This is a genomic window from Stenotrophomonas sp. Steno-Z1 (assembly GCF_056393175.1).
In genome coordinates, this window is sequence record NZ_JBWJPB010000002.1 from 727,938 (window position 1) to 781,768 (window position 53,831).

Annotated in this window: 56 protein-coding genes, 1 other RNA gene and 1 pseudogene (2 of these 58 cut by a window edge); 34 read left to right on the forward strand and 24 right to left on the reverse strand. The window is 64.4% G+C overall.

Annotated elements, in window-relative coordinates; translation table 11 throughout:
* Positions 1-153, reverse strand: partial view of a VOC family protein gene (locus AC06FD_RS10120; RefSeq protein WP_394164543.1) — the 5' end (the start) only. 231 nt of this gene lie to the left of the window's left edge; only the first 153 of its 384 coding nucleotides appear in the window; the start codon lies at positions 151-153; its stop codon lies off the left edge, out of view.
* A 147-nt stretch (positions 154-300) separates the two neighbouring features.
* On the opposite strand from AC06FD_RS10120, the gene AC06FD_RS10125 reads away from it, so the two are divergent.
* The gene (locus AC06FD_RS10125; protein WP_478077675.1) at positions 301-1,557 is read left to right on the forward strand and encodes a PQQ-dependent sugar dehydrogenase; all 1,257 of its coding nucleotides are present in this window, start codon (positions 301-303) and stop codon (positions 1,555-1,557) included.
* Between the two features lie 24 nt (positions 1,558-1,581).
* On the opposite strand, the gene AC06FD_RS10130 is transcribed toward AC06FD_RS10125, so the two are convergent.
* The 3 genes from AC06FD_RS10130 to AC06FD_RS10140 form a co-directional block, all read right to left on the reverse strand.
* Positions 1,582-2,448, reverse strand: coding sequence for an endonuclease/exonuclease/phosphatase family protein (locus AC06FD_RS10130; protein ID WP_478077676.1), 867 nt, complete (start codon positions 2,446-2,448; stop codon positions 1,582-1,584).
* A gap of 112 nt (positions 2,449-2,560) precedes the next feature.
* Entirely contained in the window at positions 2,561-3,229 is a 669-nt protein-coding gene (locus AC06FD_RS10135) for a hypothetical protein (RefSeq protein ID WP_394164540.1), read from the reverse strand.
* A 55-nt stretch (positions 3,230-3,284) separates the two neighbouring features.
* Entirely contained in the window at positions 3,285-3,695 is a 411-nt protein-coding gene (locus AC06FD_RS10140; RefSeq protein ID WP_478077677.1) for a g-type lysozyme inhibitor, read from the reverse strand.
* A 182-nt stretch (positions 3,696-3,877) separates the two neighbouring features.
* On the opposite strand from AC06FD_RS10140, the gene AC06FD_RS10145 reads away from it, so the two are divergent.
* Together AC06FD_RS10145 and AC06FD_RS10150 are read left to right on the forward strand one after the other, a co-directional pair.
* A complete protein-coding gene (locus AC06FD_RS10145) occupies positions 3,878-4,189 on the forward strand; it encodes a hypothetical protein (protein ID WP_259208270.1) in 312 nt (103 codons plus the stop codon).
* 41 nt (positions 4,190-4,230) lie between these two features.
* Complete coding sequence (locus tag AC06FD_RS10150; protein WP_478077678.1) at positions 4,231-5,139, forward strand: ADP-ribosylglycohydrolase family protein; 909 nt, start codon at positions 4,231-4,233, stop codon at positions 5,137-5,139.
* Positions 5,140-5,157: 18 nt separating this feature from the next.
* Here the strand turns inward: AC06FD_RS10150 and AC06FD_RS10155 are convergent, their stop codons facing one another.
* Positions 5,158-5,766, reverse strand: a complete 609-nt coding sequence (locus tag AC06FD_RS10155) for a metallophosphoesterase family protein (protein WP_478077782.1) — start codon at positions 5,764-5,766, stop codon at positions 5,158-5,160.
* Between the two features lie 52 nt (positions 5,767-5,818).
* Positions 5,819-6,226, reverse strand: a pseudogene (locus AC06FD_RS10160) (hypothetical protein); the annotation flags it as partial.
* A 156-nt stretch (positions 6,227-6,382) separates the two neighbouring features.
* Between AC06FD_RS10160 and AC06FD_RS10165 the strand changes: the two are divergent.
* Complete coding sequence (locus AC06FD_RS10165; protein ID WP_478077679.1) at positions 6,383-7,594, forward strand: cytochrome P450; 1,212 nt, start codon at positions 6,383-6,385, stop codon at positions 7,592-7,594.
* A 103-nt stretch (positions 7,595-7,697) separates the two neighbouring features.
* On the opposite strand, the gene AC06FD_RS10170 is transcribed toward AC06FD_RS10165, so the two are convergent.
* From AC06FD_RS10170 to AC06FD_RS10215, 10 genes are all read right to left on the reverse strand, one after another.
* Positions 7,698-7,976, reverse strand: a complete 279-nt coding sequence (locus AC06FD_RS10170; RefSeq protein ID WP_478077680.1) for a helix-turn-helix transcriptional regulator — start codon at positions 7,974-7,976, stop codon at positions 7,698-7,700.
* Between the two features lie 1,012 nt (positions 7,977-8,988).
* Positions 8,989-11,016, reverse strand: a complete 2,028-nt coding sequence (locus tag AC06FD_RS10175) for a DNA cytosine methyltransferase (protein ID WP_478077681.1) — start codon at positions 11,014-11,016, stop codon at positions 8,989-8,991.
* A complete protein-coding gene (locus AC06FD_RS10180) occupies positions 11,009-11,443 on the reverse strand; it encodes a hypothetical protein (protein ID WP_478077682.1) in 435 nt (144 codons plus the stop codon). Before AC06FD_RS10180 ends, AC06FD_RS10175 begins: the two co-directional genes overlap by 8 nt.
* A complete protein-coding gene (locus AC06FD_RS10185; protein ID WP_478077683.1) occupies positions 11,436-12,056 on the reverse strand; it encodes a phiTE_072 family protein in 621 nt (206 codons plus the stop codon). Before AC06FD_RS10185 ends, AC06FD_RS10180 begins: the two co-directional genes overlap by 8 nt.
* A complete protein-coding gene (locus tag AC06FD_RS10190) occupies positions 12,053-12,556 on the reverse strand; it encodes a hypothetical protein (protein ID WP_478077684.1) in 504 nt (167 codons plus the stop codon). Before AC06FD_RS10190 ends, AC06FD_RS10185 begins: the two co-directional genes overlap by 4 nt.
* On the reverse strand, positions 12,553-12,849 hold the full coding sequence (locus AC06FD_RS10195) for a hypothetical protein (RefSeq protein WP_478077685.1): 297 nt from the start codon (positions 12,847-12,849) through the stop codon (positions 12,553-12,555). The genes AC06FD_RS10190 and AC06FD_RS10195 overlap by 4 nt, the downstream gene beginning before the upstream one ends.
* A complete protein-coding gene (locus AC06FD_RS10200; RefSeq protein ID WP_478077686.1) occupies positions 12,846-13,037 on the reverse strand; it encodes a hypothetical protein in 192 nt (63 codons plus the stop codon). The genes AC06FD_RS10195 and AC06FD_RS10200 overlap by 4 nt, the downstream gene beginning before the upstream one ends.
* Positions 13,034-13,306 carry a hypothetical protein gene (locus AC06FD_RS10205; protein WP_478077687.1) on the reverse strand — a complete coding sequence of 91 codons (273 nt, stop codon included), beginning with the start codon at positions 13,304-13,306 and terminating at the stop codon, positions 13,034-13,036. Before AC06FD_RS10205 ends, AC06FD_RS10200 begins: the two co-directional genes overlap by 4 nt.
* Positions 13,307-13,621: 315 nt before the next feature.
* Positions 13,622-13,771 carry a hypothetical protein gene (locus tag AC06FD_RS10210; protein ID WP_478077688.1) on the reverse strand — a complete coding sequence of 50 codons (150 nt, stop codon included), beginning with the start codon at positions 13,769-13,771 and terminating at the stop codon, positions 13,622-13,624.
* Positions 13,768-14,151, reverse strand: coding sequence for a hypothetical protein (locus AC06FD_RS10215; RefSeq protein ID WP_478077689.1), 384 nt, complete (start codon positions 14,149-14,151; stop codon positions 13,768-13,770). The genes AC06FD_RS10210 and AC06FD_RS10215 overlap by 4 nt, the downstream gene beginning before the upstream one ends.
* A gap of 481 nt (positions 14,152-14,632) precedes the next feature.
* Between AC06FD_RS10215 and AC06FD_RS10220 the strand changes: the two genes are divergently transcribed.
* Positions 14,633-15,142 carry a hypothetical protein gene (locus tag AC06FD_RS10220; RefSeq protein ID WP_478077690.1) on the forward strand — a complete coding sequence of 170 codons (510 nt, stop codon included), beginning with the start codon at positions 14,633-14,635 and terminating at the stop codon, positions 15,140-15,142.
* 407 nt (positions 15,143-15,549) lie between these two features.
* Here the strand turns inward: AC06FD_RS10220 and AC06FD_RS10225 are convergent, their stop codons facing one another.
* Positions 15,550-15,990, reverse strand: a complete 441-nt coding sequence (locus AC06FD_RS10225; RefSeq protein WP_478077691.1) for a helix-turn-helix domain-containing protein — start codon at positions 15,988-15,990, stop codon at positions 15,550-15,552.
* A 71-nt stretch (positions 15,991-16,061) separates the two neighbouring features.
* Here AC06FD_RS10225 and AC06FD_RS10230 point away from each other — a divergent pair, with 71 nt between their 5' ends.
* From AC06FD_RS10230 to AC06FD_RS10260, 7 genes are all read left to right on the forward strand, one after another.
* On the forward strand, positions 16,062-16,256 hold the full coding sequence (locus AC06FD_RS10230; RefSeq protein WP_478077692.1) for a helix-turn-helix domain-containing protein: 195 nt from the start codon (positions 16,062-16,064) through the stop codon (positions 16,254-16,256).
* Positions 16,253-16,450, forward strand: a complete 198-nt coding sequence (locus AC06FD_RS10235) for a hypothetical protein (RefSeq protein ID WP_478077693.1) — start codon at positions 16,253-16,255, stop codon at positions 16,448-16,450. The genes AC06FD_RS10230 and AC06FD_RS10235 overlap by 4 nt, the downstream gene beginning before the upstream one ends.
* Before the next feature lie 186 nt (positions 16,451-16,636).
* On the forward strand, positions 16,637-17,167 hold the full coding sequence (locus AC06FD_RS10240) for a hypothetical protein (protein WP_478077694.1): 531 nt from the start codon (positions 16,637-16,639) through the stop codon (positions 17,165-17,167).
* 422 nt (positions 17,168-17,589) lie between these two features.
* A complete protein-coding gene (locus AC06FD_RS10245; protein ID WP_478077695.1) occupies positions 17,590-18,648 on the forward strand; it encodes a CHC2 zinc finger domain-containing protein in 1,059 nt (352 codons plus the stop codon).
* 171 nt (positions 18,649-18,819) lie between these two features.
* The gene (locus tag AC06FD_RS10250; protein WP_478077696.1) at positions 18,820-20,223 is read left to right on the forward strand and encodes a virulence-associated E family protein; all 1,404 of its coding nucleotides are present in this window, start codon (positions 18,820-18,822) and stop codon (positions 20,221-20,223) included.
* 420 nt (positions 20,224-20,643) lie between these two features.
* Entirely contained in the window at positions 20,644-21,213 is a 570-nt protein-coding gene (locus AC06FD_RS10255; protein WP_478077697.1) for a hypothetical protein, read from the forward strand.
* Entirely contained in the window at positions 21,203-23,290 is a 2,088-nt protein-coding gene (locus tag AC06FD_RS10260) for a terminase gpA endonuclease subunit (protein ID WP_478077698.1), read from the forward strand. The genes AC06FD_RS10255 and AC06FD_RS10260 overlap by 11 nt, the downstream gene beginning before the upstream one ends.
* 325 nt (positions 23,291-23,615) lie before the next feature.
* Here the strand turns inward: AC06FD_RS10260 and AC06FD_RS10265 are convergent, their stop codons facing one another.
* Positions 23,616-23,855 carry a hypothetical protein gene (locus AC06FD_RS10265; RefSeq protein WP_478077699.1) on the reverse strand — a complete coding sequence of 80 codons (240 nt, stop codon included), beginning with the start codon at positions 23,853-23,855 and terminating at the stop codon, positions 23,616-23,618.
* Between the two features lie 399 nt (positions 23,856-24,254).
* Here AC06FD_RS10265 and AC06FD_RS10270 point away from each other — a divergent pair, with 399 nt between their 5' ends.
* The 18 genes from AC06FD_RS10270 to AC06FD_RS10355 all read left to right on the forward strand — a co-directional run bounded on the left by AC06FD_RS10270 (position 24,255) and on the right by AC06FD_RS10355 (position 44,112).
* Positions 24,255-25,793 (forward strand): phage portal protein, encoded by a 1,539-nt coding sequence (locus tag AC06FD_RS10270; RefSeq protein WP_478077700.1) that lies wholly within the window; start codon positions 24,255-24,257, stop codon positions 25,791-25,793.
* A 2-nt stretch (positions 25,794-25,795) separates the two neighbouring features.
* Entirely contained in the window at positions 25,796-28,042 is a 2,247-nt protein-coding gene (locus AC06FD_RS10275) for a ClpP-like prohead protease/major capsid protein fusion protein (RefSeq protein WP_478077701.1), read from the forward strand.
* Positions 28,043-28,118: 76 nt separating this feature from the next.
* Positions 28,119-28,481 (forward strand): DUF2190 family protein, encoded by a 363-nt coding sequence (locus AC06FD_RS10280; RefSeq protein ID WP_478077702.1) that lies wholly within the window; start codon positions 28,119-28,121, stop codon positions 28,479-28,481.
* A gap of 76 nt (positions 28,482-28,557) precedes the next feature.
* Positions 28,558-28,854, forward strand: coding sequence for a hypothetical protein (locus AC06FD_RS10285; RefSeq protein WP_478077703.1), 297 nt, complete (start codon positions 28,558-28,560; stop codon positions 28,852-28,854).
* Positions 28,851-29,213 (forward strand): hypothetical protein, encoded by a 363-nt coding sequence (locus AC06FD_RS10290; RefSeq protein ID WP_478077704.1) that lies wholly within the window; start codon positions 28,851-28,853, stop codon positions 29,211-29,213. The genes AC06FD_RS10285 and AC06FD_RS10290 overlap by 4 nt, the downstream gene beginning before the upstream one ends.
* On the forward strand, positions 29,210-30,073 hold the full coding sequence (locus tag AC06FD_RS10295; protein WP_478077705.1) for a lysozyme family protein: 864 nt from the start codon (positions 29,210-29,212) through the stop codon (positions 30,071-30,073). Before AC06FD_RS10290 ends, AC06FD_RS10295 begins: the two co-directional genes overlap by 4 nt.
* Positions 30,070-30,516, forward strand: coding sequence for a hypothetical protein (locus tag AC06FD_RS10300; RefSeq protein WP_478077706.1), 447 nt, complete (start codon positions 30,070-30,072; stop codon positions 30,514-30,516). Before AC06FD_RS10295 ends, AC06FD_RS10300 begins: the two co-directional genes overlap by 4 nt.
* On the forward strand, positions 30,492-30,788 hold the full coding sequence (locus tag AC06FD_RS10305; RefSeq protein ID WP_478077707.1) for a hypothetical protein: 297 nt from the start codon (positions 30,492-30,494) through the stop codon (positions 30,786-30,788). The genes AC06FD_RS10300 and AC06FD_RS10305 overlap by 25 nt, the downstream gene beginning before the upstream one ends.
* Before the next feature lie 82 nt (positions 30,789-30,870).
* Complete coding sequence (locus AC06FD_RS10310) at positions 30,871-31,194, forward strand: head-tail joining protein (RefSeq protein WP_478077708.1); 324 nt, start codon at positions 30,871-30,873, stop codon at positions 31,192-31,194.
* Complete coding sequence (locus AC06FD_RS10315; RefSeq protein WP_478077709.1) at positions 31,187-31,669, forward strand: hypothetical protein; 483 nt, start codon at positions 31,187-31,189, stop codon at positions 31,667-31,669. The genes AC06FD_RS10310 and AC06FD_RS10315 overlap by 8 nt, the downstream gene beginning before the upstream one ends.
* A 10-nt stretch (positions 31,670-31,679) precedes the next feature.
* Positions 31,680-32,483: a phage tail tube protein gene (locus AC06FD_RS10320; protein ID WP_478077710.1), complete on the forward strand. Its 804-nt coding sequence runs from the start codon at positions 31,680-31,682 to the stop codon at positions 32,481-32,483.
* An 83-nt stretch (positions 32,484-32,566) separates the two neighbouring features.
* Positions 32,567-33,175: a hypothetical protein gene (locus AC06FD_RS10325; protein WP_478077711.1), complete on the forward strand. Its 609-nt coding sequence runs from the start codon at positions 32,567-32,569 to the stop codon at positions 33,173-33,175.
* A complete protein-coding gene (locus AC06FD_RS10330) occupies positions 33,175-36,936 on the forward strand; it encodes a coiled-coil domain-containing protein (RefSeq protein WP_478077712.1) in 3,762 nt (1,253 codons plus the stop codon). Before AC06FD_RS10325 ends, AC06FD_RS10330 begins: the two co-directional genes overlap by 1 nt.
* Positions 36,933-37,349: a hypothetical protein gene (locus AC06FD_RS10335; protein WP_478077713.1), complete on the forward strand. Its 417-nt coding sequence runs from the start codon at positions 36,933-36,935 to the stop codon at positions 37,347-37,349. The genes AC06FD_RS10330 and AC06FD_RS10335 overlap by 4 nt, the downstream gene beginning before the upstream one ends.
* A gap of 3 nt (positions 37,350-37,352) precedes the next feature.
* Entirely contained in the window at positions 37,353-40,958 is a 3,606-nt protein-coding gene (locus AC06FD_RS10340) for a hypothetical protein (protein WP_478077714.1), read from the forward strand.
* On the forward strand, positions 40,955-41,959 hold the full coding sequence (locus tag AC06FD_RS10345) for a hypothetical protein (protein WP_478077715.1): 1,005 nt from the start codon (positions 40,955-40,957) through the stop codon (positions 41,957-41,959). The genes AC06FD_RS10340 and AC06FD_RS10345 overlap by 4 nt, the downstream gene beginning before the upstream one ends.
* Positions 41,960-41,973: 14 nt before the next feature.
* On the forward strand, positions 41,974-42,297 hold the full coding sequence (locus AC06FD_RS10350) for a hypothetical protein (protein WP_478077716.1): 324 nt from the start codon (positions 41,974-41,976) through the stop codon (positions 42,295-42,297).
* Between the two features lie 789 nt (positions 42,298-43,086).
* On the forward strand, positions 43,087-44,112 hold the full coding sequence (locus AC06FD_RS10355) for a hypothetical protein (RefSeq protein WP_478077717.1): 1,026 nt from the start codon (positions 43,087-43,089) through the stop codon (positions 44,110-44,112).
* Between the two features lie 519 nt (positions 44,113-44,631).
* On the opposite strand, the gene AC06FD_RS10360 is transcribed toward AC06FD_RS10355, so the two are convergent.
* Positions 44,632-47,265 (reverse strand): type I restriction endonuclease, encoded by a 2,634-nt coding sequence (locus AC06FD_RS10360; RefSeq protein WP_478077718.1) that lies wholly within the window; start codon positions 47,263-47,265, stop codon positions 44,632-44,634.
* 245 nt (positions 47,266-47,510) lie between these two features.
* Here AC06FD_RS10360 and AC06FD_RS10365 point away from each other — a divergent pair, with 245 nt between their 5' ends.
* On the forward strand, positions 47,511-47,927 hold the full coding sequence (locus tag AC06FD_RS10365; RefSeq protein ID WP_478077719.1) for a hypothetical protein: 417 nt from the start codon (positions 47,511-47,513) through the stop codon (positions 47,925-47,927).
* 69 nt (positions 47,928-47,996) lie between these two features.
* Entirely contained in the window at positions 47,997-48,611 is a 615-nt protein-coding gene (locus AC06FD_RS10370) for a hypothetical protein (protein ID WP_478077720.1), read from the forward strand.
* A gap of 33 nt (positions 48,612-48,644) precedes the next feature.
* On the opposite strand, the gene AC06FD_RS10375 is transcribed toward AC06FD_RS10370, so the two are convergent.
* Both AC06FD_RS10375 and ssrA read right to left on the reverse strand, forming a co-directional pair.
* Positions 48,645-49,868 (reverse strand): tyrosine-type recombinase/integrase, encoded by a 1,224-nt coding sequence (locus AC06FD_RS10375; RefSeq protein ID WP_478077721.1) that lies wholly within the window; start codon positions 49,866-49,868, stop codon positions 48,645-48,647.
* 164 nt (positions 49,869-50,032) lie between these two features.
* Positions 50,033-50,432: a transfer-messenger RNA gene (ssrA, locus tag AC06FD_RS10380) on the reverse strand.
* A gap of 181 nt (positions 50,433-50,613) precedes the next feature.
* Here ssrA and AC06FD_RS10385 point away from each other — a divergent pair.
* The gene (locus tag AC06FD_RS10385; protein WP_478077722.1) at positions 50,614-51,051 is read left to right on the forward strand and encodes a hypothetical protein; all 438 of its coding nucleotides are present in this window, start codon (positions 50,614-50,616) and stop codon (positions 51,049-51,051) included.
* A gap of 288 nt (positions 51,052-51,339) precedes the next feature.
* Here the strand turns inward: AC06FD_RS10385 and AC06FD_RS10390 are convergent, their stop codons facing one another.
* On the reverse strand, positions 51,340-51,699 hold the full coding sequence (locus AC06FD_RS10390; RefSeq protein WP_259208279.1) for a hypothetical protein: 360 nt from the start codon (positions 51,697-51,699) through the stop codon (positions 51,340-51,342).
* A 264-nt stretch (positions 51,700-51,963) separates the two neighbouring features.
* On the opposite strand from AC06FD_RS10390, the gene AC06FD_RS10395 reads away from it, so the two are divergent.
* Positions 51,964-53,211, forward strand: a complete 1,248-nt coding sequence (locus tag AC06FD_RS10395) for a hypothetical protein (protein ID WP_478077723.1) — start codon at positions 51,964-51,966, stop codon at positions 53,209-53,211.
* A 79-nt stretch (positions 53,212-53,290) separates the two neighbouring features.
* On the opposite strand, the gene AC06FD_RS10400 is transcribed toward AC06FD_RS10395, so the two are convergent.
* Together AC06FD_RS10400 and smpB are read right to left on the reverse strand one after the other, a co-directional pair.
* Positions 53,291-53,719, reverse strand: a complete 429-nt coding sequence (locus tag AC06FD_RS10400; protein WP_478077724.1) for a GNAT family N-acetyltransferase — start codon at positions 53,717-53,719, stop codon at positions 53,291-53,293.
* Positions 53,719-53,831, reverse strand: partial view of an SsrA-binding protein SmpB gene (gene smpB, locus AC06FD_RS10405; protein WP_478077725.1) — the end only. Its footprint extends 391 nt past the window's final position; 113 of the gene's 504 nt are visible here — the last part of the coding sequence; its start codon lies beyond the right edge, outside the window; the stop codon is at positions 53,719-53,721. Before smpB ends, AC06FD_RS10400 begins: the two co-directional genes overlap by 1 nt.

Genomic DNA, 53,831 nt, shown 5'->3' on the forward strand with positions numbered 1-53,831 from the left:
CGCGCCCTGCAGATCCGCATACTCGGCGCCTTCTTCGCGATAGGCCGGCGCGGCCCGGTAGCCGAGCGCGGCGGACCAGAACGCGGCGGCCTGGTCGGCGGGCGTGTCCTGGCAATCAATGATGAAACCGGCGAGGCGACTACGGTGGGCCATGGTGGCGGTCTCCAGGGGGAATCCGGGCGGTATCGCACCCGGCGCATCCACGCCGCGTGAGGTGGCCCGGGCGCCCCTTGCCGCCGCGGTCACGGCGGCTGCGCGATCCTGCCGGCCACCGCTCACAGCCCATGACGAGGACCGCCGATGCGCACGACTTCGCTCGCCGCCGGGTGCCTGCTGGCCTTGGCCGCCGCCGCCAGTGCACACGCCAACGATCCGCTGGTCGGCCCGGGCGAGGCGATCGCCAAACAGCTGCCCAAGCCCTATGCCACCCGCTCGGCACAGGTGAATTCCAAGGTCATCGGTTGGTCGCAGGGTCGCACCCCGACGGCGCCGGCGGGATTCCGGGTCAGCGCCTACGCGCGCGACTTCGACAACCCGCGCTGGATGGCGCTGCTCGACAATGGCGACGTGCTGGTGTCCGAGGCGAGGACCGGGGCCAACAGCGCCAACCGCATCACCCTGCTGCGCGATGCCGACGGCGATGGCGTGCCGGAACTGCGCACTACCTTCCTGGCCGGTCTCAACCAACCGTTCGGCATGCTCCAGCGCGGCAACCAGTTCTACGTGGCCAACACCGACGGCGTCTGGGTGTATCCGTACCAGCCGGGCCAGACCAGGATCACCGCGAAGGGCCGCAAGATCCTGTCGCTGCCCGCCGGCGGCTACAACAATCACTGGACCCGCAACATCGTGGCCAGCCCCGACGGCCAGTACCTGTACGTGACCGTGGGTTCGGCCAGCAACAACGGCGAGTATGGGCTGGAGAACGAAAAACGCCGCGCCAACATCCTGCGCATCCGGCCCGATGGCAGTGGCGAAACCATCCATGCTGCCGGCCTGCGCAATCCCAACGGCATCGCCTTCAAGAATGGCCGCATGTGGACCGCGGTCAACGAGCGCGACGAACTGGGCGACAACCTGGTGCCGGACTACATCACCCAGGTAGAGCCAGGCGGTTTCTATGGCTGGCCCTATGCGTACTACGGCGCCAACGAAGATCCGCGGCTGGCCGGCAAGGCACCGGCGCTGGTCAAGAAAACCCGCGTGCCCGATTTCGCGGTGGGGCCGCACGTGGCGGCGATGGACATTACCTTCTATGACGGCACGGCGTTCCCGGCCCGCTACCGCGGCGGCGCGCTGGTGGGCCTGCACGGGTCATGGAATCGCGCCACGCTGTCCGGCTACAAGGTGCTGTTCGTGCCCTTCAGCGGCGATACGCCCAGCGGCCAGGCCGAGGAGTTCCTCAGCGGCTTCGTGGCCGAGGGCGGCAGCGCGCAGGTCTACGGCCGGCCGGTGGCCAGCCTGGTCCTGAAGGACGGCAGCGTGCTGGTCACCGACGACGCCGGCAACACGGTCTGGCGTGTCAGCTACGCTCCCGAGGCCACCGCCGTACGGTAAGGCGGTGGCCCCCGGCGCGCCGGCTCAACGGCCGGGCGCGGCCGGGAAACGGAGGTCGGCCTGCACCGGGAAGTGGTCCGATGGCAGCACGCCGCCGGGCCGGTCGTCCAGCGTGCTGAAACGGTCCACGCGGAAACCGCGGACCAGGATCCAGTCCAGCTCCACGGTCGGCTTGCCGCTGAAATCGTGGAAGGTCAGGCGTGGGCCATCGACCTTGCCGGCCAGCCTGCGTGCATCGCCGAGTGCGCGGGTGAAGGCCTGGTAGGTGGTGCTGCCCGGCTCACTGTTGAAGTCGCCGGTGACCACCACCGGGATGTCCTTGGGCAGCGCTGCCAGGCGGTCGACGATCAGCCGTGCGCCCAGCACGCGGCGCGGCTCATCCTCGTCGCGATAGGGCAGGTGGGTGTTGAGCAGGTAGAAGCGCTTGCCGTCGGCCTGGCGCTGGAACAGCGCCCAGGTGACCATGCGCGGCATCAGGTTGCCCCAGGTGATGCTGCCGGCCACGTCCGGCGTATCGGACAGCCAGAAGTTGCCCGACTCGACCACCGTCAACTGCGCGCTGTCGTAGAACACGCCCATGTGCTCGTCGCCCTTGCCGCCCCGACGGCCTTCGCCGAACCAGCGGTAGCCGGGCAGGTGCTCGACCAGGTAGTCGGCCTGTTTTTCCACCAGCTCCTGGGTGCCGAACACAGCCGGATGCTGGTCGCGAAGCAGCGCCACCATCGCATCGCGACGGTCTTCCCAGCGCCGGCCGGGCTCGGTATCCACCGGCGTGCGCACGTTGAAGGACATCACCCGCAGCGGGGCGTCGGTCTGGGCCAGGGCGTGGCCGGCCGGCAGCGACAGGGCCATCAGCGCCAGCAGCGCGGTACGACGAAAACGAGACAACATTGGAATCCCTCCATCCCATGAAAACGTTTCCCGAAGGGTCGCACGGAAACGGGGCAGGGGGAATTGCACGCATTGGCGGCTGGAGCGCCGGGCGCAGGGCTGCGTCGCCCGCTCAGGTGGCCAGCAATGCCCAGCCGATCAGGCTGTTGATGACGATCCCCAGCAGCAACACCCAGGCCGTCGACAGGACCGTGTTGAGCCACGAGCGCTGCAGCGTCATCTTCAGCCAGCGGGCCTGCACCACCGCATACCAGAGCAGCGACAGTACCGACACGACAATGCCGGCCTGGGTCGAGAGCTCCCCCGGCAGCCGCACGAACACCATGCTGGTGGACAGTGCCACCGCGAACGGCGCGGTCAGGTAGCACTGCACGAAGAACGGGCCGCGCAGGGACTCACGGGTGATCGGCCGCTGCCTGCGCCGCAGCAGGTGCACGCTGCAGATGAGCGGCCATACCGCAAAGGTGATCGAGCGGTACAGCAGCAGGCCTTCCTCGTTGCCGAACAAGGTGCGCGACAACTGCCCGGTCCCGGTCACCTGCTGGTGCATCAACAGCTCCACCCCGTGCGCCACCAGCACCGCCAGCATCAGGAACATCGGCGGGCTGATCGCATCGTCGAACTGGTTTTCCAGCTTCTGGGTAAGCTCGGTATGCACGTACTGCGCCATCTGCCGTGGCCGCACCACCACCCGGTACAGCGTGCGCGGGAAAAACAGGAACCAGGTGCAGAGTTCGTAGAGGAACTCTTCCAGCGATCGGAGCAGTTTGAGGAAGTCCATCCCGAGGTCCCTGCGAGGAAAAAACCGGACGCGCCGGGCCGGCCCGACGCCGGGATCAGCGGATGGCCACCGTCAGCGTGTGCGGGGCCTTTTCACCGCGCCGTGCCTGTGCGCGCATTTGGTACACCTGCACCACATACGTGCCGGAGGCGGGCAGGGCATCGCTCCAGCGCCGCTTCTCATCACTGTTGCCGAGCGCCTCGCCCTCGCCGGGCACCACGCCCGGGGCGAACACGTTGAAGCTGGCGTTGGCGCTGCCGCCCAGGGTGACCGTCATGGTCTGCCCGGCGCGTGCGGCCACCGTGTAGCGCACCGTGTCGTAACCGGAAAGCGTGCCACGCAGGGTGGCGCTGCTGGTGCCCTTGGCGAAGTGCACGGGCGTGGTGGTGACCGTATCGGCGGCGCCGGCCAGGGTCGGTGCCACCGCGAGCAGGGCGGTCAACAGGATCGAACGGAACGGGGTCATGGCAATCCTCGCGCGCCCGGGAGGGAGGCGCAGTGCGCCGAGCATGATGGGCAGGGCATCAAGGGGGTGTCGACGCTGCCCGGTCATCGCGCACGCCCCGGGGCCGTCGGCACCGGAGCGGCGCAGCCGGTGCCAAGGAGGGGTAACCTTGGCGGTTCCCTTCTTGAACAACAGGCCCCCCGATGGATTACCAGCTTGTAATCAAGTTCTGGCGAGCGTCGCTGGACGACGAGGCCTTCCTGGCCACCCTGGAAGCCGAGTTGCGTACGGCCCTGGGCAGTGCGGCGACCCTGGACGGCTATGACGTCAGCGCCAAGGAGATCAACCTGTTCATGTTTACCGCCGATCCGCGCCCCACCTTCCGCCGGGCCAAGGACGTGTTCGAACGCCTCGGCGTGCTGCGCAGTGTGTCGGCGGCATACCGACTGGTCGGCGGCGCGCAGTTCACCTCGGTGTGGCCGCTGCGCATGGCGCGCAAGTTCACCCTGCCCTGAGCAGTACTGAGGCGGTTTCACCCTGCACGTGAGCAAATGACATGGACATACAGAATCGATATCGCGGTGCGCTGCTGGGCCTGGCCTGTGGCGATGCGGTGGGTACCACGCTGGAATTCCAGCCGCGCGGCAGTTTCGAACCGTTGACCGACATGGTCGGGGGGGGGCCGTTCGAGTTGCAGCCGGGCCAATGGACCGACGACACCTCGATGGCGATGTGCCTGGCCGAGAGCCTGGTGCGCTGCGACGGTTTCGACCCGCGCGATCAGATGAACCGCTACGTCAACTGGTACCAGCACGGGTACTGGAGCTCGACCGGCAGCTGCTTCGATATCGGCGTGGCCACGCGTGCGGCCCTGCACAGCTTCCTGGCCACCGGCGAGCCGCTGGCCGGCAACCCGGCCGCCAGCAGCGCCGGCAACGGTTCGATCATGCGCCTGGCCCCGGTGGTGCTGCGCTACGCCGGCACTGCCGAGCTGCAGGACATGGCGGTGCTGAGTTCGCGCACCAGCCATGCCGCGCTCGAGTGTCTGGAGGCCTGCCGCCTGCTGGCGGTGGCGATCGAGCGCGCCTTGCAGGGGCAGGGCAAAGCAGCGGTGCTGGACCTGCGCGCGGTGGCGGTCAGCAGCCCACGGCTGGGTGCCATCGCCGCCGGAGGTTACCGCGCGCTGCCGCGTGAGCAGATCCGTGGCAGCGGCTACGTGGTGGACAGCCTGGAGGCGGCGCTGTGGTGTTTCGCCTGCCACGACAGCTTCGCCGACATGGTGCTGGCGGCGGCCAACCTCGGCGATGACGCCGATACCACCGCGGCGATCGTCGGCCAGCTGGCGGGCGCCTTCCATGGCGCCGCGGGCATTCCGGGCCACTGGCTCGAACGGCTGCACGAGCGCGAGGCCATCCAGGCGCTGGCCGACGCACTGCTGGAGCGGCATGGCGGGATGCTGGACTGACGCCGCTGCGCGGCGTCGCTACGCCCGTACCGCGACCACCTTGTCACTGCACAGCGCATCCTCGCCGCCGAACCGGTAGGCGACCCGCGGTTCCCCCGGCAGGGCGGCGCTGTAATCCACGCAGCAGGCCGTGGCCGAGATGACGCCCGGCCTGCCGCTGAACCAGTAATGCCCGAAAAAGACCGGCGTGGCCTGGTCGTAACGGGCGATGGCGCTGTCCCACCAGCGCACGCGCGTGCGGTGACGGGCGATGCCTTGCTTGTCGGTGAAGGACACCGGCGCGGGCAGCGCTATCTCCAAGCCCTTGCGGCTCGCCTCCACCGCGACGACCGCCACGCTGTCCTTGCGGCTGGCGGCCGGCACCAGTTCCGGGGTGAGGGTGTTGCCCGGGCCCAGCCGGTCGGCGATCGCCGCCATGAAGGCCGGGTGCCGGCAGGCGTGCACCCGGCGCAACTGGTCGGTTTCGATCCACAGCGGCAGGGTCATGAACCACTGCACCCACTCCCGGTGCACTGCGCTGTCCACCACCACCTCGTCGAGGAAAGCGCGGTGCCGGGCATGGTTGCCCGGGCCGCGCGTCCGCAGGTGTTCGCCGGGCCGTTCCGGGTCCCTGCGTCGCGTAGGCAATGCCGTTGAACTCGTGGTTGCCCATGATCGCGTCGGCACTGCCGGCATCCCCCATGCGCCGCACGACGTCCAGTGTTTCCAGTTGCCCGGGGCCGCGGTCGATCAGGTCGCCCACGAACCGCGCGCTGCGCTCCGGGTGCCGCCACGCGCCCATGCGCTCGCGGTACCCCAACTGCTTGAGCAACGCCTTGAGTTTCCCCGCCTGACCGTGGATGTCACCCATGATGTCGTGTCCCATGCCTGCATTCCGGCAGCGGGCGTGGGCGTGCGGATCGCTGCAGTAGAGGGCGCGCGGTGGAGTGCAGTTACCGCGCATCATTAGAAACTGTGATGCATGCACATTATTGCCGGCATATTGGACACTGCCATATACCTGTGTTATCAAGCGCTGGCCGGGATACTCCCGGTAAACCCGCACAGCCATCAAAGGAGTGAAAGATGAAACGATTCGCACGAGCATTGCGCGTCAGCCTCAATATTCATCCGAACGAGAAAAGCAGTGTGTGGAATACCTGGCCGCTCTGGATCGAGTTCTGATTCCCCGTTGATCCAACGGGTTTGAACGGTAGCAAGACGAAGGGACTCGTCTTCGAGTCCCTTCTTGCCGGAGGCGTGCATGGAAGGGATGACGCAACAGGTTGGCGGCGTGGCCGCCGAGCGCCTGGCCGCCCGCGTAGAGCGCGAAGGCCCGGTCTTGAAACTGGAGACCGGCGGCATCGGCGTGTTCTGCCCGGAACTGGCCGGCCGGGTCGACAAGGAAAACTCGGAACAGTTGTTCGTCGTGGAATCGCTGGCCGACCTGTTCCGCCGCCATGAGCGCGTGCGCTGGTCGGAAGTGCGAAGCCTCATCGCCACCCGCAGCGCAGAACTGACCGGCGCGGACACCCTGCGCGCCCTGCAGGGCCGGATGCGCGCCGCCCTCGATGCGGTCTGCGGCATCGAGGGCGATGCAATGCCCGCCGTGTGGAATGTCATGTCCTTCCCGCTGATCCCGCTGGTGATCGACGGGCTCACCGAGCGCGAGCAGGCGGCGGTGCAGTGCGCGTTGCGGCTGCGTTTCTCCACGCAGGTGGAGCAGGTCATCCATACGCGCCATCTGCTGCGCAACTTTCTCATCGGCCGTGGCGAGTCCAGCGCGATCCGGGCCGAACTCAAGCGCCGGCTGCGCGACGGCCATGCGCATCTTGATTATGCGCAGCCGCTGCTGGGCCTGCGCGACCGGATCGGCCTGGATAAAGTCACCTATCTGGTGACGGTACAGCTGATCGCGATCTCCGGCGTACCCGGCATGATGGCCGCGTGCCTGTTGCTGGCCCTGCAGATGCACCCGGCGTGGCGGGAGAAAATCGAGGCGGAGTTCAGGCCGCTCACCGATGCGGAGATCCACGCACTGCCGATGGCGCGCATCCCGTGCACGATGCGCTTCCTGAAGGAAGTCATGCGGCTGTATTCAACGCCGTTCAACAATCGCCGCGTGGCCGTCTGCGACCTGGAGGTCAACGGGCATGCGATTCCCGAAGGCAGCGTCTACGAACTGAGCTCTTACATCCAGCACCGCTCGGCCGCGCACTGGGACCATCCGCAGGTGTTCGATCCGGACCGCTGGTTGCCGGAGCGCCGCCGCCGCACCGCCGGCATCTACGTGCCCTACGGGTTCCCGTCGCGCTCGTGCGTGGGCTCGGCGGTGGGCAACGCGCAGTTGATCCTGCTGTGCGCGCTGTTGGCGCGCGAGTACCGCTTCACACCCTCGGCCAGCTACCGGCCGGAGGTGCGGATGGACGGCTTTGCGATCCCCGCGGCATTGCATGGGACGTTCTGCAGGCAATAAAAAAGCCGGAAGCCCTGTCACCAGGAACTTCCGGCTTCTTTCCGGTCCCGAAGGACCGGTCGTATGGTGGAGGTGGGCTCTACGGTACAGGTGGGCAAAGGCCTTACGCAGCAAGGCCGGGATGCTTGTCGATTCCATCGATACCCCCAGAAGTACCCCCGGCTTGGCCGGGGTGGTCACGCTCATCGACCAACGCCTGAATCCAGGCCTCGACCTCGGATTCCAGCCACCGAACAGAGGAGCCGACGGGCACTTGTTTGGGGAAGGTTCCGGCCGAAATGCGCGAATACATGGTCGATTTGGGTAGCCCGGTCCGGTCGAGGACCTGCTTCAAGCGGAGGAGCCGGCGCGGTGCTTGGGGTATCTCGTTGGCGTTGGTCATTTGGACTCCTGCACCGCATTGAGCGACTGATTTCTGAGGTGCGTGGTCATGCGGCGGGACTTTGCGGGAGACTCTGCGGGACAGCGAGAGGTTCGCCTTGAATTGGCTAATGCCACCTGCACCTGGTCCATGTCGGCGGGAGCGAAGTGGCGCGGTTCGTCGGTGTGGCGCGCACATTGTCCAGCGGGGCAGGCCGGCAGCGCCTTGGGGTGGCCGATGTGTCGTTGGGCCATGGGCGGGCACCTTGAGTCTGGGATTTTGAGCCAGTGGCGCCGTGCACCGTCCCTGACGGCATCGGGGAGTTGCGTGCCGCAGGGAGTCGCAGCAACATTGGGTACTGCAGTGGCTCTGGCTATTGGGAGGCCGAGGTGGAAGGGCAAATCGATTGGGTTTTTGACGTGCGTGGTAGGAAGGTGTCGGTCCGAGCGGTGGAAGATGGACATGGAAAAGTACTGCTGAAGAGATTTGAGGTTGCGGGTGGCGTGGCTCAGACGCTTTGGGACGTTCCGGTGGAGTCTCGGTTGGAAGCGCAGCGCGTACTGGAGGAGAAGTTGGAGGCTCTCCTCGGGCCGGACTGGAGCTAGCCGTACCGTGCAAGGCACGGGGCTCGCTGCCCATTCCGCGGCGTGACCGACGGCGCAGGCCGGCAGCCCCTCGGGGTGGCTGATGTGTCGCTGGGTCATAACGGGTTCCGATCGGCAGGGCCCTTGTTGCTGCAGGGAAGCACAGCGAGACGGCTTCGAGGTTTGATGGGACAATCCGCCAGCCTTGCATGCGGAGTTGGCTGATGCCGTCGAGGAATTACGTGGAGGGCTATGAGCTGTGTGTGTTCTCACAGACCTGGGGGACGCACTGGCGGGGGTTCGTACGCATCGCGGGTCCTGGCGGCGAGCAGCTGCAAACGGTCGAAACTGCTGCTCGACACGCAACGCGGGCAGATGCAGAGCGCGCCGCGTTGACGATCGCCACGGATTGGGTGCGATTGAGAGTCGCGAGCGAATGAAATCCGCGATCACGCCGCTACCGCCAGCGGAATGTATGCCGGGTCAAGGTTTGCCTCGGCCAGGGCCCGCAGTGGCGGCGGGCTGACGCTGTTGCCGACCATGCGCACCGCGGCGCTGGTGGTGAGCGGCGTGCCGTCGGCGGTACGATCGATGATGTACCCGACCGGGAAGCCCTGCGCGCGGTACAGCTCATGCGGCTTGAGCATGCGCAGGCCGATGTCCACGATGACGTAGGGCGTGCCCTTGATCACTACCGTGACCAGCGCCAGCCGGTCCTTCGTGGTGATGGTATCGACCGGGTCAGCCAGGCTCGGCACGTTGGCGCCGGTGCCGTAGTACTTGATCAGGAAGGCGGCCACCCGCAGCGCACCCTCCTGATGCTCGGGCGACAGCTGGGCCAGTTCGGCCTCGGCAACCGCGTGTCCACCGTTGCCGCTCGCAGTAACCGTGCCCACCGGCAGGCTGACGGACTTACTGCCATCGCCCCAGCGTTGCACTCCGCCCGGACGGCCTTCGCCGTGCGCGGCCTGGACCATAAAGGCGGTGGACACCCCGAGCGCATGCGCGGCGCCAGCCGGCCGGGCAGCGCCCGCCCCTGAGGTGATCGTCGGGACGGGCTCTGTCACCGGCGTGCCGATGCTGTCGCCCCTGAACTTCACGAGGTGCGGCGCCGCAACCGCGTGCTTCACCCCACCTGCCACGACGGTGCCGAGTGGCTGCTGCAGATCAAGGGCGCGCGGGGCCTGGCCGTCTCGCTCCCCGTACCCGGTCTGCACCAGGACGGGCGCTACCAGCGCGGTGTCCGCCTTCGCGGTCATCGTGTAGAGCGGATCGGCGCCCGAGCGCGGCTCGGACTGCCCGGCCCGGCCGCCGACGCCGGCGAGGATGGGGGTGACGACGGAGAAGTGGCCGCCCTTGACCCCGGCGCAGACAGTTCGCAGCGGCTCGTCTGCCCGCATGCTGCCCAGTGAGTGGCTGCTGTTGGCGTGCTCGGCAATGAATGGCGCCAGTTCCGGCATGGCCAGCATCAGCTCCCCGCGATTCGCGGCGGTGATGGTGCGCAGCGGCTCGCCCACGGCATGCACGCGGTCGGCGCCTTGGTGAGTCACCGGCACGATGAAGGGGGCCGCCGCTTCGATGACGTGGCGCATGGTGCCCTTGGCGATGCGGCGCATGGTGGCATCCGCCAGCGCCCGCTTACGCCCGAAGATGGACGGGCAGGGGATGCTGAAGTCCAGGCAGTCGGCGGCGGATACGCGCGGCTTCTGGCCCGGCGCGGTGCCGTGGCTTGCCGCAGGCCACACGATGGGCTCGCCGTCGCGACGGCCGAGCAGGAACAGGCGCTCGCGGCTGGTGCCGGCGCCGAAGTCGCTCGCGACCAGCTTGCGCCATTCGACCGTGTAGCCCAGCGCCCGCAGGGCGGCGACGAACTGGCGCCAGGTGCGGCCGGTGTGCCGCTTGTCCGGCACCAGCTGCTGATGCTCGACCGGCACGCGCTCCCCGCGCGCCGCTACGGTGCCGTCCATCTTCAGCACGCGCCCGGTGGTCTTGCAGCGCTTGGCCACCAAAGGACCCCAGGTCAGGATCTGCCACACGTTCTCCATGGAGAAGATGCGCGGCGCGGTGTTGGTGCCGTTCACCAGGTCAGCGCGCAGCAGCATGCCGATCCACTTCAGCACGACCCAGGACAAGGCGCGGGTCTTCCGGCTGCGCGGCTGGCCGCCCTTGGCCTGGCTGAAGTGCGTGCAGTCCGGGGAGGCGTGGAACCAGCCGACGCACCGGCCGGCCACGTCGACACGCGGGTCCGCATGCCAGATGTCCTCGCGGTGGTGGCTGGTGAGCGGGTGGTTCGCCGCGTGCATGCCGATCGCCATGGGATCATGGTTGTAGGCCAGTGCCGGGTCTTGGCCCAGGGCCTGCTTGAGGGCCTCGCTGGCGCCGCCGCCGCCGGCGAACAGGTCGACCACGATCTCGCCGGGCCGCAGGCGGGAGCGCTGCGGCAAGGGGAAGTTGAAGGAGCGGGAGCCATCAGCCATTGGGGCATTCCTTGATTTCCGCGACGGCGGGGACGCGCACGCGCATGTCGCGCGGCGGCTTGACGGTGGCCAGGGTGGTGGGCTGCGCGTTTTGGGAATCTGAGTTCGTCTCTTCCAAGCGGCAAGGCGACGGCGTAAAGTGCGGCCGCCCATTCATCAAATCGTCTCGATGACATCTAAGAACTCGCGCCGGACCCTCCGTGGAACTCTTTCGGGGCACACCTTCGTCGTGCTCGTCACGGAGGCAGGGGCGGGGAATTTCGACTACAGCGTCACGGTGGACGGCCTGCTCGTTCCCTCCAAAAAAGGCCGCAGAATCTTGAGCAGGGGAGATGCCTTCCAGCTCGGCGTTGCCGCTGCGGAAATGCACATCGGCGCACTCCCGCGCAGCTAGACCGCCCGCATCGATCATCGGGTTATTAGCCATGGCCCGCCCCCGGCGCCGCATCCCGCTCGTCGATCAGGGTGCGGAATTCAGCAATCACCTCGGCGGCAATCCTGGTCGTGTAATCGCGCTCATGCTTGGCAATCCGAGTCTGCCGGCCCTGTAGCAGGCTGCCCGCAACGTAGTCGGGATCGCACTGGGCTACGAACTGCATGACCGAGCGGTCGCCCATCGCACCCCAGAAGCCCTGCCACGCATTGCCATAGCAAGTGACTACGATGCGGCCACGGCCCCATGCCTGGTCCTGCACGAAGACGCTGATCGGATCCAGGTTGTTGCGCGCCGGGATCCGGATCTCCCGAGTCTGTTTCTCGGTCGAGGCGGCCGTCTTGTGATGCGTGAGCCACACCCGGATATTGTCGGCGACCACCTGGGGGTCAACTACGCTGCCGCCCGGCACGCACGCGGTCAGCATCGCGTCCAGATTGAAGGCCAGCTCTGCGGGCTGCGCACGCGCGGCCCGGATGGCTTGGACGATGGCGACCTGCAGGCTCGCGCGTCGCTGCGGATCCCATTTCTCAGTGAATCGGCGGGCCACGTCGAGCGCGAGGGCGTCGACATCGGGGGCGGTGGGGGCGTGCTGTTCGTTGCTCATGCGGCTGCTCCATTCTTGCTGAGGCGCCTGTTGCGGGCTTCGGCGTTCGCTTCGTTGATCTGGCGGCGGGTCAGGCTTGGGCGAACAGCGGTGGTCCCGAGGACTTGGATGGCGCCGCCTCGCTTCCGGAAATCAGCCATCAGCCGCGCCAATTCCTGGCGTTCCTGATCTTTGTGCAGCACCGTGGTGCTGTTGTTGCTGGCAGTGGGCCTTGGGCGCTCCAGGCGAGCAGCTGCAGCCACCGGTGGTGCGGCTTGGTCATCAACACCCCGCATCAGCTTTCGCATCGCGGTGGTGAGGAACCACACCCTGTTTCCCGTCGTGGTGCTCGCGCGCACCTGGTCGGCGGCATACATTGCGCCGAGCGAGCTGTTGAGCTGCTTGAGCGAGCAATCGATGCCTGTGGCCAGAAGCTGCTCGGCGGTTGCGCCAGCCGGGCGATCGAGCAGAAGCGCGCGGATCGTTGCGGCACGGCCATGGCGTTGAATCTTGGCGGTCATGCAGTTTCCTTGGGGGTTTTGTCGCGCACGGTCACGCCCTGGCGGTCAAGCCAACGATGTGCCGCCTGCAGCGATTTTTGAGAAAGGGAGTAGTGGCCCGCTCCGATGCGAAGCTGACGGCCTCGCACCGTGGCCGTTCGGCCCGTGGCGGCTGAGACCTCTGTCGGGGTGGCGCTATGGGGGCTGGCGTAAAGCCCGGCCCATAGCCAGCCTTCGCAGACCATCAGCACCAGCGTCGTCCCGTGGTTACCGGTCGGAAACGAATGCTCAACGGGCAGTGCCGGTGTCGTCATGCCGCCTCCGCCTGATCCGCCGAGGCGCGGTAGGAGGCGGCGAGCGCATCCCATTGCGAGGCAAAGTGCCGGAACGTCGCTGCCTGGTGTTCATGGCCGACCATGTCTTCGGCATCCGCCTCCACGCGCAGCGCCTCGGCGTAGCGGGCCTTGGCCTCGGCGACCTTGAGGAAGTACTCGCGGGTCATGGTGCGCCCACGCCAATGCGTGCCTGCTCGATCAGCGCGGCGGCTTGCACCATTCCGGACTTGGTCAGCTTTGCCTGCGTGGGGAAGCTCGGATCGTCGTAGTCGATCAGGGCCCGTTCGTAGAGCCAGTTAATGACGCGTCGGGTGAACACGTTGGCGGGCTGCTTGGGCGAGTAGAAGCCTCCGCGGGTGCGCTTGAGCGCGTGCCCGGCGGCGCCGCTTGCGGTGATGAGGGCGGCGCGTTCGAGGCGCTTGAGAGGTGCGGCCATTGCGGGCTCCTGGTCAGGCTGCGTGCTGGTTCGGCAGACGCGCCAAGACGGCGCCGCGAGCACGAGCAAGGTGGGAAATGGGGATCAGCTGGCGTGCGAGGTCCGGATCGGTCCAGCGCAGCTCGGCGATCGCGAGCGAGACGCTCGGAACTGTTGCGCGTTGGCACAGGTGGCACTCGAAATGGACCAATGCCGGGCAAGGCGTGCCCAGCTGATGCCCGGTAGGGGCTCCGGTGGTCGTCACGATTTGCGGCCGATGGCCGGGCCGACAAAGCGGAATGGATGCGGGGGCGGGACGCGCGATCTGCATTGCCTTTACCCCCGAACCGTGGAGGACGAGGCGATGCGGGCCTTGGCGGCATCGCGATCAGCGTGGGCTTGGCTGATCTCCACCAGGCGCAGCGGCACCACGATGGCAGCGACCAATGCGAGCAGCGCCCAAGCGGCTTGGTGCCGGCGCTTCATGCGGCAGCCCCCGGGATAGGCCGCGTGAAAGCCTTGCTGGCAGACTGAAGGTTCAGTGGGTTCAGATGCACTAGCCACGCATCAAGCGCTTGGACCGACTTCGGATGCACTTGGACGGTTGCCGAGCCGAGGCAAAAATGGATCTGACCGTCGGCGAGCTGGGGTGTGGAAGGGAGCTGGTTACGCTCGCCGACGTACGTGTGGACCACCTGCGCAGACTTCCCACGGGTGAGCTCGCGAACCGACGCCCGTTTGGTCAAGAACGTGCTGAACTGGGAGAGCGCCGGGGCGTAGCGAATGCGGAGGATTAAACCGCTCGGCGTCCTCAGATCAATCTCCTGAACTTGGTCGCTTGTGTATGCGTGGACGATTTCGTTCATGCCCGCACCTCAGCTGCCATGTCCCGGGACTCAGCCTCCACGCGCCGGCTCTGGACGCCCATGCGGCGCGAGCGGCGCAGCTGGTTGCGGCGGTGCTCGCCCGCACTCCTGGCTCGCAGGACATTGGCCCGCGTGTGGTCGCGAGCGGCCTGCGCCAGCAGGCAGGTGGCGGCTCGCAGCGGCAGGGGTGCCGAGGGCTGGGAGTCGGCAGCGGTTCGGTAAGACATGGCGCTCTCCGTTTGGAAGGAGGGCGCCGGCGGGCCTGGTGCCTGGGGAGTGGCGTCTGCCGGGCCGGCAGGGGAGGGGGCTGGCCCGAGAGGGCGGCCCGCCGGTCGCCCGCCGGCTCGTGCCGGCAGGTGAACATTAAGACCGCTTTACCACTGGTGTCAAGCGCTCTTAGCACTTCCGATTTATTGGCCTCTGCTGCCCGTTGATATCATTGGGTCTGCTGCGGGAGGCAGCTTTGAGAGGGTGGGGCGCAATGAAGCTGTGGACGGTGATCGTTGGTGCGGGTGTTTTGGTCCTGGGTGGCGCTGTCTCCATCGGCCTCGACCTAACCCGAACGCAGACTGAGGCTCCTATTGAGACGGAGTGGCGTCCTGCAAAACACTTGACCATTACAGGCGTGGGTGGAGTGGATCGGAGCATGCGGCTGCAGCCCGACGTGAAGTCGGTTCGCGCTGCTGCGTTGGGTCGCATTGCGGAATTTGATGGCAGGTGGCGTGATGCCCAGCAAGTGGCACAACGGACGCCTCGTATCCATCTCGCATCGCCGGTAAAAGATCTCCAGGCGCTCGCTCGGGAGAGCCGAACTCTTGAACTCTCCGAGTGTCTGGAGCCAGGGCGCGAGTTCTGGGTGGCCGGGCTGGAGTCGGAGGTTCAGTCGACCTTGGCATTCATGGCTGAGGAGCGCATAGCTCAGGACCGCCATCAGAAAGAGGCGGCCCGTGATCTGGGAAACTGGGCGAAGGTCATTGACGCCTGCAGCTAACAGGCGTCAGCCGGGAGTGCTAGGTGGCCGGGGGCGCATCAGGTGCGCCTAGGCCCTGTTGAACGCAGTCTTCCAAGTGCTTCATTCGATCGTGCAACCCTTGCAGCCCATCGGGCGATAGCGCTGAAAGAAACAGCACGTTTTCCCTATCCAGCGTGCGTTGGATCTCCGAAGACCATCCATACCATCCAGCAATTCGGGTGATCTCCCGAACTGCAACGGCGCGGCTGTCCGACTGCAATGGCGCTGGGGCCTGAAAGCTCTCGAAGTGGTGGAAGCGACGCCATGCTTCAACTTCCGTTTCAGGCCGATTACTCGGCTTCGCCGTACTGGGTGTAGCTTCGCTCAGTAACTGGCGTAGCCGCGTAACCTTGTCTCGAGACATCCTAATCCCCCTTTCGCCGCGATCATGCTGCGGCTGCCTGGACGAAGCGCAGCACCTTCGCCCGTTGCAGTCCCTCCTGAAGCAGGTCGTACGCTAGCAGCGTCACCTCGGCCCGCTTGTTGGGTGGAAGCGTGAGCCCTCGATCATCGAGAGCCTCGGCCACCAGCTGGAAGGCAACTATCCAGTCATCCAATGTCACAGGTTGAGACGGTGCAGAAGGGTGAGCTGATGGGCCGCCGCTGCTGCGTTCACCGATAAGCAGTTCGCGCGGGTCAATGGCAACGGCGTCAGCAATCTTGAACAGCTGAACGGCCTTGACGTGCTCAGGCACGACGTTGTCGTTCAGCCAGTTGCTGATGGTTGCCGTCGTCGTGTCCGACGCCCGTGCAAGGTCCGCCGGCTTGGCTAAGCCAGCGGCCTGCATGGCGCCCTGGAGGCGCTGACCGAGAGTTCTATTGGGCATAAGGAAGCTTAACAATCCTGACGCAAAGAGGGCTTGACGTAACGATAAGAGCGCTTAATACTTGGCGCGCCATGAATCGACCCCTGACCAAGCGAGCAGTAAGGACCGCACTCGGTTTCGACACCGATGCGGCGTTGGCTGACCTGTTCGAGATTTCCCGGTCCGCTGTCTCCCAATGGGAAGACGACAAGGCTGTGCCGGAGCTTCGCTGGTTGCAGCTTCAGCTCTTGCGCCCAGACCTTTTCGGAAAGGAGGTGGCGGCATGAACCGCGCCAGCGTTCTGCCATTGGGTCCGGAGCTCACAAATGGCGAGGTCGGCGATCTGCTTGAGGTTTTCGACCTGGCTTCCCGCCACCACGAAGGGATGGCGTTGTCGGCCGACCAGTGGGCTGATCTGCGCCTCCTGCGACAAGAAGCAGGGCGACCGCTTCATTGGTGGGAGGTGGCGTCCCATGCGTAGGCATGGGTCCTTGCGGAGAAAAAAAGACGGCCACCACGCCGCCCAGGCCGCGCTCCACGTCGAAGGTGCGCAGCGCGGTGAAGTGCATCCGATGCTGAAAAAGAATGATCTCGCTCATGGCCCGCATCTTGGCGCGCCGCTCGGGCATGGCGAAACGATGAAATGCGACGCACTTCAGGGTGATGCATGACCTGCCAACGATCCGACCTCTACTGGCGCGACGCGCTGTACAACGCCGTCTCCTTGGCCCCTGGCAACGTCCAGGCGGCTGCGGCGTATCTCAGTGATCGGCGCGGAAAGAGCATCACTGGCGAGAGCCTGCGCAAGAAGTTGCGCGGCCTCGCGGGTGAGTCGCTCTCGATGGAAATGGCGGAACTGCTCACGGAGTACCTGCAGCAGTTCGTAGACACCGCAGAGCACGCAACCGACTGGATCGCCTCCCTGGGTGGCCAGTTCAACCTGATGGTGGACTTCGTGCCGCCAGCACCGGAGGGCGGGTGGCCCAGCGAGATGGATGCGTTGCAGACTAAGCTACTGCAGCTGCACACGATGACGGGTCGGCTGTCTGGCACCACCTTGGACGCGGTTGCAGATGGCGCCCTCAGCATCGCCGAGGCTGACCAGATGCAAGACTTGGCCCGCAGCATTCGCACCCTGTGCTTTCGCCTGGAGCGAAACGCTTGCCGGGCGGCGAAGAAAGCGTTGAGCCGTGAATGATGTGGCTACCTTCCGCGCGCCCCGGTCACGGCACAGGCGGCGAGGGATGATGAGTGCCGCTGCCCGTCGAGCGATGGAGGAAGCCGCCCGTGCCCTAACCGACGCCGTGCCCGCGCTTGTAGGCGATGAGGCGATGGCAGAGCGCGAGCGGCTGCGTCGAGAGGACGAGCGACGAGCTACTGCCCAGCGCGAGCTGGAGTTAGGGGGTGAGCCGTGGGCGTGAGCTGCTGCCTGCTGCAGGCACTGGAGATTGGCCGTAAACCCCGTTCCGAGTGGAAGGCGGCTATCGAAGCCGTGCCAGTCGATTGTCCCAAGCCAGCCATATGCAGTGGCGGCGTTGGCTGCCGAGAGCGGATTGCTGCCTACATGCGGATGCAGTGGAACATGATGGAACGGCGCACGGCGCGCAAGGATGGTCGCCGATGAGCAACGGCACCATCGATGTCGAAGCCATCAAGAGTTCGGTTGATCTGCCAACGGTGATCGGCAGGTACGTGCAGTTGCGGCGTGCTGGTAGAGAATTCACCGGGCTGTGCCCCTTCCATGAAGAGGGGTCGCCGAGCTTTACCGTGAACCCGATCAAGGGCTTCTTCCATTGCTTCGGTTGCGGCGCCCACGGTGATGCCATTGGCTTCATCCAGAAGATCACTGGTCAGACGTTCCAAGAGGCATGCGCGCAGCTGAGCGGCCAGGAGTTTGCCCCAGTGTCCCCCGCGGCTCGCAAGGTTTTGGATCAGCCGCTGGACGTGAAGTGGGTGCCGCTGTTGCCAGTGCCAGACGCCGTTCCGCCGCTTATGGCTGGCGGCGAATGGACGGTGCCTGTCTGGAACCCGAAGCACGGGAAGCTGCGCAGGATGAAGCCGTCGCGTGTCGATGCATACCGCGATGCAGACGGTCGCCTGCTTGGCTACGTCCTGCGTTGCGAGTTTGTCGACCAACACACGCAGAAGCTCAAGAAATGGACGCCGCAAGTCACCTGGTGCGTCGGCCCGGACGGTCAGCAGCAGTGGTGCCTGGTCAGTTTCCCAACACCTCGGCCGTTGTGCGGCCTGGACGGGCTGACGGCGAAGCCGGACGCGCCGGTCCTGATACCTGAAGGCGAAAAATGTCGCGCGGCTGGCGCTGGCGCGTGGGCAGGGTATGCCGCCCTCACGTGGGCTGGTGGTGGTACTGCTGTGGGCAAGAGCGACTGGTCACCGGTGGCCGGGCGCGACGTAGTGCTGTGGCCCGATGCTGACCCGGCCGGGCGCAGGGCAATGTTGGGGTGGCGTAACGATGCGGGTAACTACGTACCAGGCGTGGCGCAACTGTGCGCGCGTGCAGGTGCAAGGTCCATCCGCCTGATCGACGTAAGCGGTCAGCCTGATGGCTGGGACATTGCCGATGCGCTCGAGCTGGACGGCTGGACGCCACGCCAACTCGCAGCTTGGGCCGCAAATCGGGTGATCGAACTCAACGTGGTGGTGCCTGATGTCACGTAGAGGTCGGCTACTGGAGCGCATCAGATTCTCTGATCGTGAGCTGGCGCGTGTCTACCGGCTCGCTGCCAAGGCCGCAATTGAGAACCCATACGAATCCTCGCGCGTCGTGCGCCGGGAGCGCGCGAAAGAATACCTGCGCATAGCGCGGGAGCATGAAAGGGCGATACGGGGATGACAGTGGCAAAGCGCAAGACATTGACCGTGGTCGACGGTGGTCGCGGTGCGCCACCGCCAGGCGGTGGTGGGGTGGATCCTGAGGCCTGGAAAGACCACCTGACCTTCAACCGTGACCACAACGTCGAGGGAACGCTCCACAACCTGATCTTGATCATGGAGCACGACGAGCGCATTGCGAGGCTGTTCTGGCTCAATGACTCCAGCAACCAGGTGAAGTTGGAGCGAGATCCGCCGTGGCAAGGTGGTAGCCGGGAAGAGTTCATCGACTCGGACGCCTACGAACTGGCCGCCTGGCTCCAGCACCCTGACCGGTACCGGATGAAGTGCAGCGACGACCTCGTGCTGAAGGCTGTGATCGCGGTAGCGCGTCGTTACAGGCGACACCCCATCCGTGAATACCTCACTGCCTTGGAGTGGGATGGCACGCCGCGTGTGGAGCAGATGCTGACGCTACTGTTCGGTGCGCCAGACACCTCCTACAGCCGGCGCGCAGCGCAGTGCTTCATGGTGAGTGCCGTAGCCCGTGTGCTGTGGGTTGATCCCAAGCAGCCCTCCGTGGGTGCGCAAGTCGACTTCATGCTCGTGCTGGAGGGCGAGCAGGGTAAGCGCAAGTCCAGCGCACTGCGCGCCATCTTCGGCAGCCAGTGGTTTGTTGAGACCAGTGAGTCGCCCAGCAGCAAGGACTTCTACCAGGTGATCCAGGGCGCTTGGGGCGTGGAGATCGGCGAAATGGACTCCTTCTCCAAGGCCGATGTAACGAGCGTAAAAACTGCGATCACAAGGCGTGTGGACAAGTTCCGAGCGCCCTATGAGCGTGTGCCGCGATCCTACCGTCGTGAGTGTGTATTCGCGGGTACAACCAATGAGCACCAGTATCTTCGCGACCCTACCGGCGGGCGCCGCTTCCTGCCTGTCCGGACCGATGGCGACGTTCACATCGATGCCATCACCGAGCAACGTGATCAGCTATGGGCAGAGGCGGTCCGGCTGTTCGAGGGGGGCTTTGACTTCTGGGTGCTGCCCGAGGACGCCAAGGAAGAGCAGGCTGCGCGCTACGTTGGCGACAGCTGGGAGGGCAGGGTGGAGGCCTGGGTCGAGATGAGGGCCGATCTATCGAAATATCCTGAGCGCCTGCGTACTGCGACTGAGATTGCGTGGGCGACCACCGATGATCTGCTGACCTTTGCCATCGGCCTGGATCCCGGCAAGCATGGCCGGCCAGAGCAGATGCGCGTCGCGGCCATCATGAAGACGCTTGGCTGGGAGAGCACCAGGCGACGGTGGCCTGAGGGTGGACGAGAGCCCCGGTGGTTCAAGGCGGGCGAGTCGATTGATGACTGGCTGGCGAGCGCCAGCCGAGACAAGCGCGTGGAGGTGGGCGATGGACCTAACTTCTGACCAGACCTCTATCTCCTCGTCCAGACCTGTCCGCACCATAGACCAGACCTTGCCCCTAGTGCCGCAAGGCCGTCCCAACCGTCCAGACCTTATCGCGCGCGCGTACATGGAACAGCATCCAATCAACTCAATCTCAAAAGCTCTCAACAGGTATGGACAGTCTGGACGCTATGGACACCTCAATGACGCCAACGGTTCCAGCCGTCCCGACCTCTCATTGATGGTCGGGACGGTGAGGACAGGTGGGATGTTCCACGCGAATCCAAGCCTGGCCAGCCGAGCGGACGGGGGGCAGGGACCCCGGCGCACCCCTTTGCCTCGGGTCCTCCTGGGCTTTGCGAATTGCGGGTTAGCTAGCGCGCAATCCTCGTGCATGTTTCGAGTTCCAAGTTTGGTTCCGATGGAACACGGTGGTTCCGCATGAGTTCCGGAACCGACCTGATGACCGTCGCCGAGTACGCGGCGCACCGCAAGGTCAGCGATTCGTACATTCGCCGCATGCGCCGTGAGGGCAAATTGATCTGTGAGGGCAAGGCGATCCGCGTCCAGGCAAGCGACGCCCTGCTGAATGACCTGACCCACCCACTCCGCGGCGGGGATCGTACGCCCGGCGCGGAAAACCCATCGCCCGCTGCTGTTGGCGCTTCTCCCGCCTCCGGCGGTCCGAGCGTGCAGGAGGCGGTGCGCCGCGAACGGCTGGCGCGAGCGCGGTTGGCAGAGCTGGAGCTAGGCGAGCAGCTAAACGAGCTGACGCGCACCAAGGGCGTGGAGCGCGCCGTGTTCACGCTCGTGCGCCAAGCGCTCAACAGCATGATGAATTTGCCCAGCAGGCTCCGGTCGCAGCTGGCTGCAGAATCAGATCCTCGCGCCGTGGAATCAATGCTCGAGTTGGAGGTGCGCAAGGTCGCCGAGCAGATGCAAAAGTCCGCTCGATCCCTGCATGCCGGTGCCGAATCCTTCAATGAGCAGGGGGTGACCGATGAGCCTTGACCAGGTCGCTCACGATGTTGTGCTGGCCGATGCTGAAGTGGTGGTGTGCTCGGCGTGGGAACGCGCTTGGCAGCTGCCGCCGCGTCAAACGGTCAGCGAATGGGCAGATGCTAATCGGATCATCGCCAAGGGCGCGGGAGCAGAGCCCGGCCAGTGGCGAACTGCGCGAAATCCGATCCTCCGCGAGATTATGGATTGCCTTAGTGACCACTCACCGGTCCGGATCGTGGACTTCATGAAGTCAGCGCAGATTGGTGCTACTGAGATCGGAATCAACTGGACCGGGTACGTCGTTGATCGAGGCTCGGACTCAATGATCGTGGCGCAGCCAGTTAAGGACCTGGCCCGGAGCTGGGTGCTGTCGAAGTTTGATCCGGCGGTGCAAGAAATGCCGGAGCTGCGTGCCAAATTCGCCACCGACAACACGCTCGAGAAGCACTTCCCTGGTGGCACGCTCTGGGCGATCTGGGCCAATTCCAGCAATCAGCTGCGGCAGCGCACCGCCCGCTATATCTTCATGGACGAGGTGGACGAATATCCGAAGGATCTGGGCGGGCAGGGGCCAGCCGATCAGCAGCTAGAGGCGCGCGCCAGCTCCTACGGCGACCGTGGCAAGGTGTACCGTGCATGCACCCCGACCATTGCGGGCGCCAGCGCCATCGAGGCCGGCTACCAGGCGGGCGACATGTGCATGTACGTGGTGCAGTGTCCTGAGTGCGGCGGCGAGCAGACGCTCGATGTGGAGCGTCTGCAGCCGGATGGGACATTCGCCTGCGAAGTGAGCGGCTGTGTGATCCACGAGTACCACAAGGACACGATGCTGGCCGAGCGCGGCTTCGGCGGCACCGCGTACTGGAAGCCTACAAATCCGGCTGCCGACCCCTATCATCGTAGTTTCCACGCTTGGGCCGCCTATGCGCCCCTTGGGCTGGGTCCGTCTTGGAAGGATCTTGCTGATGCAAAGGCAGAGGCAGATCGCGACCAGGCCAAGAAGGCCGGCTTCTACAACCTCAAACTCGGTTTGCCCTTTGAGGGCGAACGGCAGCAGCAAGATTCAGAGGCGGTCGCGAAGCTGGCAGAGCCGGGCGTCCATAGGGGAATCGTTCCGGCTGGCGGCCTCCTGTTGACTGCCGGTGTCGACTTCCAGCACGACCGGGCCGAGGTTCAGGTAATTGCCACAGGCCGCGGTCAGCGACGCTGGGTCGTCGACTACGCCGTGATCGACCTGGATCCGACCATCCTGGAGACGTACGACGCGCTGGACGAATACCTCAAGGGCACCTGGCGCACCTCGAAGGGGATCGAGATGGGAATCACCGCGGCAGCGTTGGATGGCGGCAACTGGACCGAGACCGTGGCGCAGTTCGTCAAGAAGCTCGTGGGTAATTCTGGTTCCAACCGCATGATTGAAACGCCGCGCGGCTTCATTAAGCAGGCGGTGTACCTCGTGCGTGGCCGCGCTGAAAAGAAGTCCGACCGTGCCGTGTACCGGCCAGCAAAGACCGAGGTGAACCATCGCGAGAAGACGCTGGCCCGAAGTATTGGTGTTTGGGGCGTTGGAACATCGGTGCTGAAGCACATGGTTTACGGCTGGCTCACAGCGGCACTGGGCGCCAGGGATGAAGCTGAGCGCGAGGGGGGAGATGAGAATATCGCTGCGCGTATGCTTCGGTTCCCCGGCGGGAGAGGGGAGGAAGTGCACGACCCTCTGAACCCTGATCCTGGCGCGCTGCCGGCGCGTTACTTCAAGGGGCTGACTGTCGAGTATTTCGACCAAGATGCCGGCGCTTGGATTAAACCCAAGGGCGCAAGAAATGAGGAGCTGGACACGGCCATATATGCCATATGGGCATCACTAGCACCGGCGGTAAAGGCGGATGTGATCCGGGATTCGCAGTGGGCCGCTCTGGAAGAACAGTTCCATCCAGCATCGCAGGGACTTTTCGATCAGCCAGTTGATTCCCGTGAAACATCCTCAGTCACCGCGGCGCCGGCTGCGCCAGTGACACCCGCACAGGCTCCGGTAAGCCGGCCTAGGTCAGCAGGAATAGCCGCGCGCGATGGGTGGGGGCTCTAATGGCCAGACGAAAGGAGGCTGAGGATCAATTGCGGGACCGCATTCTGAGCAAGATGCGCGACGACATCGGCATCAGCGAGGCTATGGCACAGCCATTTGTAGACTCAGTCATGCGTTGTTTTGCGGGTGAGCGGCCCTATTTTCCCACAATTTCGCGGTCGTACCCGATTGCAGAAATCCGTGCTCTTCTAGAGCGTGGAACTACGGCCAGCGCCGTATGTCTAAAGTTCGATTTGTCCCGTCGGCAGTTGAACAGGCTCTTCCCTGGTGGGATTCCCAAAGCAAGAAGCGGCGCCTGATTAAGGGCGCCGCCAGCTCTCCTGCGTCAGACTGAACTGGATCGGTTCAGCTTGACCATCGCAGGGTCAAGCTTCATCAACTTCCCCTTCGAATCCTCCACGAGTGCGTACGTCACCGGGAAATGGTTGTTGCCGTCATCGGTGATCGTGTCTTCCACAAAGCGGTGGAAGATGCCGGGATGGTCCGTGTAGGCGTACTGATACAGGCAAGGGACCGGCGTTTTTCCCAGCTCTGCTTTTTCAAGCTTGATCACATCATCAGTCATCTAAAAGCTCCTTCTTTTGGGGATGCGCAGATCCATTGCTGAGACCTGCACAACTATTTTGACAGCTTCAGCAAAAGCTGGCGCGCACGAGGTGGTAAGTCATTGAAAAGGAAGGCGGCGTTTCGGTCCTCTAGCCTTGCTTTGCCGTTACTTGGCGCGCATGGCTCTTCAAACTATGTGCATGACAACTGCACAGCAAATGCTCGACCTCTACACACAGGCAGAGATTGCCGTGCTGAAAAGTCAGAGCGTTCGCTTTGGTGAGCGCCAGCTGACGCGTGCTGACTTGGCGGAGATTCGCGCCGGCCGCGCCGAGTGGCAGGCTATCGTGGGTCGTGGGTCTAACGGGGGCCGCCGCCGTGCAGGGTGGGCCAACGCAGACTTCGGCGGTTCCACCTGATGACGTCCGCCTCGATTGCCCGGGAGCGCCTCCTGTCCGCCACCGCCGCGGATCGTGCGGAGCGAGCAAAGCCCGCTATTGCGCCCCGGGTGGAAGCCCGTGCACACGAAGTAACTCGTCCTTCGAGGAGCCGCAAGCTCGCCCGTGATTGGGGCAGTGGCAGCGCGATCGCTGGTATGGACGCCCGTCAATTGCGAGATCAGGCCCGGCATCTCGATCGAGATCTCGATCTGGCGACCAATGCGCTGAATGTCCTGGTGCAGAACACCGTGGGCTCGGGCATCGATGTGCTTGCGGCGCCGCGCTTGCCGGGCGAAGCGATCAATCGCGATCTGGCCCTGCAGCTTGATGATCTGTGGGACGAATGGTGGGACCGCCCCGAGGTCACCCAGACGCACGATTACGGTGCGTGTCAGCAGCTGCTGGCCCGTAGCTGGTTCCGGGACGGCGACGTGTTCTACCAAGACCTGATCGGCTACGTGCCGGGCTTGTCCCATGGCACTGACGTTCCTTACAGCATCGAGATGCTGGAGGCCGACCTAGTGCCGCTGGATTTCAATGACCCCGCCCGGAATATCCTGCAGGGCGTCGAGCGCAACGCGTGGGGGCGCTCTGTCGCTTTCCACGTCTACAAACAGCACCCCGGTGAACCGCTCGGCAATCGTCTAGAGACCAAGCGCGTATCGGCAGAGTTCATGCACTGCATTGCCAACCTGAGCAGATTGCACCAGGTGCGGGGCATCAGTGTTTTCGCCAGCTCGATGTCCCGTTTCGAAGACGTAAAGGACTACGAAGAGTCCGAGCGGATTGCCGCCAAAGTCGCTGCCTCCATGACCTTCCAGATCAAGAAGGGCGATGGAAGCAACTACGGCGGCAACGAGGGCCTGGGCGGACGGGTGCTGATGCAGGATGGCCTGCCGGTACGTGAACTGCGGATGGCGCCTGGTGCGATCTTTGATGATCTGCTGCCCGGTGAGTCCATCGAGAGCCTTGCCAGCGACCGCCCGAATCCCAACGCCGCAACATGGCGCAAGGAGCAACTCCGGGCGGCTGCCGGTGGAATCGGGGTCAGCTACTCCAGCCTTTCGCTGGACTACAACGGCACCTATTCGGCCCAGCGGCAGGAGTTGGTCGAGAAGTGGGGCAGCTACCTCATGCTCGCCGAGCGCTTCATTGCCCTGAGCGTGCGTCCCCAGCGGCAGCGCTTCATTGAGGCGAGCGTGCTGGCGGGCAAGGTCAAGTTGCCGCGCGGCTGGTCGCTGCGCCACTTGGCTGCGTCCACTTACGTGCGTCCGGTCATGCCCTGGATCGACCCTCTGAAAGAGGCCTATGCCAAGGGAGAGGCTGAGGACCGGGGTTGGGTCAGCCCGCAGCAGAACATCCTGCAGTACGGCAACAACCCGACCGACGTGCTGCGTCAGCGAGAAGACTGGCGGCAGCAGTCAAGCGAAGTTGCGCCCCCGGCGCCAAGTACCGGCGCGGAGGCACGGGCACATGTGCTCGGCTCGCTGACGCGCGACCTTTCCAGGAGCGACTGACTATGCGTGAAGTAAGCCCGTTGGCAGGTGCCATCACCCGTTCCATCACCGCCAATGCTGGCGCCGATCACCAGCTCGGCCCGTGTCTCTTCCAAGTCCACGCCGAGGCGGACACTGCGGAGATCATGATCTATGGCGCAATCGGCGGATACCTTTTCGAGGAGTCCGTCTCGGCGTTGGACCTGGTCGAGCGCATTGGCGAGGTGACCGCTTCAACCATCCATGTGCGCCTGAACAGCGTGGGCGGTGTAGTCACCGACGGTATGGCGATCTACAACGCGCTGAAATCGCACCCGGCGCGCACGGTGGTGACGGTAGAGGGCCAGGCTGCGTCCATTGCATCGCTGATCCTGCAGGCCGGCGATGAGCGTCGGGTGTTTGCTAGTTCGCTGGTGATGGTACATGGCCCGCGCACCGTCGCGGCCGGGACTGCGACCACCTTCCGTCAGAACGCAGAGGCGCTGGATGCCCACGCTGACGCGATGCTGGAAGCCTACGCCGCCCGATCGGGCAGGCGCGAGGAAATGGAGCGCCTGCTTACGGACGACGCCGACCACTGGTACTCCGGCCCGCAGGCAATCGATGCCGGGCTGGCCGATGTCGTGGTGGATGCCGACCCCGTTGCCAGTGCCCGGTGGCAGGCAGCGGCGGCAGTCGCTGTCAGCGGTTATCTCCAGGCCATCGAGTGTGCTGGCGCACCGGTGACCGCGCAGTTGCGTCGCCACATCGTCGCCAGCCTCTCCCCCCAAACCTTCGCCTCACTCCCTGAGGTAAGCCAGTCGGCCGTGATCGGCCATATCGAGGATCCCACCATGAAACAGCAGTACGCCAACATCCTCGCCAGTGCCGGTCTCGCGACCGCAGCAGCGGCGGGCAATACCGCAACGCCGGCAGCAGCTCCCGCAGCTCCGGCGCAGGCCCCGGTCACCGCCGCCGCGCCCGCGGCGGCGCAGGATCCGGTGGTGGCGGCAATGACTGCCCTTCGGACGCGGAACACGGAGATCCAGGCGATTGCCCAGGGCCACATGAGCAACCCGGCCGTGGCGGAGTACGTCAACAGCATCATCGCTGCTGCCGATCCGAACGTCACCGCCGACAACGCGGGTCGCCACATCCTGGCTCTGCTGGGCTCGAACGGCCGGCCGCTCAACGGCAATGCAGGCATCGTTGCGGGCGCAGATCAGCGTGACCTGACCCGGGCTGCCATGTCGAACGCCATCGAGGCGCGCGCCGGCCTGGTGCAGGCTACTGATGGCAATCCGTACCGCGGCATGACGATGGGTGAGATCGCACGTGCGTGCGTCCAGGCTACCGGCACGAACGTCAACGGCATGGACCGCATGCAGATCGTGGGCATGGCGTTCACGCACAGCTCCTCCGACTTCCCGGCACTGCTGGGCGACGCCTCGCGCCGCGCCGTGGCGCAGGGCTACCAAGAGGCGGAGGAGAACTTTGACCAGTTCACCCGCGCAGTCAACGTGCCGGACTTCAAGCCGACCAACCTGGTGGGACTCGGCGCGTTCTCGGATCTGGATGTCGTCCCGGAAGGCGGTGAATACAAGCAGGGAACCTTCAGCGACCAGTCGCAGGCGATGAAGATCGTGACTTACGGCAAGCTGTTCACGATCACCCGCCAGGCCATCATCAACGACGACCTGGGCATCTTCAGCGATGTGCCCCGCAAGATGGGCCAGGCTGCTCGCCGGACGCTGGCGAAAGCCGTCTTCGACCTGATCAACAGCAACCCCCGCCTGGCCGACGGCAAGCTGCTCTTCAGCGCGGACCACGGCAACGTGCTGCCTGCTGCGCTGATCAGCACGGAGAGCGTCGGCGCCATGCAGGCGGCGATGCGTCTCCAGACGGACAAGGATGGCAACCTGATCCAGGTACCGATGAAGGGCCTGCTGACGCCGGTGGCACTCAATCTGCGGGCTCGCGCCGTGCGCGACTCGGAGTACGCCGTCGGCGCCGGTGTCGGGGAGAAGGAGCCGAACACCGTGCGCAATACCTTCGAGGTGTGGGATCACGGCCGTCTGGATCAGAAGGATCCCAAGGCGTGGTACGGCCTGGCAAACCCCGCTTTCGTTGACGGCATCGTCGTCGGCTACCTGGACGGCAACCAGTCGCCCTACCTGGAACAGGAGCAGGGCTTCACCGTTGACGGTGTGGCCTGGAAGGTTCGCCTGGATGCCGCGCCGGCCATTGCCGACTACCGCGGTATCTACAAGAACCCGGGCAACCCGGGCTAAGCATCCACCACACCGGAGCGGGGCCAGCTATCGGCCCCGGTCCAATCGGTATCCCTTTCGATCTGAGGAAACAGTCATGAAGAACGCACATCAGGACGGCCGCGTGCTGGACGTGGTGCTCGATGAGGCAGTCAAGAGCGGCGGTGTCGTCGCCAAGGGCAAACTCTTCGGCATCGCTGTCACGGACGGGGCGATCGGTGATCGCATCGCCGTTCATGTGGAGGGCGTATACCGCCTTCCGAAGCTGCCGACGGCCGTGATCGCCGATGGAGCGTCGGTCAACTGGGCCAGCGAGGCCGGACAGGTGATCGCCGCCGCGGGCGGTGTCACCGACTTCAACGGTTTCGGCTATGCGGTCGAGCCCGCAGCAGGCGGCGACGATGAAGTATTGGTCCGCCTGACGCCGGGCACCGCTGCTGCGGGCACTGGCGGCGCATAAAAGTTAGCCCACCACCGCACACAGATGCCCGGGTGGCGTGTCCGGTGGTGGAGCTTCTACGAAAACAGGGGGATCGATGAGCATCACTGATGAAAGCGCCCAGCTCGACCGGGCAATGGACGGCAAGTTTGCATCGGTGGCGCTGAAAATCGCCATTTTTGCTCTCCCCGTCGTCCTATCGGGCGCCACCGGAGTGGTGGGGTGGATGCTCAACGAGATCCGCAGCACCCAGGCGAGCCAAGGCCTGAAGCTCCAGCAGGTCACCAGCGACGTGCAGGTTATGAACGCGAAGCTGGACAACGGAGTGATCTGGCGCATCAGCGAGCTGGAGCGTCGTCTCAACACTGTCGAACAGGCGCAGAAGACACCATGAATCGCATCCTCTCCTTCTTCAATCGCTGGCAGGAATTCGTCGTCTGGCTGCCGGTGCTGGTCTTCCTGGCACTGCTCGGATGGATCCTGCTCGGCGCGCTCGATCGCACCATCGGCACGGACGTGCTGGCGCAGCTGCTGCAGCTGCCGATCACTGCCGCGTACCTGGCAACCGCATGCGCCGGTGCGTGGCTGTTCAAGCGAACCTATCTGTATGACCTGAACGTCGCCGAGGAGCAGAGGCTTCACGACGCGGCCCGAGCCGGCGACGCATGGGCTTGGCGGGTGCTGCTGCTCGACCGCGCAGAGTGGCTCTTCCTGGTCGGTCTGTTCGTTGCGTTCTTCTGGATCGCCCGATGAGCGCCCGTCTGCCTTGTGTCCTGCTGGCCTGGGCGCTGGCCGGCTGCGGGCAATCGCCTGCGGCGGCCGCGCCGGCCTCGGGAATCGCCGAGGCGCGGTCAGAGGTCGCCGAGGCTACGAGCCCGATGGTTGCCACGGTCCAGGAAGCCACCGCCGCTGCAGTGGTGCCGGCGGTGGTCGCCTTGCAGGAGATCGTGCAGGAGGTGGCGCCGCCGTCGTCCAATGCCGCGCATGCGTCCAATGCCGCGCATGCGGCCACTGTCTCGCCTGCCGCCGTGGCGCTGATCGTACGCTGGGAGGTGGGAAGCGCCTCCCGCTACGCACGGCGCTACCAAGCGCCAATCTGGCCGGGAGGCGCTTCTGGCGTCACGTGGGGTATCGGCTATGACGGCGGCCACCAGACCCGACAGCAGATTGGCCTGGACTGGTCGGCCCACGATGCTTCTTCCCGGCTCCAGGCAACAGCCGGAATCACCGGCCAAGCGGCCCGGCCGCTTGTGCTGGACCTGCGCAATGTGACTGTGCCGTTCGGAATGGCACGTGACGTGTTCGCCTTGGCATCGCTGCCGCGCTACCACGCCAGCGCACGCCGTGCCTTCGGCGTTGAGCGCTTCGATGCCCTGCCTGCAGACGCACAAGGCGCGCTCGTTTCCCTGGTCTACAACCGGGGCGCATCCATGACCGGCCCGGCTCGCGCCGAGATGCGTGCCATCCGCGATACCTGCCTGCGTGGTGCTGACGTGCACTGCGTCGCCGGCCAGATTCGTCAGATGTGCCGCCTGTGGCGGGGGACGAATCTGGAGGCAGGCCTCTGCGGTAGGCGTGAGGACGAAGCCGTCTTGACGGAGCGTGCGCGATGAAGCTGCTTTCAACCCTCACGGTAAAGCCGCTGCTGTGGGCGCTCGGCGCCCTGGCCGTTGTCGTGATCGCGCTGTCGGTCGGCCTGTTCGTTACGCGCGCGGCTGCAGCCGCAGCAGCCGCCACGTATGAAGGCGCTGCCGTCGCATGCGCCGCCGAAAAGGGCGGCGCCACGACGCGGGTGGCCGAGCTGGCGACCGCCAACGCTGGGTACACCCGAACGGTTGAGGTACTCCAGGCAGAGCTGCGCGCAGCGCAGGGACAGGTAGTGACCCTCAAGCAACAGAGCGATACAGCCCTCGCCGAGGCCGAGGCGCGCGAGGCTGACGCGAACAGGACCTTGAAGCAGTTCATGAATCGCTATGCCGGCCAGGCGCGTGAAACGCGCTGTGCGCTGGCCCTTACCGAGGTGGAGGCATCATGCCCAGCATTCTCCGGCTATTGATGATCGCGGCGATCCCCGCATTGGTCGCGTCCTGTGGCCACACCAAGCCGGAGATCGGCCCGGCGCAGTGCGCAGTGACACCGCAGGCGGTCGTGGTTGAGCGCCGGGTATACGTCGCCATTCCGTCCGCGCTCACCCGCACCGAGGCAGTCCCCGAGGGCCCGATCGCACAGTGCTTCGACGTGGCCGCGCAACGCCGCGCCGTCATCGAGCGTCTCAACGGTCGGGCCGATCAGGTCCGCGCCATCCAAGGGACCGAGGTGAAGCCGTGAGCACGCTGCTGGCCTTTGCGGTGGTCGTCCTGTGCGTGGTCTTGGCGCTGTGCGTCACCAGTCGGCGCGAGGGCCGCGGGTAATGAGCCAACGCGAATTCCTTGCGGAACTGGACGCCAGCCTGCATGCCAGCTTCGTTGCGGCGGGCATCGCCGATCCAGGCGACTACACGCCGCCGGATGGTGGTGCCGCCGTGCCGTGCCAGGTCTACGTGGACCGCGACTGCGAGACGATCGGCGGGCTCAAGCAGTTCGTTGCCGGCCGAGTGGAGATCGTCTACGTACGCACAGATGGCTTTCGTCCGGTGCAGAAGGGGCGCCTCCTGGTCGATGGCGATGTCTACGTCAACGCTGAACTTGTATCCGACGATGGCTCGCTGAGCCGGTGGCTGGTGCGTCGTGTCTGATCTGCCAGAACCAGCGAGCTGGCAACTGCTTGAGTTCTTGGCTGCGCGCGTACGTCTGATCAGCCGCACAGCGGGATTCTTCACCGATATTGGCGCCGGCCTGATTTTGCTGGATGAAGAGGACGCGCCCGAAGATTTCGCCGACGCCGCGACAGCCATAGTTGTTGACCGGATCAGCTTCTCCTCAGGCAGCCGCGCTCAGTCCAGCTCCGATGTGGGCGTGACCATCGAGTTCAGCGTGCCGCGTCGGGATGATCAGGAGCGTCCCAACCGCTTGGTGCATCGCGCGCGTCACGACCTCGTGCGTGTGTTGACCTTCGATCGGAGAGACCTACCGCTGGGGCTTACCAAGTTCGAGCTCATTGATACGCAGTTGGCTGCCGTCACCGATGACGCGGGCCATTCCAGTGTTGTCGCTCAGATCACCGCGCGGGCCGGTCTGACCGAGATTTTCCAGCCCGTGTCCATTCCCTAGGAGAACCCCCATGGCCCAACAGCCCAAGGTCCGCAAGTTTGCCGGTGATCTGCGTTTCTACGAACACGGCGCCGGTGCCAACCGCATTCCGGTCATTCCGGATCCGGACGATAAGTTCGGCAATAAGCCGCTCGAGCAGAGCTCGCTGACGTTCAGCTATGAGGCTGGCGACACGACCGAGGTGAAGAGCAAGCGACGGGATGACCGCTATGGCCAGATCATCCACACCGACGCCAACCCCGGCACCACCGGCATCAGCGTCGGCGTCCTGGAAGTGCCGCCGGCGATCCTCGCCCGCATGCTCTACGGTAGCGCCGTCGCCTCGACCGTCGCCGCCGGCTCGGTCACCGACCAGGCGGTCACGGCCTATAGCAAGGATGCACCGATCGATCTCGGCCACCGCTTCCTGCTCGCCACGCCCGCGCCCGTAGTCAAGAAAGGGGCGGCAACCCTGGAGGCCGGCGTCGACTATGTGATCGACAACCGCCAGGGCCTGCTGATCCCCAAGGCCGGGGGCACGATCGCACATGGCGACGAACTCGTCCTTTCCTACGAGTTCGATGGCCATCTCCAGACCGCCATCAACGGTGGTGCGGTGCCGAACAAGGCCTTCATGATCCTGGGCGACGTACAGGATCGGATCAGCGGCGAGAGCGGTCTCCTGCGGATCCCGCAGGTCGATCTGACCGTCGACGGCGACGTGGATTGGTTCAGCGATGAGCCCCTCCAGGTGACGCTGACCGGCTCGGTGGTGTTCCGCTCCGAGGAAACCGCCCTGTACACCTTCGCGGTGTACGAGCAGACGGCCGACTGATGCGGCTGGGAGCTGCCCATAGCACCAGGTTGCCGGCGCCCGAGAGGGCGCCGGTTGCTGATGCGCGTTGCGAGGGCTGACCGATGGCCAAGTTCTCAGGAACCTCTGCCCGTCTGAACTCCATTGTCCTGGCACGCCTTGCGGCTCAGGTCGAGGGTGTGAGTGCCAAGGCGATCGCGCAGGCGGATACCCGCGCGATCGTCTCGGTACGGCGTCGGTTCGAACCTGCTGCGAAGAAGGCAGTGCGCGAGGTCTACAACGTTCGGGTGGGCGATCTCGCGGGGCGGTTCCAGGTTCGGTCTGGTGCCGACGGAGGCGGGGAATTCCTATCACTGCACGCCTCCACTCGGAAGCTGCCGCTGCTTGACTTCGGCGGACGATGGGGTGGACGTAAGACTACCGGTGCAACCGCGGAGATTCAGGCGGGGACGCGCAAAACCTACGACTCAGCCTTCATCGCCACGGTCAACGGTCAGCGAAGGTTGCTGGTTCGGCAGTTCTCCCGGGATAGCCGGGCGAAATCAGGCCGAGACCCCCGCAACAAGCTGCGCGTGATGACCGGTCCCAGCGCTTTCCAGATGGTTACTGGGGAAGGAAATGTCGTAGCGGCCGGCGTGGCTCGGCAGATGAATGAGTACCGCGGCAGCGAGCTGGTCAGGCAGCTGCAACTTGCACGAAAGAGGACGCGCTGATGGCGAGCACTACGGCATTTGAGGAGGTTCTCCGGTTGGTGCTGGAGACCAGTGGCACCGAGGGCGTGGACGAGCTACGCCGTGCGCTCCTGGAGATGGGGGCGGCCTCTGAGGATGCCGTGGTCGACACCGCCAAGCTGGTGGATAGGCTTGCCGACCTGAGCGCCACTGCCGAAAAGGCCGAAGCGTTCGAAGGAATGCTCGCCACCTTGGCTGAGCTCGAGACACGCTTCAACGACAACCAGAAAGCCGCGCTAGCGCTGAGCCTTCGCATCGGCGAATCGGCGGGTCCGGCCAAGGAGCTGATGGCTGCGCAGCGATCGCTGCGCGCCGAGGGTGACAAGCTGCAGTCCTCCCTGACCAAGCAGTGGGAAGCTGTGGTAAAGGCTGACCAGGAGCTGGGCGACCTGGGCGTCAACACCTCGCAGTTGGTTCAAGGCCAGCAGCGCCTTCGTGATGAAGCGTTGCGCACCGCCGACGCGTTCGCGAAACAGGCCAAGGAATCGGCGGCTGCAGCTGCAGAGGCGCGGCGCAGAAACCAGCGGATCGAAGAGAGCGATGAGCGCTTCCGAGAGCAGGCGCGGGCTAGCACAGCGGCGGCGGATTCTCTGAAGGCATACCGCGACCGCGCCAATCAGGCCGCTCAGGAGACAACCGAGCTGAGTGCCGCAGCGAGCGCCACCAGCGCGGTCATGTCCAAGCTGAAGGGAATTTTCGCGACTGCGCTCGGCTTTATTGGCGTCGGCAAGGTTATTGACGGCATCCGGTCGATCGTTGAGGAGGGTAGTGACGCAGAGCAGGAGCTGGGCCAGCTGCAGGCGGCGCTGACGGCGACCGGCCGCCAGAGTGAGTTCACGGCTGAGCAACTGGCCGCGATGCGCAAGCAGTTGCAGGGTGGCCTGTTCGATGACGGGCAGCTCACCTTGGCGCAGGTGCGACTGTTGTCGTACACCAACATCGTGGGCCAGCAGTTCCCGGAAGCGATGCAGATCACCATCGACCAGGCGCAGCGACTGGGCATAGGCCTGGAGCAATCGGCCGAGGTGGTGGGCAAGGCGCTTCAGACCCCCTCGAAGGCCATGGAGTCATTGAGCAAGCAGGGCTTTACCCTGGAGGATAGCCAGAAGCAGCTGATCAAGCAGCTCGAGGCCACCGGCCGAGTGGCTGAAGCGCAAGCGATCATCCTCGACGTACTCGCCGAGTCGTACGGCGGCGCGGCCGCAGCCGCCAAGGTAGGCGCGATTGCGGGTCTGTGGAAGGATGCCACCGAGCGGTTCAAGGACTGGAAGCAAGAAGTCGCCGACCAAGGCGTGCTGACCTACTTCAAGGCGCAGCTGACAGACATGCTTGCTACCGTCGACCGCCTTGCGAGGGATGGGTCTCTGACCCGCTGGGCTAAGCAGACGGCCGACGCGATCATTGTTCTCGCCAATACGGCTAGGGGCGCGACGCGTTTTGTGTTCGAGCACTCCGGTGCAATTCTCTTGATGGCGAAGACCTACGCCTCCTTCACCATCATCAAGGCCATCGTCCAGCTGAACACGTGGCGGATCGCGTTGATCGCGTCCACTCGCGCGCAGATCGCCAGTGCGTCGGCTACGGACGCTGCCGGGAGGAGTGCGCTCTCCCTGGCCAACATCCTGAAGACCTTGCCGCGCGCAGTGCCGATCACCATTGCTTTGCTGGGCCTGGAGCTGGCGACCAAAGGTCTCCAGTCAATGGGGGAAGCCTTGGGCGAGGAGCTGGCCAAGAACAGCGCTGCGACCAAGCAAGCGGGAGAGTTCAGCCGGCAGTTGCAGGAGGTTATGTATCGCGAGGCGATCGCCCGGCGCGAGCTTGCCGTCTCCCTGACGGCTTATCGCGATACCGCTGTCAAGACTGCCGAGCAGCTTGCGCGCGCCGGCGAGGCCGAACGGGCTTCCTACGAAAAGCGGCTGGAAGGTCTGAGGGAGTACCTCAACGCTCAGTTCGGCTTCCTTCTGCGCCAAAGGGAGATGGGCCTGGCGACTGACGCGCAGTTGCAGCAGCTCGAACAGGTTTCGGCGCGGCTTGCGGAGGTGCGCGGCGGCTATGCCGCGTTGGCCGATGCATCCCGAACCGCCGCTGAGGCCTTGCGCAGTGGGATCAGCGCTGAAGCGCAGTTGATCGTGGACAAGCTGCAGGGCGTTGATCGAGATTCGAAGCTGGCGGCGAGTTCGATTCGCCAGCTGTTCGAAGGGCTGAACTTCGCCGATTCCGGCACTCTTGGCAATGTGGCGATCGCCTTGGCCGCCATTGCCGAACAAGGCGCGGCCGCAGAGCGAAATGTGCGCGATGGCCTCATGGCGACATTGCAGCAGCTCAGCGGCGAGGAGCTGTCACGGTTCCAGGCCGCTGCTGTGGCGGCCTTCGAGACCCTGCCTGACGCGGCCCTGAGAACCAGCGTGGTGCTGGAGCAGACCCTGCAGGACGGGCTGCAGAAGCTGGGTGTTGCAGCTGAGCGCATGGGGCTGAAGTTCACCGCCGCCGGCAAGGACGCGACTGCAGCCTTCGGTGCGATCACAGAGAATGCCCTGGCGACTGGAGCGCAGATTGAAGCTGCCTTCAAGGCTGCATTAGGAAAGGTCGCCACCCTCGACGAGGCCGCGGCGCTCGGAGAGTTGCTCAAAGCGGCGGGCGAGCAGGGTCGGATGGGCTTCGACCAGGCCGCGCGGGCCGCGTCGGGTTTGAACGCACGCATTCGGGAAATCACGAATGCAATGAACCCGCTGAATGACGAATTTGGCCGTCTCGGAATTCAGTCGCAGGCTTCGCTTAACGCCGCTCGCGACTCGGCCAAGGAAGCTTTTGAGGCCATCCGCAAGGGTGCGGCTCAAGGGAAGGCGAGCATCGAAGACGTGCGCCGTGCATTCGCGGCGTTCGCGACCACCTCCAGGGCGGCAGTAGCGGACAGTGACGTCTGGCGCAAGCAACAGGTGGAGCAGCAGCTCGCGATGCGTGAGGCTGTGTTGAATACCAACCGCGGTCTTGAACAGCAGAACCAGACCGCCCGAGCAGCTACGCAGACAGTCAAGGGCGGGGGCGATGCTGCTGCCGCCTCGTTGGGTGAAATGGGTGACCAGGCCGCTGCAGCGGCGCAGAGCATCGACGCTGTCGGCGATTCGGCTGGCCGATCCTCGGGTGAGTTGGACCGGGCATCTGCGTCTGCGGCGGGCTTCACGATGCAGATGGGTGAGATCTCAACCAAGACCTCGGAGCTGCTGAGCCAGATGAACGGTCCTGGCGGCCTTCAGCAGTTCGCCAACATCTGGAATTCGCTCTACAACCAGCGGAAGGACCTGAAGGCCTACAAGGAAGAACAGGAGGAGATCCTGAAGGGGATGGATGAGATGGCCGACAAGCGGCGCGAACTGGCCTCACGTTTCGACCTGGTGGGTGCAAGCGAACTTGAGGAAGTTCTCCAGATTGAAAACCAGATCGAGGCTAAACGGGCCGAGCGTGAGCGCGCGGCGAAGGCCGATGCTGTGGAGCGCCGCCGTGCAGCTGAGGCCGAGATCAGGGCCCAGGAGGCAGCGGATGCCAAGCGTATAGGCCCGGCATCGGGTGCCGGAGAGCCGGACGTTGTCCGCATCCAGTGGGACGCACCCAGTAAGGACGTGATCGCGAGCGCGACAGCCGCAGAGCGAGAGTTTGTCGACCGCATTGCCAATATGGTTGCCCCACGCGTTCTCGACAAGATTGCCCGGAGCAAAAGCGTGTCGATTCGTGGGGGTGGTCGGTGAGCCGCATCGTCTTGGCCGGCGTAGAGCTTCCGGCAGACCTCCAGTGGACGGATGAGTTCACAGCGTGGCGCGTGAGCCAGGACGTCAAATCGAGTCTGACTGGGGCGCGCATTGTTCAGGAGGCAGCCCTCCAGGCGGGGCGGCCTATCACGCTGCAAACCCAGCGCGATGGGCGCGCTTATGTCGCGCCCGTGGCCCTCCAGACCCTCCGCCTTCTGCAGGCGAGCGAAGAGCTGCCCAGGTTGACACCGTTGCCGCTCATCCTTCCGGCCCACAACGGCGGCGAGCGCACCTTCGAGGTTGCCTGGCGCCGTACCGATGGCCCGGCCATCGAGGCTGAGCCGATCCGCTTTGCCGTTCCCGCCCTGGACGGTGACTTCTTTTCCATCACGCTTCGATTGATGACGGTGTAATCCATGACCATTTCCGCAACAGATATCAAAATGCGACAGTCTCAGCGCCCGACGGACAATCCTGACGGCGGTGGTCGGATGGTGCAGGCCGAGATTGTGGACGGGAAGATGAATAACCTGTTCCCCGACATCGGCGACGAGGAGCGGACTACTGGTCGCAGCACTCTGCGCAAGCTGTTTGTTCACGTTGATACGCCCACCACCGACGTGCTCAAGGATGCTATCGCGGTGATCGTGGACCCGCCGCAGGACAGCCACGTCCACGTGAGCATGTTCGCGACCGGCTCCTACAGCGATGTTCGTAGCGGCGCCGCGAACCGAGTCGAAAGCTACATCACCCGTGGAGTCGAGTCGCGCTACATACTGCTCAGCGGCCACTTCGCTGGGCAGATGACGATTCAGTTCTATTGCATGAAAGAGGCGCCGAGCCCGGACATCAACGACAACCTCTGCTTGGCGGTCACGGGCGTGGGATATACCCCTTACGAGCAGTATGTGCGGGTCAAGGGAATTCTCTCGCGCACGAGCCGGGTCTTCACTGACGAAGCTGGTTCCTTCGAGCGCGACGTGATCGTCATCGAAACTGTGACTGCGCTGACCTATGACTTTCCCGGCCAAGAAGTGCACCGTCAGACGGCAACCAAGCCGCCCACCCGCATCTACGAGACCAACGTTGTGGACGCGACCAGCTACCACAGCGTCAAGCGTCTCGCCGCAAACGCTGCCCCAGGCGACCTGTCGGTGTTGGTGGATACGCCCTACATTCCTATCGTTCCAACCTCCACCGCGGAAACGCCGGTCAGCGATGTGCTGGCCGGCATGGGAACCAGTAGCTTTGTGCCGTCCGGCCCCGCTGGATCGCTTGGACTTAGCTACTCCAGCGCCTTCGGCGCCGGCGTGGCCGTGGTTCGATTCCTGGGCACTCCCATGGCCGTTGCTACGGTCAAGGTGCTGGCGGGCGGGGTCGAGCTTGTGGATGACGGGAGTGGCAGCCTGACCTCAGCAGGTTCCTCTCCGTGGTCCGGGAGCGTGGACTACGCTGCGGGCTCGGTGGCGCTGGTGCACGCCAATGGTGTGGGCAACACCAGTGTGAGCATCACGGCGACCCCTGCTGGCCCTGTCGTTGAGCAGGGCTTCAACGACGAAATCACGGTCACGCAGGGCAACCAAGGCTATAACTGGCTGTTCCAGGTGACTCCGCTGCCGGCGCCGGGCACGGTGCTGGTCGACTACCGTGCGCTCGGGAAGTGGATCCGGCTGACAGATAACGGCCGTGGCCAGCTGGTGGGCAAGCCGGGGCAGGGTAGCGGCACCGTGAACTACGCCACAGGTGCCGTCGTGCTCACCACGGGCGCGCTCCCGGATCTGCATAGCAGCGTGATCAGTAGCTGGGGAACGCCTGTCTTGGCAGAGGCCCGCACTGGCGACGTGAGCATTCTGCCGCCATCGCTACATTTCCTGCTCGGCAACGCGGGCGTTGTCCCGGGATCGGTGACGCTGACCTTGCGCGTCGGAGGGGTGAACCAAACGGTCACGGATGACGGGGCCGGCGGCCTGCTGCTGGGGGGCGTCAATCGTGGGGTGATCTCCTATGCCACCGGCGAGGTCACCGTTCGGCCGCCCACGCTGCCGGACGCGGATAGCCAGCTGTCCTGCGAGTATGAATGTGGCGAGGCATTGGCAGCATCGGTGCAGCCGTTGCCCGACGGCGCCGGGGTCGTCGCGTTCGTCATACCCGACAGGCCGGTTCGCGCCGGCAGCCTGCGACTGGATTGGTTGGTATCGGTCACGGCAGACGCGGCCGGCATGCCGAGCGCCCCGCTGGTGATGCGGGTCCTGGCCAAAGACGACGGTCAGGGAAACGTGGTCGGCGTATCGATCGGCGGTCAGGCATTCGCTACGAATTTAGGGTCGGTCAACTACGCAACTGGTGTCGTGAGCCTGCAGGCCGGCAAGTTCATGGTGCATGAGGTGTCGGTCCCCGTGTACGAGATGACGGTCAAGCTTCGCTTCAAGGTGGCTAGCTACTACCGCCGGGACGTGTTGGCACAGTTCTCGGCCGGGTCGATGATCTCGATGGGTTGGATGACGGCAGGGGCCTCGGAGACCTCGGCATTAGAGGTGTTGGCGCTGCCGCCCGTGGAGCTGCTCCTGACGCCGACGATCAGCGACACGATCGTTCCGGGCAGCGTCCGCTTCACGTTCAAGGGTCGCACCTACGTCGACCGAAATGGCGGGCTCTACCATTCCGTTGACCCGGTGACCGGCGCAGGCATCTACGCAGGGTCGATCGACTACTCTTCCGGGGCGGCGATCCTTACGCAGTGGGTCGCCGGCGGCAACAACACCGTCCAGGTCGTCTCTTTGCTGACACGCATCGCTGATCCGGGTACGGGGTACATGTTCTTCCGTGCGCCTGGTTCGCCGCTTCGCCCGGGAATGTTCACTCTTCGGGCGACGACCTTGGATGGCATCGCCCTGACTGCTTCGGCCGATATTAACGGTGCGCTGGCCGGTGCCATGGTTCAGGGCGAGGTGGATTGGGAAACAGGCGTGGTGAAGGTCAAGTTCGGCCAGATGGTGCCTGTCACTGGAAACCAGGGCGAGCCCTGGTTTGATCCGGCCAGCGTCGTTGGCGACCTGGTGTGGAAGCCCACGATGGTGTTCGCCGGTTCCGTTTACATCGGAGCTGTCGTCTACCGATCCATCCCGCTCTCCGCCGTGGTTATCGGGTTGGAGTCCGTCCGGCTTCCCAGCGACGGGCGCGTTCCTGCCTTCAAGCCCGGCCAGACAGTATTGATCCACCACACGGCCAAGCATCAGGTCCAGGCCCCGGTGGCCGGCCAGCAGGTCAGCTTCGGTCGTGGCAGGGTGGCGCAGATCGAAGTGAGGGACAGCGCTGGCAAGCCTGTCGAGAGCGCATGGTATGTGGCGGACCTCGACGTGGGGCATCTGACCTTCAGCGACCCGCTGAACCTTTCCGCGTACACGCTGCCGATCGTGATCAGCGAGCGGGTTGAGGATCGACGGTTGGTTGTCCAGCCGCAAATCACTGGTGAGATCGAGATCAACACCGGACTCACTCACACCTATCCGGCTGGGGAGGCGATGATCAGCACTGCGCTGCGGTTGGGTGAGGCCAACGGCTCGCTCGACCTTCAGGCCCGGATGCAGAACCTGTTTGACCAAGTCACCTGGACGAATGTCTGGAGCGATGTGGCCATTGGCGGGGCCGCTGGCGGAACCTACAACGACACCGATTTCCCGCTGGTAGTGACCAACGCTGACGCCATCACTGAGCGGTGGGCCATTCGCTTCTTCGATGTCAGTCAGTTCCAGGTCATCGGTGAGACGGTGGGCACCATCGCGAGTGGCAATACCAACACCGACCTGGCTCCCATCAATCCTCGGACGGGAAACCCGTACTTCACGATGCGGCGGCAAGGGTGGGGAACCGGATGGTCAGTGAACAACGTGGTCCGGTTCAACACCATCGGCGGGCTTGCTCCGATCTGGATGGTTCGAACCACCCTGCCTGGAGCGCCCGAAGGGGTTGTGGATTCTGCCCGTCTCCAGGTCATTGGCAACATCGCAGGAGTTCAAGCATGAGTTTGATCCCAACGGTTTATAGCAGTGCGGACCCCGGCGCGCCGGGTCTCACCGCCGCAGTCGGGTCCCTGATCACTGTGTTGGATGCCATCCTGGTGGACGGGTATGGGGTGGGCGCGGGGCGTAAGGAGGGGCTGGGTTGGACTCGCCAGTTCAGCTCGGGCAATCGGCGGGTGTATCGCGGTAATCCGGTCTCCGGCAGCGGCCACTGCATTCGAGTGAACAACGAGCAGCAGTTTGGCGCGTTGCTGCACGGATTCTCTTCGATGACGGGTATCGATGAGGGAACGGACATGTTTCCGCTTCCCGCCGACTACGCCAATGGCATTGCTTGGCCTACGTGCAACACGGCCAACCCTACAGTAGCGCGTCGGTGGTGGGCGATCGGCAACGAGCGGTGCCTCTACTTCTACCGCGAGCCGCAGGTTAACGCCGCGAACCCGTTTCCCGGCACCAGCGGCTTCATGGGGGACTTCCTCAGCAGGATGGCTGTTGATCCGTCTCGCTGTGCAATTACCACGCACGGCAGCTGGTCGGGTTACGACGGTACGGGTGCCTATCCCGTGTACGCACACGAAGGTATCCCGCACAACTCCGCAATGTCGGTTTCGTCCAGCGGTTTTAGCATTGCCCGATCGTTTGATGGAGCAAGGCTCGGACAGTACGGTCGTGTAATCAAGGCCGGTGAGTGCGGTCACACGACGTTCGGCTATGGTGCCAACAGTGATTCTCTGGTGGACGGGTACCCGGATCCGGTAACTGGAGGATTGTTGTACGCGCCGATTTGGCTCCGCGAGCCTGGCGGCCTTCGCGGATTGATGCCTGGAATGTACACGGGGCTGCACCGCATGTTGACCAACGTTTTCGCAGAGGGCCAGATTCTTGAGAACGTGCCTGGCATGCCCGCTGGGACGCGCTGGATCTACAAGAAGGGGCTTGGTGCCCCTGGTGGCGTGACTGTTAGCGGCGTGTTCTTTGACCTGACCAATCCGTGGGAGTGAACGTGGCTCGCAATATGAATCGGTTCGGATCGCGATACACGTCGTTGCCGGCAGATTACGCCGGCGACGGCTTCGTGGGCGGCGTAGCCCCGACCAGCAGTGATCCCGACGCCGACGACGGACGAGCGAGGAAGCTCAATGTACCCGCGGCGATCAAGGTGGTCCTGTTCGACCGCCAGACGATGCGGGCAGTGGCTGAGACCACGAGCAAGTCGGATGGGACGTGGCAAATTGTGGATTTGTCGCGGAAGCGAAACTATTTCGTCATCGGCTTCGATGGTCCCGGCCAGGTCAATGCCGCGATCCAGGACTGGGTTGTGCCGGCGAAGATGGAGTAACCGATGGCACAGGATGGCCGCTACACGGCTCTAAATCTTGGTCCAAGGGTCGCCAAGCCCGGTCACGCGCCTCTCAACCTGGGCGTGGGGTGGGACGTCGATCCGCCCGAGCCGCCTGACCCGGTCATCCGTGGCCTGCGATCAACGTTACGTTCGTCCTGGGCGCAGGCCCCTCAGCGTCATCTGTCTAGTCGCGTTGTCTGGGCGAAGGGGGCGCCGGCGGCGTCAGGCGTGGCAGCCGCGTGGTCGACTGCCGCAATGGCCCGTGCTGCGAACCATTGGTCCTGGGCCGGTGCGCCGCGGGTGAGCCGGATGCATCTGGCATCTTGGCACCCGGGCATGCCGGACCTTTCGGTGGGGTGGCGAAGCCCTTGGGGAGCGCCGCCTCTGGAGCGCAACGGATTGCGATTCTCCTGGCAACTGCTGGGCATGGTTCGCCACGATCGGGCAGCGCAATGGCAGGGCGCACCGGTGAGGGCGTTGGGCCGAGCGGGACTGGCTTGGACTGGCGATCTGCCGGAGGCGCGCCCTGAGCGGGTGATGCGGTGGGGGTATCCCGCTCCGAGCCGGTTGGGGCGCCGGCTGCCATGGGGCCCCGCACGCCTGGTTCCGTGGAACGTGCTGCCCCCTCCAAAGCCGCCGGTACCGGATCCGGATCCGGCGTTTCCCTCGGGGCGGTTCGTCGCCCTGCAGCTCGGCTGCGCCCTCGTCGCTACGCCGGGCCTGGTTCCCCTCAATCTAGGGACAGCGGCGTGCTACGTCGTTCGCCCGCGTCGCAGGACATACGTCGTGATCAATGAGCTATCCATGGTGCGGATCCCTGATCGGACCCCCGTCGAAATTACCTCCGTTGAGATCGCCACCAGCGTCGATAGCTGGGGCTCCACCTTCAACATTGAGCTCGCCGACCCGACACACCTGGCGCTACTCAAGCCAACTGCCGCTGGGCCGCGGCAGATCGAGGTCGCGCTCAACGGCTACACCTGGACCGCGATCGTGGAGAGCTACGGGAAGCAGCGGGAGTTCGGGCGGGTGTCCGTTACGCTCACTGGTCGCTCCCGCACTGCCTTGCTCGCTGCGCCGTATGCACCTGCGAGGGCAAAGGTTGCGGGCGAGGCCCGATCTATGGCGCAGTTGGTCGCCGAGGAGCTGCTCGATACGGGATACGAGGCCGCCTACAACACCGTCGATTGGGTGGTGCCGGGAGGGGCGTGGTTCTACGACGGAAGCGCGCCGCTCGATGCCATCAGCGCGCTCGCGGCCGCCAGTGGGGCAGTGGTGCAGTCCGACCCCGCCGATCGGCGCCTGGTTGTGCGGCCTAGATACCCGGCCAGCCCATGGGACTGGCGAAACACGACGCCGGACCACCAACTGGTGGAGGACATCATCATCTCGGAAGGGCTGCAGGTGCAGAGTCAGCCGCTCTACGATGCGGTTGTCGTGACCGGTGAGCTGGAGGGCAAGGGAGTCACCTGCAAGGTACGGCGTGCCGGCAGTGCAGGCGATCTCTACGCGCCCCAGGTGAGCAGCCCGCTCATCAGCGAGGCCGCAGCGGGGGCCGAGCGGGGGCGCAATATCCTGTCCGATCGCGGTGAGCAGGCGGCGATAGAGGTGGTGCTGCCTCTCTTCGCGCTACCGCTCAAGCCCGGCGAGACCGGGCGCGTGCTCCCTTTGGACCTCGTTCAGGTTAGTGGAGAAGAGGGGACGTGGTACGGGCTCTGCATAGCTGCGCGTTGGGTGGCCAGGAGCGAAAGCGGCCGCGTCGTGGTCGAGCAGACCATCACCTTGGAGAGGCACTACAGCGATGCGAACTGACCTTTGGGACCAATTTGGAGGGCTGGTGGATGGCGGGCCCCGTTTACTGGCGACGGTCACCGCGCACAACGGGGACGGGACCAGTAGCCTCACTACCTACGATGGGGCGCAGCTCAAGGCGATAGGCCACCTTGGCGGCAGGATTCCGTACAACGTGTGGGTCAAGGGTGGGAGGGTGCTGGAGGCAGCTCCTAACCTGCCGCTAGTGGAGGAGGCCGTGTGAGTTGAGGGGGTTGGCGAGAACCGTGAACGGTGTCACGATCGCGTAACGGCCAAGGCAGTAGCCTTGACCGTGCCCCTAGAGATGAACCGGGGCAGTTTGACGCCTCAAATGGTCCGTCGTAATATTGAGAAGACGCTATCTGCGTTACTTTGTAACCTCTACAGTGCCGCCCCACTGGAAGCCAAGAGCCTATGCGTAATCTCATTTGACTGAATGCGGGCTACCCCATGGGTGCGCCCGACTTAATACTATATATACCGAAGATAAGGGCCGCTATAGCGGCCCTTATTTTTTGCTTATGACTTGGTCACCTCGAACCGTTTGTACTCGGGATTCCAACGGCCGACCTTAACGTTCAGCGACGCACCCTTCTTTGGTGTGGCATGAATCGAAATGGATCTGGACCTTATGTAGCCATAGCACTCATTCGGAAGCTCCAAGATGGTGATCGTCCCCCTGACTGCGACAATCTTCGCTTGAACTATTGTTCCAAGCGGAAGCTTGCTCTCCATCTCCATGGCAAGCGAAAGTTTAGGCGCGTTCGCAATTTGGCGTTCTACGACTGCCTTAATCTGTTCCATGTTCACATAATCGCGTACGTCGTCTGCGTTTAGCGCTTCAGGCCTAATGTGGTAGTCCGTGTAATAGGCAGACAGATAATCGACTAGAACTTTAGAGATTTGAAGCGTGCCTTCCCGTGAACCGGCATGGAAAAGTCCTTGGCCGTTGATTATCGTCTTGATGGCGGACGGCGGCTGCGTAGATCTGAACTTGACGGCTTCGGAAATTGTTGCAAGGTACTGGGCATCCTCAAGCAGCCCGAGATGGATCGATCCGGCGGCAGATAGGCTGACCAGATCTTCCTCTGCCAAAAGCAAAGAGGATGTCTCAGCAATGACGCAGTCCGCTTCAACGAGGTCTCGCAATCCAACCCACAGGGACACCGACGAGAAGCCAAGCCCCTGAAGCTCGGCGAGCATACTCTCGACTTTGTGAAAGCCCTTGTTGCGGTTGGGGCCAAGTTCAAAGCGCCTCTCGTGGAGCCATTTAAGAATCGCAAGGCGTGTGAACGGGTCTGGAAGCTCTTCGCCGTCGACTGAGTGGAATAAGTTCTTCAGGTGCGTGTTGCTGTCTGAGTAGTACCTGCGCTTTCCTTTCAACAGGATCTGCATGATCAAGTGCGAAGGGAAGTGATGATTGACGGATTTAGTCCTGGCCTTGAGTATCTCGTCTTCCGGGATGTGTCCGCTTTTGCATATTTCTAGCAGTATTTCAATGCCCTTCCTGATGTTTCGCCCTGCCAGGCCGGAGAGGATTGTCTTAAATCGCTGGTTTTGGAAAACAGAGCTTACAAGGGATGATAGGTACTGCCCGACCTCGTCGCGTGAACACTCGACCCTTATCCCGTTCTGCATAAGGTATGAGAATTTTGAGTGCTGGGTTTGCAGCTCTCTACTTGCGTATTCCAGGCGAGCTTGTATGACCTGCTCGAGTCTGGGCGGGTCAATTCGGAAGACCAAATCCTTGACCACAGTGTCCAAAGGGGCTGTGTCGCGGTAATTATCGTAGGTTGTGTCGCGAAGCGGAAGGAACACCATGCAGTACATGTTTTCCTTGAGCCAGCTCGCAACTTCAAACATCAATAGTTGGTCGTCACGCGTGCGTTTGTCGCAATTATCCAGTATGACGATAAGGAGTCTGCCACGGTCGCGATAGAGGTACTCAAGCGTTTGCTTCGCGGTTAGTTCTTGATCTTCCTCAAGCTGTTTAAGTGTCTCGTTAATGACGTTTGCATGTTCGACGGTGCCTTCCTTGTAGAGACTTCCACGTTTTTTGGCGACTGCGGAAAGTTGTCTCGAGTAGATCTTTCTTTGGAAGTCTAGCGTCTCCATATCGATTTCAGGATGCGCGTTGGCTACTCCAAACATGATCTCCTGCAATAGCCAGTTGTAAATCCGGTCGCGAGAAAGCGGAGCTGGGTTGAGGTTTACATGGAGCCAGTCGCCGCGGATCGATAGAGTTTGGTCTAGTGCGCTAGCGCGAACGTAATCTGTAAAGGTTGACTTTCCTGAGCCCGCGCTACCGATGAGCAGGCAAAGCTCGCCGGGACGCTGTCGCTCAGCTAGCGCAGAGAACAAGCCTCCGGGAATTCCAGTATTTGCGATCGGCGTCGCGTCGGTCATGTGCGGGGGGACGGCCGCCCGGATGAGCTTGTCAATCTGCGGAACGTGGGAAGAACGCTGAACAGATGGCACATACGCATTGGTCACCAGCCTCTCGCGATCCTTATTTGTCCGAGGGTCAAAAAGGTACTGATATTCAACTGAGACGTTCGATCCGAAGGAGTTTTCTCCAACCGTTTCTTCCGCTACATTTTTTCCGCCCATCATTTGCAAGGGGGTGTAGTACTGCGTGCCTCGCCTGATTTTCTTTAACAATGCGTCGCAACGCGCTTGCACGGCCGCTTTAGATACGAGCTTCATTAAACTTGAAAAGCTGGCGTCTACGGTTGATAAGCTATCGGTTGCTGTGGATATGTAGTCTTCAGAATCCCAGTGGCCCGCACGAATCTCCGCGCCATTAGTGGCCATCACAATCTCACATGGGTTCCAGCCGGATTCGTAGCGGCCATTGATTGCTGCGGCGTAAAGCCTAGCTTCCCGCATTGCCTCTGTGAGTTCTTCGCCTGGCCCCTTAGCTTCGATGACCAGAAGTGGAAGCCCTTGGAGGATGACAGCGTAGTCGGGAAAGTAGAGCTTCTTGCTTGCGCCCTTGTCGATGGTGAGCTTTGCGAGGCTCGCCTTCGTCTTGAAATCCGCCTGCGAGTAGCCAAACCCCTCTGGCTGAGCTGCGAGGAGCAGCGGAGATATCAGCTTTTGCTCGACGTCACTCTCGTTGAGGACGGTTGTCGGATCGTAGATGAACCCCATTGCTCTCCCCCCCATGCTTCCGTTCGTTCCGCATAGTAGAACGGCAGTCCGGCCCTGGACTAGTGGTACACCAAAAGAGGAGGGGCTGTTCCGGTTTTAGAAGGTCGGACTGGCTGTCGCGAGATGTGTTGACTGCGCGGCGGACGCGGTACCCGCAATGGCGCGACCCGTTCCTGACGATACAGCGGCCGTTGGCCACTCAACCCGGGAACGGCTCAGCCGGGTCTCGCCGACACCTCGTCGCAATGCGTGAGACGCCCGGGCGTATCCTGCTCGGCATGCGCCCGCCCTTCGACCAACCCGGATTCATGACCGCATCCCGGCCACAAGGCTGGGTGCAGTTCGGCGAATCGTGGGTGCTGTGGTGGAACGGTCGGCAGATCGCCAACGTCCGGCCCAGCGCGGATGGCATCTGGGTAACGCTCTCTTGCCGAAAGCTCTGGCAGGACAAGCAGGTGAGGGCCGCCAGCGTGAGTCAAGGCAAGCGCTACGCCGAGCGATGGTGCGCAACGCGAGTGCTGGAAGGCGTGCCGATGAAGGATGCCGTAGCGCGCCTAGTCGGCGATCGGCCGGCAGCACCAACTAGGGCAAAGCGCGCGCCAGTCGAGACGCCACAAGAGCGACGTTTGAGGGAGGCGTTGCGTCTCGATCGGAAGGTCTGAGCCCAGGCGGAGCGGTAGACAGCGGTCAATGAGTCCGCAATAGTTCCGCTCTGCCAATCGGATTGCCCAATGAGCATCCTCAACGTCCTTCTGACCCCTGAAAAGCTACTGGTGGCCGTGGACACGTTGGTCGAGGATGCCATGACGGGTAAGCCGTCTTCCGGCGCCAAGCTGCTGCTGATCCCCCAGCACAACCTGGTGCTGGCTTGCCGCGGCTCCGCGCAGTTCTTTCTTCGCATCTATGAGCTGAGCCTGCAGGCCAGCTTCCGTGTGGACTTCACCATGGAGCAGCTGATGGCGGAGTGCGGGCTGGTCATCGAGAAGCTGTGGCCGGAATACATCGTCGCGGCCGACCGGGCCGGCATCCCGCGCGACGTCCTACACACGGAGCTCGTTCTGGGTGGTTGGTCGCCGAAGAACGGCCGGATGATGGCCACTGCCTACGCGAAGAGCGCCATTGGCCGGCCCGTGATCGTGCAGGCGCTGCAGGGGGGACTGGCGTCGCCCGGCGAACCGCTCAGGGGAAAGCCGGATAGCTTTGAGCCCGAAGCGGTGCTTGCAGCCGGGCGGCTTCAGGCGGACCACGAGAACCGCGAGAACGGGAGGGTGGTGGCAGGCGGGAGGCTCCTTGCGGCGACGCTGCGGCGAAACCAATCCTTGATCGCCGACTTGGGCCCGTTGTAGCAGCACAGATGAGGCTTCCTCGTTCGAGGACGATCAGGCCGCCTGATCCGGGCGGAGGCGCACGACGTTGCCGGTGCGCAGCCGATCTAGATAGTCCGCCCATTCCTGCATCATCCGCGTGCGCTCCACCAGGTGCGTGGTCCGGTTATACGCTCGGCCGTTCGGGTCCTTCACTGCGTGCGCCAGCTGGTGCTCGATGATGTCCGGGCGGTAGCCCAGCACCTCATCCAGCAGCGTGCGTGCGGTCGCACGGAAGCCGTGTCCGGTCACCGTGTCCTTGTCGAAGCCCATGCTTCGCAGGGCGGCCAACACAGCAACCTCCGACATCGGCCGGGTATTGGTACGCAGTCCGGGGAACACGTACGCGCCCCTGTAGTCGGTAGGGAAGGTGGCTCTCAGCGCCTGCAGCACGGCGACGGCCTGGCGCGCCAGCGGCACGATATGCGGCTGGCGCATCTTCATCCTGCTGGCCGGGATGCTCCATAGGCCGGCCTCCAGATCGATCTCCGCCCATTCCGCCGCGCGTAGCTCGCCGGGCCTGACGAACACCAGGGGCATCAGCTGCAGCGCGGCGCGTACGACTGGCGTTCCGGTGTAGGCGTGCAGTGCACGCAGCAGACCACCCAGCTCCACCGGGTCCACCACTGCGGCGTGGTTCTTCTCGGGAGCCGGCACCAGCGCCCCTCGCAGGTCAGCGACAGGGTTCCGCTCGGCGCGGTCTGTGGCCACGGCATACCGCATGACCTGCCCACAGTTCTGCATCACCCGGTGGGCTGACTCGAACGCCTTGCGTTCCTCCATCCTCCGGGCAATCGCGAGGAAGTCCGAAGCCTTCAGCTCCACTGCGCGGCGCACACCGATGGCCGGGAACACGTCGTTCTCGAACCACGCCTCGACCTTCTTCTGGTAGTCCGGAACCCACGGCCGGCCCCTGAGCCACTCTCTAGCGATGGTCTCGAAGCAGTCCTCGGGCGCACCAGTTGGGGAGGCAGTGGCAGCCTTCCGCTGCTGGCCCGGGTCGACGCCGCTACGCAGAAGCCGCCTTGCGTCCTCGCGGGCGTCTCGGGCCATGGCCAGGGTCACCTCCGGATACAGGCCCAGCGTCAGCAGCTTCTCTTTGCCGGCCACCCGGTACTTCCAGCGCCAGCTCTTGGCGCCGGCCGTGGTGATGAGGAGATAGAGTCCGCCGCCGTCAGCCAGCTTCTGCGGCTTATCGGACGGCTTGGCACGACGGATCGCGACGTCGGTCAGGGGCATATGGGGGGTATCGTGTTTTGGGGCAGGGCGGATACCCCTAGATATACCCCCACCGTCTCACAGGCTGCAACGGATAGCCCCAGACTGCCTTGGACAAAAAGAAAGCCGAGAGGCCCGTTTTATGAGGCTTTCTCGGCTTCTCTGGGTCTTCTCAGACCCTTCTATGGTGGAGGTGGGCGGAATTGAACCGCCGTCCGAAGGCACTCCATCCCCGGTTCTACATGCTTAGCGCACCGTTGGATCTCATCCTGTGGCAGCACGGCGTGCAAAGCGCACCCCAGGACCAGCCTGCTTTAGTTAAGTCGTGACTGACAGGCAGCCATCACAACCGGTTCCGTGATAATGACCCTACATCTACGAGCACGGGCACAAGTAGGTTCGGGGGTTCGCCTTAGGCGGCTGTAGAACTAAAGCAACTGCTGCTGTTTAGGCGGCGATTGCGAAGTCCGAACCGTAGTTGTCGTCGTTGGCAACTAGAAGTTTGCTGCTGGATTAACGAGGAAAGCTGCCCCCTCGGCATGCACCAAGTAACTTCACAACCCCCGTCGAAACCAATGCACCCCCGGTTTCTTCAAGAACCGCAAGACATCTGGCGACCCAGACGCTACTTGACGGGGCTGATGCTACTCCAAAGACGCTGAACAGTCACGCGCGGCGTTGCCGCGCAGGGGCGTCGTAGCCAATCCGAGGGGCCCTTTGTTAAGGTTTCTGAAATTTCGCCAGGACGCCATGGAGGCGGCTCCGCATGATCAAACCCCTGTGCATTGCAGCGCTTGTCGGGCTGTCGCTTACCGGCTGTGCCACGTTCGAATACGGCACGCCTTATGCGCCGGTGCAGGCAGTACCGGACAAAGCCACCGTGGTGGTGTATCGGGCGAAGGCTGGCTTCCTGGCGCCGCTGGGCAAGGCGCCGATGCCCTTCGAAGTGGATGGCGTGGCGCAGGGGGCGTTGAACCCGGACAGTTTCCGCACGCTGCACCTGGCGCCCGGTGATCGCCTCTTCAACGCGCGCAGCGGGGTAATCGATCTTCGCCGGCGCGCCGATCTGGTTGCCGGCACGGTCCAGTTTGTCCGCGGCAGCTGCTATTACGTGTTGACCGAGGCCTTCTGCAAGCTGGAGCCGGTGGAGGCGTCGGTGGGGCAGGCGGAAGTGGCCGGGCTGCGCGAGTCGGTGGGCAGCTGATAGACGGCCCTGCGTGGCAGGGCCGAGGGGTTCGGTCCGCCGCACCCAGCGCGCCGGCGGCGTGGCCGGCGCCCCGTGACCGTAGTCAGTCCGCGCCACCGGCGGCACCGCCAGGTTGAACCGCAGGCAGCGCTGCACGCGGGCGGCCGGTGCAGCCACGTTCATTAGGGGCGGCAGACGGCGTCGCTCTGGTGCGCGATCAGTGCCGGCAACGTGGCCGGGCAGTTGCTTCCCTGAGAATCTCGATCGGGCTTCCGTGCCCGTCCGCGGACCGCTGCGGGCGGAGCTTCAGCGCTTGCCTTCGCGCTGCCGCTTGCTGTCGGCCTGGTGCTTGGCCTTGAGCTTGCGCTGGTGGTTCTGCTCGTTGCGCAGGCTGATGGCCTGCTTGCGGGCTTCCGGCTGCACCTGCACCGTCAGGGCGTCGATGCGGGCGATCAGGCGGCGGTGTTCCAGGCTGTCGTAGGTCTGGTTTTCCGAGGCGTCGCGCTTGGCGTTGCGGCCCAGGTAGGTGAGCACCTTGAGCAGCGCGGCCGGATCCATCGCGCGGGTCAGTTCGGCGAAGATCGATTCATATGCGGCGACGTCGGCCTGGAGCTCGGCGGTTGGATCCGCGCTCGGGGCGGTGTCCTGGGGGATTTCCTGTGTCACGCAATGCTCCAGACGGGTAATAGGCGGGGATTCTGACACTTGTGCGTGCGCTGCGGGAAATCGCGGCCTCGCGCGCTGCCTGGCCGCGTCGTCGCCCCATTCCGCCCGACCGCGACAAACCCCTGCAACCTGGCGCATAACCGCCGCGCCGGTGGCGGTAGAGGCTGGCGGTGTCGTGACTGTTCCCTGCAGCACGGCACGGCAGCGCCGCCAGCCCCCCTTTGCGGGCGGCGCTGCCCCTTCTTTCTTTCATGGAGAGCCAGAATGGGCATCATCGACGGACAGCCGTTGGCAGTGGATCGGACGCACGCGGCGCGGGCGCGCCTGGAATCGGATGTGATCTTCGGGTGCGTGTTCCTCGGCTTCGTCACCCACATGCTCGGCAGCGGCGAGACGCCGCGTTGGGACGTAGACAGTGGCGATGAGGACGCGGGCAGGCAGCAGGCCGACCTGCAGGACGTATTGAACCGGATCGGCGCGCTGACCGGGGTCGAGGGGGCGGTGGTGCAGGCCGGCAAGAGTCCCACCTACGACGGTGGCCAGGCGCTGCAGCTGGCGATCGCCTCGCCGTTGCAGGACGGCAAGGCGCACGCGGGCAGCGTGCAGTGGTCGCGGCATGTGGCCGACCACATCAGCAGGATCGTGACCAGCAAGAAGAGCTGGCTGTTTGGCCTGATCACCCGCAGCGGCCCCTCTGAGCTGCTGGAGTTCACCCTGGACAACGAGCGTGGCGCCTACTACGGCATCGTCGACGATCCGGCCAACACGGTGCCCAAGGTGATCAGCTCGGTGCGCCGGCTGATCCCCTACGGCAGTGAAGGGGGCCGCTGGCGGTACGGCATGGAGTACCACGGTCTGATCGGCTACGACAGCGAGGCCACCCTGCACACGGCACGGACCACGCCCAAGCAGGCGGGCTCGATCGAGCCCACCGGGCTGATCGGCAGCTGGGACGGGCGCGGCAAGGTCTGTGGCTATTGCCACGGCATGGTCTGGGCGCTGGCCGAGGTGCGCTGCAACTACCCGCAGGGCAAGCCGTTCGAGCTGGCGCTGGGCAAGCAGACGCACAAGCTGTCCTCGTGCTTTGGCTGCAGCACCTTCCAGCTGGCCAACGGCCGCGTGGCCAGTTCGATGCACCTGGGTCGCTCGGAGTCCTGGGTGCCGCTGCCCGAGGACGAGAACGCCACCGCGCCCTTCAGCACCGGACTGGCCGTGGAGAGCGTCGACGGGCAGGTGGGCGCCAAGGAGCGCCGCGACCGCGAGGTCTTCGCCGACATGAACAAGGCCTGGGCCGAGCACGTGGCGGCCTGGCTGTTGATGGGCGCCGAGCGGGTGCGGCGGGCCGGCCGGGGGACCTTTTCGGCGCAGGTGCTGGAGACGGCGGCGGCGCTGTCCGCCGAGGCAGGGCGGCGCAGCCAGCGCGGCGCGGCCAACCTGTTCCTGGATGCGCTGACAGTGCACGACAAGGACCTGAACCGGCTCAAGCGGTTCCTCGACCCCGCGCCGCACTGAGCGGCGCAGCCGCCGGCAGTCTCTGCCGGCGGTGCTGTGGCGCGCAGGTGCGGCGGGGCAGGGCGCCGGCCGCCGTGGCTCAGAGCCGCTTGCGCAGGTACAGCCGCTGGTGGCCCGGCGGAAAGTCCTCGAGCCGGCCGAAGATCGCGTAGCCCTGCTTGAGGTAGAAGCCCTCGGCCTGCCAGGAAAACGTGTCGAGCATGACCGAGTGCGCCCCGAGGGCGCGTGCCTGTTGTTCGGCATCGGTGAGCAGGGCGTGCCCCAGCCCGAGGCCGCGATGGCGCTCGTCCACCCACAGGGCGTGCACGCTCAGCCAGCCGCCGTAGACATCGGCGACCAGGCCGGCGCAGGGCGTTCCGTGCGCATCGCGGATCACGCGGTTGAGCGCCTGGTCATCCAGCGCCGCCCCGCAGGCGGCACGGTTGAAGGCGCGCAGACCGGCGAACACGGCCGCCGCGTCGTCGGCACCGGCCGGCTCGATACGGGGCGATGCGTGCGGGCCGGGCATCAGGCGTCGCGGTTGTGGCGGCGCATGGTCCGCGACTTCTCGCGGGCCCAGTCGCGGTCCTTCTCGGCGTCGCGCTTGTCGTGGGTCTGCTTGCCCTTGGCCAGCGCGACCT

What these genes read in the sequence shown, in the direction of transcription:
- AC06FD_RS10125 (WP_478077675.1), top strand. Translation starts at nt 301, where the DNA reads ATGCGCACGACTTCGCTCGCCGCCGGGTGCCTGCTGGCCTTGGCCGCC.
- AC06FD_RS10130 (WP_478077676.1), bottom strand. Translation starts at nt 2,448, where the DNA reads ATGTTGTCTCGTTTTCGTCGTACCGCGCTGCTGGCGCTGATGGCCCTG.
- AC06FD_RS10135 (WP_394164540.1), bottom strand. Translation starts at nt 3,229, where the DNA reads ATGGACTTCCTCAAACTGCTCCGATCGCTGGAAGAGTTCCTCTACGAA.
- AC06FD_RS10140 (WP_478077677.1), bottom strand. Translation starts at nt 3,695, where the DNA reads ATGACCCCGTTCCGTTCGATCCTGTTGACCGCCCTGCTCGCGGTGGCA.
- AC06FD_RS10145 (WP_259208270.1), top strand. Translation starts at nt 3,878, where the DNA reads ATGGATTACCAGCTTGTAATCAAGTTCTGGCGAGCGTCGCTGGACGAC.
- AC06FD_RS10150 (WP_478077678.1), top strand. Translation starts at nt 4,231, where the DNA reads ATGGACATACAGAATCGATATCGCGGTGCGCTGCTGGGCCTGGCCTGT.
- AC06FD_RS10165 (WP_478077679.1), top strand. Translation starts at nt 6,383, where the DNA reads ATGGAAGGGATGACGCAACAGGTTGGCGGCGTGGCCGCCGAGCGCCTG.
- AC06FD_RS10170 (WP_478077680.1), bottom strand. Translation starts at nt 7,976, where the DNA reads ATGACCAACGCCAACGAGATACCCCAAGCACCGCGCCGGCTCCTCCGC.
- AC06FD_RS10175 (WP_478077681.1), bottom strand. Translation starts at nt 11,016, where the DNA reads ATGGCTGATGGCTCCCGCTCCTTCAACTTCCCCTTGCCGCAGCGCTCC.
- AC06FD_RS10180 (WP_478077682.1), bottom strand. Translation starts at nt 11,443, where the DNA reads ATGGCTAATAACCCGATGATCGATGCGGGCGGTCTAGCTGCGCGGGAG.
- AC06FD_RS10185 (WP_478077683.1), bottom strand. Translation starts at nt 12,056, where the DNA reads ATGAGCAACGAACAGCACGCCCCCACCGCCCCCGATGTCGACGCCCTC.
- AC06FD_RS10190 (WP_478077684.1), bottom strand. Translation starts at nt 12,556, where the DNA reads ATGACCGCCAAGATTCAACGCCATGGCCGTGCCGCAACGATCCGCGCG.
- AC06FD_RS10195 (WP_478077685.1), bottom strand. Translation starts at nt 12,849, where the DNA reads ATGACGACACCGGCACTGCCCGTTGAGCATTCGTTTCCGACCGGTAAC.
- AC06FD_RS10200 (WP_478077686.1), bottom strand. Translation starts at nt 13,037, where the DNA reads ATGACCCGCGAGTACTTCCTCAAGGTCGCCGAGGCCAAGGCCCGCTAC.
- AC06FD_RS10205 (WP_478077687.1), bottom strand. Translation starts at nt 13,306, where the DNA reads ATGGCCGCACCTCTCAAGCGCCTCGAACGCGCCGCCCTCATCACCGCA.
- AC06FD_RS10210 (WP_478077688.1), bottom strand. Translation starts at nt 13,771, where the DNA reads ATGAAGCGCCGGCACCAAGCCGCTTGGGCGCTGCTCGCATTGGTCGCT.
- AC06FD_RS10215 (WP_478077689.1), bottom strand. Translation starts at nt 14,151, where the DNA reads ATGAACGAAATCGTCCACGCATACACAAGCGACCAAGTTCAGGAGATT.
- AC06FD_RS10220 (WP_478077690.1), top strand. Translation starts at nt 14,633, where the DNA reads ATGAAGCTGTGGACGGTGATCGTTGGTGCGGGTGTTTTGGTCCTGGGT.
- AC06FD_RS10225 (WP_478077691.1), bottom strand. Translation starts at nt 15,990, where the DNA reads ATGCCCAATAGAACTCTCGGTCAGCGCCTCCAGGGCGCCATGCAGGCC.
- AC06FD_RS10230 (WP_478077692.1), top strand. Translation starts at nt 16,062, where the DNA reads ATGAATCGACCCCTGACCAAGCGAGCAGTAAGGACCGCACTCGGTTTC.
- AC06FD_RS10235 (WP_478077693.1), top strand. Translation starts at nt 16,253, where the DNA reads ATGAACCGCGCCAGCGTTCTGCCATTGGGTCCGGAGCTCACAAATGGC.
- AC06FD_RS10240 (WP_478077694.1), top strand. Translation starts at nt 16,637, where the DNA reads ATGACCTGCCAACGATCCGACCTCTACTGGCGCGACGCGCTGTACAAC.
- AC06FD_RS10245 (WP_478077695.1), top strand. Translation starts at nt 17,590, where the DNA reads ATGAGCAACGGCACCATCGATGTCGAAGCCATCAAGAGTTCGGTTGAT.
- AC06FD_RS10250 (WP_478077696.1), top strand. Translation starts at nt 18,820, where the DNA reads ATGACAGTGGCAAAGCGCAAGACATTGACCGTGGTCGACGGTGGTCGC.
- AC06FD_RS10255 (WP_478077697.1), top strand. Translation starts at nt 20,644, where the DNA reads ATGAGTTCCGGAACCGACCTGATGACCGTCGCCGAGTACGCGGCGCAC.
- AC06FD_RS10260 (WP_478077698.1), top strand. Translation starts at nt 21,203, where the DNA reads ATGAGCCTTGACCAGGTCGCTCACGATGTTGTGCTGGCCGATGCTGAA.
- AC06FD_RS10265 (WP_478077699.1), bottom strand. Translation starts at nt 23,855, where the DNA reads ATGACTGATGATGTGATCAAGCTTGAAAAAGCAGAGCTGGGAAAAACG.
- AC06FD_RS10270 (WP_478077700.1), top strand. Translation starts at nt 24,255, where the DNA reads ATGACGTCCGCCTCGATTGCCCGGGAGCGCCTCCTGTCCGCCACCGCC.
- AC06FD_RS10275 (WP_478077701.1), top strand. Translation starts at nt 25,796, where the DNA reads ATGCGTGAAGTAAGCCCGTTGGCAGGTGCCATCACCCGTTCCATCACC.
- AC06FD_RS10280 (WP_478077702.1), top strand. Translation starts at nt 28,119, where the DNA reads ATGAAGAACGCACATCAGGACGGCCGCGTGCTGGACGTGGTGCTCGAT.
- AC06FD_RS10285 (WP_478077703.1), top strand. Translation starts at nt 28,558, where the DNA reads ATGAGCATCACTGATGAAAGCGCCCAGCTCGACCGGGCAATGGACGGC.
- AC06FD_RS10290 (WP_478077704.1), top strand. Translation starts at nt 28,851, where the DNA reads ATGAATCGCATCCTCTCCTTCTTCAATCGCTGGCAGGAATTCGTCGTC.
- AC06FD_RS10295 (WP_478077705.1), top strand. Translation starts at nt 29,210, where the DNA reads ATGAGCGCCCGTCTGCCTTGTGTCCTGCTGGCCTGGGCGCTGGCCGGC.
- AC06FD_RS10300 (WP_478077706.1), top strand. Translation starts at nt 30,070, where the DNA reads ATGAAGCTGCTTTCAACCCTCACGGTAAAGCCGCTGCTGTGGGCGCTC.
- AC06FD_RS10305 (WP_478077707.1), top strand. Translation starts at nt 30,492, where the DNA reads ATGCCCAGCATTCTCCGGCTATTGATGATCGCGGCGATCCCCGCATTG.
- AC06FD_RS10310 (WP_478077708.1), top strand. Translation starts at nt 30,871, where the DNA reads ATGAGCCAACGCGAATTCCTTGCGGAACTGGACGCCAGCCTGCATGCC.
- AC06FD_RS10320 (WP_478077710.1), top strand. Translation starts at nt 31,680, where the DNA reads ATGGCCCAACAGCCCAAGGTCCGCAAGTTTGCCGGTGATCTGCGTTTC.
- AC06FD_RS10325 (WP_478077711.1), top strand. Translation starts at nt 32,567, where the DNA reads ATGGCCAAGTTCTCAGGAACCTCTGCCCGTCTGAACTCCATTGTCCTG.
- AC06FD_RS10330 (WP_478077712.1), top strand. Translation starts at nt 33,175, where the DNA reads ATGGCGAGCACTACGGCATTTGAGGAGGTTCTCCGGTTGGTGCTGGAG.
- AC06FD_RS10340 (WP_478077714.1), top strand. Translation starts at nt 37,353, where the DNA reads ATGACCATTTCCGCAACAGATATCAAAATGCGACAGTCTCAGCGCCCG.
- AC06FD_RS10345 (WP_478077715.1), top strand. Translation starts at nt 40,955, where the DNA reads ATGAGTTTGATCCCAACGGTTTATAGCAGTGCGGACCCCGGCGCGCCG.
- AC06FD_RS10350 (WP_478077716.1), top strand. Translation starts at nt 41,974, where the DNA reads ATGAATCGGTTCGGATCGCGATACACGTCGTTGCCGGCAGATTACGCC.
- AC06FD_RS10360 (WP_478077718.1), bottom strand. Translation starts at nt 47,265, where the DNA reads ATGGGGTTCATCTACGATCCGACAACCGTCCTCAACGAGAGTGACGTC.
- AC06FD_RS10365 (WP_478077719.1), top strand. Translation starts at nt 47,511, where the DNA reads ATGCGTGAGACGCCCGGGCGTATCCTGCTCGGCATGCGCCCGCCCTTC.
- AC06FD_RS10370 (WP_478077720.1), top strand. Translation starts at nt 47,997, where the DNA reads ATGAGCATCCTCAACGTCCTTCTGACCCCTGAAAAGCTACTGGTGGCC.
- AC06FD_RS10375 (WP_478077721.1), bottom strand. Translation starts at nt 49,868, where the DNA reads ATGCCCCTGACCGACGTCGCGATCCGTCGTGCCAAGCCGTCCGATAAG.
- AC06FD_RS10385 (WP_478077722.1), top strand. Translation starts at nt 50,614, where the DNA reads ATGATCAAACCCCTGTGCATTGCAGCGCTTGTCGGGCTGTCGCTTACC.
- AC06FD_RS10395 (WP_478077723.1), top strand. Translation starts at nt 51,964, where the DNA reads ATGGGCATCATCGACGGACAGCCGTTGGCAGTGGATCGGACGCACGCG.
- AC06FD_RS10400 (WP_478077724.1), bottom strand. Translation starts at nt 53,719, where the DNA reads ATGCCCGGCCCGCACGCATCGCCCCGTATCGAGCCGGCCGGTGCCGAC.